We start from the raw sequence: 46549 nt of genomic DNA, 5'->3' as shown, positions 1-46549 counted from the left end.
GTTGCCGTCAACCAGGGCAAAGGCTGAGCTACTTGACAAATCAGATTCCACAGAATCTTCGGCAACAGAACGAAGCCCTTGGCGTCCTTGGGGCGGGGGACGACCTTGATCGTGATCCCCAGCGTGTCCTGGGCCCAGGTGCTGAACTCCTCGCCTCCGTAGCCGTTGTCCGCCCAGACCAGGACGATCTCGGGGTGTTCGGCGTGGAGGCGGGTGAGCAGGGTGCGGGCCGCGTCGCGGTCCTGGACGTCGGCAGGGGTGACGAGCAGGTCGACCAGCAGGCCGTCCTGGTCAACAAGGAGATGTCGTTTCCTGCCGTTGATGTGCTTATTTGCGTCGTATCCGCGCGTCGCGTTCGACACGGTCTCCGCGCCTTTGACGGACTGGGAGTCCACTATCACCCGGACTGGCCAGGGACAGCGCCGACGGCGGAGCCGCAGCCGTCGGCGCAGCTGGTCAAGGATCCACTTGAGTACGCCGGCCTTCGCCCAGCGGGCGAAGTATCCGAAGCAGGTGCGCCAGGGGATGCCGAAATCGGCGGGTAACGCCCTCCACTTCGCCCCGTTGTCGGTGATGTAACGGATGGCGTCGACCACGCGGCGCCGCGGCCATTTCTCCGGGGCACCTCCCTTCGGGGTCTGGCAGGCGGGCGTCGGGAGGAGGGGTTCGAGCAGGGCCCATTCGAGGTCGCTGGTGTCGGAGGGGTAGCGGTAGCGGGGCAGCAGCATGACGGTGCAGGATCGCGACCGGTGGATGGGGCGCCAGCTGCGGAGCGGTCGCGACCCGTTGCCTCTCGTGCTCCGGTTTACTCCAGGCTGGCCAGCAGCTGGAGGGTGGACTCGATCGCACCCATCTGCGCCATGACCGTGCGGATGTAGGGGTCGTTGGGGGTCTTCTTCTGGTGCGGGAGGAGGGTCCCGGCGATGAAGTTCTCCACCCGGTGGTGGACGGTCTCGAAGAACGCCCGTTCGTAGCCGATCCACACCGCCGGCGTGCCGTCCAGCATGCGGTATCCCCATCGTTTGTCCCAGGTCACGGGCGGCAGGCCCTTCGCGGCCGCGATCTTGCGCAGATGCGCGAGCCCGGTGTGGACCTGGGCGCGGGTGCGTTCGGTGGCCGCCATCAGCTGGGCAATGGTCAGGCCGGCGGGACGGGCCTCCAGCAGGGCACTGAGGATCGCTTCGGCGTGGACATGAGCGGGGACCCCCCGCCCCATCGCCTACTCACCCGAGCCTTTCAGCAGCTTCTCCAGCTGCTCGTCCAGGTCGACCTCGCCGCGGGTCACGGCGTTCTCGATCCAGTCGGCCGCGGCACGTACCCGCGAAAGCCCCCGCCCGATCGTCTCGCGCTCGCCGCCGTCGTAGTGCTCACCGCGCAGGTTCGGCACGATCCGCCCCGCCGTCGCGACGAACTGCGCGCAGGCCGCGACCAGGTCCATGAACTGGGCACTGTGCTCCATGCGCTGCAGCTGAGGGGCGGCCTCCTGGTGCACGAACTGGGCCTGCTGGCGGAACCGGTCGAACTGCGCCTCATTAACGGCATGCCGGGCGGTGTCGTCGGCCATGGCCTTCGAGGCGACCGCCGGACGGCGCAGGAAGTCCGTGGTCACCACCGCGGCGACCGCGTCGTCGCCGGCCAGGTCATGGATCGCCTCCACCTTCTCCTGGACGCTCTCCGGGGAGTCGACCTTCCAGCCCACCACCCGCTTCGCGCTGTCGTGCGTCCACCTCGGCGGACCGCCGCGCGGGCTGGGCGGGGGGTTGCCGACCGCCTCGAACCGCTCCTGCTCATCAGGGATGCTGGCCAGGGTCTTGTGGATCGTGTGCGAGACATCCGCCCGCCGGCGCTCCTTCGGCCAGCGCGAGGACACCCACCGGTAACTACGGACCGTCGTGTAGGCCAGGCCGACGTCCTCGGCGAACATCCGGATGGCCTCGCTCACCGTGAACAGGTCGTCCTTCCCGGACGGATTCGCACCCCCATACGAGCGCATCGGCTCGATCTCCAGGGCCGCGTCCCCAAGACGCCACTGGGCACTGCTCATCGCAGCGACCCAGTCCCGCCCCAGCTTGACCAGCTCCTCGTAGCGCTCCCGGGACACGCTCCCAATCATCTCGGGCATCAGGACACCACCCCCACGGGCCCGGGTGCGGCACCCTCGATGCCACCAACTCTCCCTGGCAGCCCGTTACTTCGCACCATCCGGCGGCTTCCGCCCGTCGGAAAGGGCGTGCGTGCCCGGCGTGTGGAGCGGACCCGCGGCGCGGATGTACGGCCTCACATCCCGTCACGCTGCTGTGTGTGTCGCCTGTGCCAGGCCCGTTTGCGGCAGGCGGGAGAGCAGTACGTTGCCGAGACGGGACGCCCGACACCGACCGTCCAGGACGTCCCGCACTCCGGACAGCTGGACATCGCTCCGGCCTGGACCGCCTCGGTCCTCGCCCGCGCCCGCCGCATCCGGCGCCAGTGCCGTGAACGGCAAGCCGACGAGCAGAACACCGCCATCGCCTTCGCCGCTGGCATCAACGGCCCCCCGCACCCACGGCACAAGCGCGGACCGCAGTCGTCATCCGTGACCACGGCCAGCCGCAGCCGGAGCACCCCGTCCCTGCCCATACCAGCACCGTACGCTGGCTCTTCCGAGGCGGAAGGACGAACATGGCACTGCCCAAGAAGGGTTCACGACGGATCGTTGTCGACGGCATCACATACCGGTGGAGAGTCCGACGACGGCCGACCTACGACCAGGGGATGTGCTGGTCGCCGCTGACCTACGCGGTCGAGCGCGCAGAGAATCCTGGCACCACGCTGGTGGTTCGCACCGATCGCCTCCACCCCGACAACTGGACGGGCAATCCGACCTCCCCCGTTCTGCCTTCCAACGTCGCCGCCGCCATTCAGGCCGCCCGCGCGGAAGGCTGGACGCCCGAAGCCACCGGGTCACCCTTCCTGCTCGACGAGTCCCAGGACGCAGCCCCCTCCCGATGAACTGGCCAGCCTGGCTGTCCCACCGTTCCCGACGAACCCGGACCGATACGGCAAGTTCCTGACCTGCACGGGAACCTCACTCGGCTTGTCATGTAAGGACCCGACACAGCTTCTCAGCGAAAGTCCAGGTCACATAGCCCGTGGCTTGGACTTTTGTATTGCTTGAGGCGTGACGCTTCACGCGGTCACGGTGCCACTGGTTGGCTTGCGTGAGCGATGTTCCTCGTCTACCGGCTGAGTCAACTCATGAGAACGGTGCCCAGAGCTGAGGCGGCGCCGTGGAGCAGGTACCCGGCCGAACTGCTCAAGGGGCGGCCGATGAGCTGACGCTGTCGTCGTGCGAGGAAGCGGTAGGGACGAACCGAGTTGGATCTTCCTGCCGCGATCAACGGTGGGCTCCGCTAGCCTGCTCTGCGTGATTACAGGTGAGCTGAAGAGCAAGATCGACCGACTGTGGGACGCCTTCTGGTCTGGGGGGATCTCCAACCCGCTGGAGGTTATCGAGCAGATTACTTACCTGATGTTCATCCGGCGCCTCGACATCTTGGAACAGGCCAAGGAGAACAAGGCCAACCGTACAGGGCGGCCTGTCGAGAGTCCGATCTATACGGACGACACCAAGCTCCTACGTTGGTCGGTCTTCGTCAACGATGCTCCTGAGCTCATGCTTGCCCGCGTTCGCGACGACGTCTTCCCCTGGCTGCGCACACTGGGTGGTGAGGGGTCTACCTATGCGCACCACATGAAGGACGCGCGGTTCACCATCACGACCTCGAACCTGCTCACTAAAGCCGTCGACATGATCAACGGCATCGACATGGGTGACAGAGACACCAAGGGCGACCTGTACGAGTACATGCTCAGCAAGATCGCCACAGCAGGCCAGAACGGCCAGTTCCGTACGCCCCGGCACATCATCCAGCTGATCGTGGAGATGATGGCCCCACAGCCAGGCGACGAGATCTGCGACCCGGCGTGCGGCACAGCCGGCTTCCTGGTGGCTTCCGCGGAGTACGTGGAGCGTACTCACCGCGAGGCGTTGTTCGAGCCGGTCCAGCGGCAGCACTTCAACGAGAGCATGTTCCACGGCTTCGACTTCGACAGCACCATGCTCCGCATCGGCAGCATGAACATGCTGCTGCACTCGGTCGAGAACCCAGATATCCGCTACCGCGACTCGCTTGCCCAGAGTGCGGCAGGCGAAGCCGACCGCTATTCGCTCATTCTCGCCAATCCGCCCTTCGCAGGCAGCCTCGACTACGACGCGACTGCAGCTGACCTGCAGAAGGTTGTCAAGACCAAGAAAACCGAGCTGCTGTTCCTCGCCCTGTTCCTCCGGCTGCTCAAGCCCGGTGGTCGAGCTGCGGTCATCGTGCCGGACGGCGTTCTGACCGGCGCCAGCAAGGCCCATAAGGACCTCCGGAAGCTCTTGGTCGAAGGGCATAAGCTCGATGCGGTAGTGAAACTGCCAAGCGGTGTATTCAGGCCGTACGCCGGAGTGTCGACAGCGATCCTGTTCTTCACCAAGACCAACAGCGGTGGCACAGATCAGGTCTGGTTCTACGAGGTCACAGCGGACGGCTGGAGCCTGGACGACAAGCGAAACCCACTCCTAGCCGAGGCCAAGATCGGTCCCACGCCGACCGTCGGTTCGCTGGATGAAGCGGATCACGCTAAGAACAACCTGCCGGACGTACTTGCCCGTTGGGCTCGACGAAACGGCAGCGAGCATGATCGGCCGCGGACTGAACAGAGTTTTTGCGTTCCCAAGGATGACATCGCCGCGCAAGGATACGACCTCAACCTGAATCGCTACAAGGAAGTAGTACACGAGGAGATCGAGTACCGATCCCCAGGTGAGATCATGGACGAACTTATTCGCATCGAGGCAGAAATCGAGCAGGGTGTGAGTGACCTGAAGGGGATGCTGGGATGCTCTCGATGATTAAGCTCAGTGAGGTAGCAGAGATCAACCCTCGCCTGGTGGACCGCCCGGCACCGGATGAGCTTGTCTCTTTCATGAGGATGGCAGACTTGGACGCCGGCAGTGGAACAACATCGCGAGGGGAGGAACGTAAGTTCAACGAAGTCGCCAAAGGATACACTCAATTCGCGAACCACGATTTGCTTGTAGCCAAAATTACCCCGTGTTTTGAGAACGGAAAGATCGCCCAAGCGAATCTTGTGCATCCCCATGGCTCTGGATCCACCGAGTTCCATGTGATTCGCCCCGATCGGAGAAGGATTGACGATCGGTTCTTGCTCCGCTTCCTGCGTCAGCCGTCCGTGCGTGTCGCCGGCGAGCGACGAATGACGGGGAGCGCTGGCCAGCGTCGGGTCCCCGAGGCTTATCTGTCTGACCTTCAAGTCCCGCTGTTTCCTCTATCGGAACAACGTCGGATTGCAGAGCTATTGGACCATGCGGATGGGCTGCGCGCGAAGCGCCGCAAGGCCGTTGCCATCCTCGACGACCTCGCTCAGTCAATCTTCCTCAATATGTTCGGCGCTGTGATGTCGAACGATCGTCAGTGGCCGACGGGTCAAGTTGCTCATCTTGTAGCCAAGTTCACCAGTGGAAAGAGCTTCGCTGCGGCAGAGAACGACGACCCGGGGGTGCGATATCGCGTCCTCAAGGTGAGTGCTGTCACTTCGGGCCGGTTCGACGCGACGGAAAGTAAGCCTGTACCCGGTGATTATGACCCACCGCTCTCACATATCGTCCGCGACGGTGATCTCATCTTCAGCCGCGCCAATACGGAATCCTTGATTGGGGCCACTGCGCTGGCAGTGTCCCCGCCCAGTAACCTTCTTCTGCCCGACAAGCTGTGGAGGTTCGTCTGGCATGCTGATGGGCCGACACATCCCCTCTATGTGAGGCAGCTGTTTCTTCAGCCTGCTTTCAGGCGGGAGATCAGTAGACGAGCCTCTGGGACCAGTGGGTCGATGAAGAACATCTCACAGTCCAAGGTCCTTTCCATCGCCTGCGGAACCCCGCCTCTGGAGCTTCAGCACCAGTACGGAAGGCGGATTGAAGCTATAGAAAAGCTCGCGGACCAGCAACGGGGCCACCTGGCCGAGCTCGATTCCCTTTTTGTATCCCTTCAGTACCGTGCGTTTCAGGGTGAGTTGTAGTCGAAATCCACGGGGCACCGTCTGAAATCAACGACACCGGTCGTTTGTTGTTGAGTCATCCGGTACCAGCCCCCACCCGCCCAAGTGAAAGGTCACCAGCTGTGAGCAACTTTGAGTTCATACAGGCCGAGTGGCCTGAGCTGCATCGCGAGGCCGTCCACGCCGAGCGGCTGGCGTACGCGGACCCGCGGGCGTCCGCGTTTTACGCACGGCGGGTGCTGGAGCTGGCGGTGGCGTGGCTATTCGAGGTGGATGACACGCTCAAGTCGCCGTATCACAGTGATCTGGCGGCGCTTACTGCTGAGCCGACGTTGGTGAAGGTGGCTGGCCCTGCGATCCGGGCCAAGATGGATGTGATTCGTCGGCAGGGCAATGTTGCTGTGCATCGCAAAACCCCTGTCGCTCCGAAGGATGCGGTGCGTACGGTTGCTGAGCTATTCCACGTCCTGTATTGGATGGCCCGTACCTACACCCGCGATCAGACCCAACTGCCCACGTCCACGCTGGCATTCGATACGGCGCTGATACCTCGGCCGGTCCCGGCAGAGGTACGGATTGCCAAGCAGGCCGAGCTGAAAGCACAGGCCGAGAAGTACGCCGAGCAAGACGCCGCGCTGGCAGCTGAGCGGAAGAAGAACCAGGATCTTGACGCTGAGATCGCTCAGCTGCGCGCGCAGATCAAGGCGGCCAAGGTCGCGAATGAGGCGCAGCCGGACACCCACGATTACAACGAGGCCGAGACTCGCACCCTGCTCATTGACTTCCTTCTCAAGGAGGCCGGTTGGGTGCTGGATCAGCCGAGGGACCGTGAATACCCGGTCACCGGCTTGCCTACTTCAGCCGCGCCCTCCGGTAAAGGCAAGGTCGACTACGTCTTGTGGGACGACGACGGCAAGCCTCTCGCCGTTGTTGAGGCCAAGCGGACCACCCGCGACCCGAAACAGGGCAAGCACCAGGCGACGCTCTACGCCAATGCGCTGGAAGCGGAGTTCAAGCAGCGTCCGGTGATTTTCTATACCAACGGCTACCGCACCTACCTGTTCGACGACCTCAACTACCCACCCCGTGAGGTCCAGGGTTTCTACACCAAGGACGAGATGCGTCTCCTGGTCCAGCGCCGGGCCGGTCGCCGCTGTCTCGCTAAGCTGCCGATCAACGAGCAGATTGCCGGCCGTCACTACCAGTCCCGCGCGATACGGCGGATCGCCGACTCCTTTGAAAAGGATTCGCTGCGCCACGCCCTGCTCGTGATGGCGACCGGCTCCGGCAAGACGCGTACTGTGATCGCGCTCAGCGACCTGATGATGCGCGCCAACTGGGCCAAGCGCATTCTCTTCCTCGCCGACCGCAAGGCCTTGGTCAAGCAGGCCACCAACGAGTTCAAGAAGCACCTGTCAGGTGCTCCGGTCGTCAACCTGCTGGAGGAGAAGGATCCCAACGCGCGGGTGTTCGTCTCCACCTATCCGACCATGATGAACCTGATTGATCAGACCGACGCCGAGGGTCGCCGCACCTTCGGCCCCGGCTGCTTCGACCTGATCATCATCGACGAGGCGCATCGCTCGATCTACCAGCGATACGGCGCGATCTTCGACTACTTCGATGCGCTTCTTGTCGGCCTGACGGCGACTCCCAAAGATGAAGTCGACCGGAACACCTATCGCCGCTTCGAACTCGAAGATGGCGTGCCCACCGACGTTTACAGCCTGGACGAGGCGGTGGCTGAGGGCTACCTGGTGGCGCCGCGTGCTGTCGATGTCCCACTGAAGTTCCAACGGGGTGGCATCAAGTACGACGACCTGTCCGACGAGGACAAGGAGAAGTGGGACGAGACGGAGTGGAGCGAGGACGGTGACATCCCTGACGAGATCACCACGGAAGAACTGAATAAGTACCTCTTCAACGCCGATACCGTCGACAAGGTCCTCCAGACTCTTATGGCGCACGGCCTGAAGGTCGATGGTGGCGACAAGCTTGGCAAGACCATCATCTTCGCGGCCAACAACCATCATGCGGAGTTTATCGCCGAGCGGTTCGACAAGAATTATCCGCACCTCAAGGGTGCTTTTGCACAGGTCATCACCTACCGCAAGGAATATGTCCAGAGCCTGATCGACAAGTTTGCCGATGCGGCGGAGCTTCCCCAGATCGCCATCTCCGTGGATATGTTGGACACCGGTATCGACGTTCCCGAAGTCGTCAACCTCGTCTTCTTCAAACTGGTGCGCTCCAAGACCAAGTTCTGGCAGATGATTGGCCGCGGTACCCGCCTCGCGCCCGATTTGTTCGGCCCGAACCGCAGCAAGGACGGCTTCCTGGTCTTCGACCTGTGCCAGAACATCGAATTCTTCAACCAGAACCTGATGCGTGCCGAAGGCAAGGTTGCCCCCTCGCTGGGCCAGCGGATCTTCGAGCGCCGCGCTGACCTGCTCCTCGCCCTCGACGGGGCAGCTGACCCCAGTCAAGGGGCAGCCGCGGAGGTTACTGTTCGTCCTGAGTCCGATGGCACGGCGAGCGAGTTCGGCCTGCGCTGGGACCTTGCCACCCGGCTGCATGACGAGGTCACAGCGATGAACCCGGGGAACTTCCTGGTCCGCCCGCACCGCGAGCAGGTGGAAACCTTCGCCGACTTCGACGCCTGGCTTGCGTTCACACCCGATGCGCATGGCCAAGTCATCGACCATCTGGCCGGACTCCCGACTGCCTTCCGCGACAAGGATGACACCGGTGAGGAGGCCAAACGCTTCGACCTGCTCGCGCTCCGTCTCCAGCTCGCCGTCGTGAACGGAGCCCCGGGCTTCATCCGCCTACAAGATCAGGCCCAGGAGATCGCGTCCACCCTGCTCGATCAGCTGACCATTCCTGCAATCAAGGCCCAGCAGGTCCTGCTCGACGAGGTCGCAGGCGATGAGTGGTGGCAAGACGTGACGTTGCCCCTGCTCGAGACCATGCGTCGTCGTCTGCGCGGCCTCGTCCGACTGATCGAGAAGACCAAGCGAGGCGTCATCTACACCGACTTCGAGGACGAGCTCGGCGAGCTGACCGCTGCCACGCTCAGCGGCATGGAGATCGGTACCGGCCTCTCCCGCTTCGAGCAGAAGATCCGTATCTACCTCAACACGCACCAGGACCAGCTTGTCGTCCAGAAAATCCGCCGCAACAAGCAGATCACTGCCCTGGACCTGTCGGAGCTGGAGAAGATCTTCGTCGAGACCGGCCTCGGGACTACGGCTGACATCGACTACATCAAGGACGCCAAGGGCGGCCTCGGCCTGTTCCTACGGTCGCTGACAGGCTTGGAGCGGGAGGCGGCGGCCTTGGCCTTTGACACCTTCCAACAGGGCAAGACGCTCACAGCCAACCAACTCCGGTTTGTCAATGAGCTGATCGACTACCTGGCGCGCAACGGCACGATAGACGTTGACGCGTTGTACGAGTCGCCCTTCACTGCCCTTGCCCCGACTGGTCCCGAAGGGATCTTCCCTGAGGCCGAGGTGGATGTCATGGTGTCTGTCATTCATTCGATCCGCTCTACCGCTGTCGCTGCCGAGGGCGCGGCGTGATCAACAACGCACAAGAAAGAGACGATGCGGCAATACATGATCTGCCACGTGTGCGGGACGAAGTGGGCAGGAGGCAGCACCCTCATAGAGCCCCATGGGAACCGGCGGAAGCGCTGAGGCTCGGGTTCGAATCCCGAAGGCGGCTCACCGGAGAAGCCAGGTCGGATCTGCTCTGACCTGGCTTCTTCCGCGTTCTGGGGCGTTTCGCCAGCCATGGGCGAACCAGCGGACCGTCTGAGATTGAGCCTAGGACGGAGCGAGCTCGAGGTCACCGCTGAATGCCTTGGCGAGCACCGCCTGACCGCTGCGGTCGAGGGTCCTGTGCGCGGATTCCGCTCGGGCAAGAATGGATGAGCTCAGGCCGAGCAGCTTGTCCACGCGATGCATGATCTCGAGTTGCTCTGCCACCGGTGGCAGAGCCACCGGGACGGTCTTGATGTTCGTCAGGTTCAGGCCGGGCTTTCCTGCGCCGTAGGCGTCGCTGAGCAGTTTGTCGCGGCCGTAACCCTGACTTGTCAGCCAAAGATGCAGAAAGCGTGTCATGCGAGTGTCCCGAGGGCGGACCAGAGCGACATGCTGGTTTACGTATGCCTCGCCGATTTCTTCCGGAACATAGGCGGTCTTGGTGACATTGGCTCCGGTGATGGTCACCAGGAGATCGCCGGGCCGGACTCGGGTGCGGAGGCCTTCGGCGCGGCCTGGGAGTTGCACATAGGCCACGTCCGACAGGTCCAGGACGTCGCCGCTGATGTTCTGGGCGCGGATGAAGGTGGCGCCTTCGTCCGCGTAGTATTTGGCCCATCCGCGTGAGCCGCTGGTGACCATTTCGGTCAGCTCTTCGAGGCTGACCACGGGCCATTCCCTCGGTGCGTCGATCTCTTGCGGCGCCAGTTGTGGGGCAGTGGTGTCCGCCGTCCGTTCCGCACGCCAGTCCTCGGTCAGGCGGCCGGAGCAGGCGGCCGTGAGGACGGCCTGCTGGAACTGGGAGAGGGCTGTGCGGGTGCGGTCGATGTGCCGCATCGCCGCGGCTCGACGGGTGTCGATCTCGGCGAGTCGTGCGACGATCCGGCGCTGCTCGTCGATGGGCGGGAGCGGGATCTTGGATTTCTGGACGAAGCTGACCGGGACGCGCGCCTGCCCGACCGACCCGGTCATCTGGGACTCGGCATCGGAACGGTACGACTGCTGCCTGATGAACCGCCAGAGATAGCGGGGATCCACCTCGGTGCCGGGGCGGATCACATGGAATTCGGTTGAACCGAATCCATGGCCGTTGGGCAGGTCCGGCACGACCGCGGACTTTCCGTTCTCCATGCACGGCGTGATCTTCGCGAAGATGACGTCGTTCGGCGCGAAGGTGCGGTAGCCCTTTTTCCGGAGCTCCCCGAGGGGCTTCTTCTCGATGTCGGCGACCGATCCCGAAACCTCGTCCACCGCGGCCATCGGAACGAAGCCGACGAGATCCTCATCGTGAATTTCTCGGTACTTCGGCTTGGGCGGATTGAGCGTGGCCACTTCACCGATGGTGGAGATCTTCCAGGGGCTGTTGCCGCGCTCGCTCACTTCGCGGGCTCCTCGTCGCCCAGGAGCTTCTGCAGCTCACGCAACTCGCCGAGCGCGACCTGGAGTTCGCTCAGGGCGCCGTTCAAGAGGTCCATTGGCTCCGGCATTTGGTCGGGAGTGTCGAGCTCGTCATCGCGGAGCCACTTGAAGGTGTCGAGCTTGTAGTCGTGCTCTTTGATTTTGTCGATGCCGAAGACGCGCCATCGGTCACCCTTCGAGTCACCCTCCTTGCGTGGCGACAGACCGTTGGGGTCATCGCCGTAGCATGCCTCGAACTCGGCGAAATGAGCATCGGTGAGAGGACGGGACCGCTTGGTGATCGAGGGTACGTTCGCCCGGGCATCGTAGAGCCAGACCTTGTTTGTGGGGCGGCCCTTGGTGAAGAAGATGACATAGGTCTTGGTGCCGGGTGTGTAGGGGTTGAACGTGCCTCTCGGGCAGCGGAGGACCGTATGGACGTCGGCGTCCTCCATCAGAATCTTGACGGTCTCTCCGGCTTTTTCGCTGAACAGCACGTCATCCGGGACGACTACCGCGGCACGGCCTCCCGGCTTCAGGATCGTGAGGATGTGCTGCAGGAAATTGAGCTGCTTGTTCGCCGTTTCGATCGTGAAGTCATCACGTACCGGGATCTGGCTTGCACCGCGATTTCCGAACGGCGGGTTGGTCAGCACCACATCGAAGCGCCGGGAGGTGGGGGTTTCATAGATGGAGTCGCCGAGCGTGATCTGCGGCTCGACCTGGTGCAGGAACATGTTCATCAGGGCAAGGCGTCGCGGGCGCGCGACGAGCTCTTGCCCGTAATACGTCGCGTTCTTGACACGCCTGGCCGTTTCCCGGTCCAGTGCGCCTCCGGTGGTGCGCTCCTTCAGCCACTCGTAGGCGGCGACGAGGAAGCCGCCCGTACCACAGGCGGGATCGCTGATCGTCAGCTGCCGGTGGACCCGGGGATCCGGCTTGATGAGGCGCACCATGGTGCGGATGAGCGGGCGCGGGGTGAAGTACTGGCCGGCGCCCTTCTTGCCCTCGGCGGCCGACTTCTCCAGGAGCCCTTCGAATGCCGCGGCCTTGACGTCGACGTCCAGGCTGGTCCAGTCGGTGTCGTCGATCACCTTGATCAGGCGGGCGAGTGTCGCCGGATTCGAAAGCCGGTTTTGAGATCCGGAGAAGATGTCACCGAGGATCCCGGGCTGTTTTCCGAGATTCCGGAGAGCGCTTTCATAGGTGTCGATCAGATCCGTGCCGGATTTGCCGCGGAGATGCGGCCAATCGGTTTCTTCCGGCAGCTCGATTTCCTGCTCGTCGGCCATCTTGAGGAACAGCAGGTAGGTCAACTGCTCGATGTAGTCGCCGTAGTCGACACCGTCGTGGCGAAGCGTGGAGGCAAAGCCCCAGAGTTTTCCTACGACGTCGCTCATACGGCGGCAAGCTCCTCGTTCAGACGTTCAAGAAGTTCGGACAGGCGATCGTCGAAGACCCGGTTGGCACGCCTCCAACCACCGGGAGCCGACAGGATCGGGATGAGATCGAAGTCCTCGCGGTCGATCGACAGATTCTCGACCAGGTGTTGCTCAATGTAGTCCATCCACTGCCGCTGATCGGTGGTGAGCCGGTGTCCCTGCGTCACCCTGGCCACGGCTGCCTGAACCCGCTCCTGGGCCGTCAGCAACGGGGCGTCGTCAAGAACGGCGTGCTTGACCATGGAGATGATGTCGACAAGTGCCTTGCCATATGCGATGCGAAAGGCGCGCTCCAGGTTGACCTCGGTGAAGTGCTCCGGCGTACGGCTGAGGACATCGCGCAGGTCGGTCAGAACTCGGGGGCTCCAACCGCGCGGACTTTTGAGCAGCACCGAGATCGCCCCGATGGCTTCGCGCTCACTGCGCACATACGCACTGAACGCCGCCAGGTAGTCGGCCGGCCGGTACTCCTTGCCGGTGGTGCCTCGGATGAGCCACTCCGAGCTGACGTCATCCACGGCGCTGCCGGCCACGATGAATGTCCTCCCGCCCCGCGGATGGTTTTCCAGGAGCTCCTGGAAGGCGGGGTCCCGCAGGACTCTCATCGTGCCGACAAACGAGGTGCGCAGCAGCACCGGGAGCCTTGCCGCCCAGTCGCCGATATCGCCGTCGGGAATGAAGGTGGCGAATGCCTCGTATGCTTCGCCGCTCGTCGACTTGGCGATGCGCTGGAGTCGCTTGACCAGCCGGCGGACGTTGTGGTCGCGATCGTTGTTCTGCCAGATCTCCGCGATGATCTGGCGGGTGGATTTGTTGTCGCTTTCGGCCGGTTCGGCCGTGATCCCGGTCGAGTGCTTGAAGTAGTCCAGCAGGCTGCCGTCGAAGCAGTCGAATACGAAGAACCGGTCCTTGTAGGGGGCCTGGCTGCCACCTCGCCGAGTGCCCCGGCCGAGCATCTGCTCGAAGAGGATGCGTGACCTGACCGGGCGCAGGAAGACCAGGTACTCCAAGTCCGGGATGTCCACACCGGTGGTCAGCAGATCGACCGTCACCGCGATCTGCGGCTTCGGCCGGTTACGGAACTCGCGGATCCGCTGGAGAGGGCGGTCGACCCGCCCGGTGATCTTGGTTGCGAAGTCTTCGCCGCGGTCGAAGATCTCCCGTGCCAGGTCGACGAGTTGGTCGGCATGCGACATGTGCGGGAGGTCATTGGAGGCGAAGATCAGCGTTTTGGGAAACCGGCCGTGGGTGGCCTCGAACTCCTCGGCATGGCGCTTGAGTTCATGGAGGATCTTGCGGTTGGAGTCGGGGGCCGTGACCTTGTGCTCCACCTCGGCGGCGTCAAAGGTCCGTTCGTCCTCGAGGAGATCGAGCTGCCTGGTGCCCGTCTCGAGGTCGATCCGGTCGATCTGCTCGCCTTCTCGGAGAAAGACACCATTGATGCGGATGTCGGAGCGTATCTTGACGACGTCGTAGTCGACGAGATACCCCTCGCGCACGGCGCGCTCGTACTCGTAGCGGTAGGCCATGTTCTCGAAGTACGCCATGGTGTGTGCGGCTGGTGTGGCGGTCAGGCCGACCTTGATGGCATCGAAATGGTCAAGGGTCTCTCGCCAGACGGCGCGCTGCTTCGCCGAATATCCCCGGTGACACTCGTCAGCGACGATCAAGTCGAATGCGTGGATGGGAATGTCGAGCTGATCGACATCGGCGTCGATCTCCTCGTCGTCGATCGTGAGCGCGCGCTCACCGCCGAAGAGATTCATGGACATCCGCTGGATGGTGGTGACATAGACGAAGGCGTCACCCAGCCTGGGGTCGGTCAGCAGGGAGGCCGGCATGACGTTGGCGTTGAACGCCGTGTCGTCCCCGAGGTCCGCACGCTTGAAGGCCTGGGAGTAGACCGGATAGATCTTGTCGAACTTCAGCCCGGGCTCTGCCTCGAAGGAGGCGAATTCGCGCACGGCCTGAGCCGCGAGCGCTCGCCGGTCCACGAGGAAGAGGACTCGGCGGGCCACGCCGGACTTCATCAGGCGGTAGACCTCGTTGACGGTCATCAAGGTCTTGCCGGTGCCGGTGGCCATCGCGACGAGCATCTTGCGCTTGCCCTCGCCGATGGCCCGCTCAATGGCCTCATTGGCTTCCACCTGGTACCGGCGGAGCCGTTGATGGAAGGGCAGGGCGCCAAGCGCCGCCAGCTCCGCATCGGTGTCCCGGTCGAGGAACTCGGTGAGCGCCGCGGGGGTGTGAAAGGCGGAGACCTGCCGAGAACGGTTCTGCTGCCGGCGCACATCGTGGAAGTGGATCTGCTCACCATTGGTGGAGTACAGGAAAGGGACGCCGAACTCCCCGCGGATGAGCCGCCTTCCGGTGACCCCGCGCGAATAGCGTTCGGCCTGGAGCAGGACACCCTGGGGCCCCACCGTGACCCGCTTGGCCTCGACGACTCCGCGTATCTCGGCGCCGTCGGCCAGCGCATAGTCGGCGGGCCCGGCGGCCGTGGGCCACTCCTCGACGGCCGAAGCGGGCGGCGGGCTGTCCGTGAACGAGGACCGATACGGGGTGACGGTCCACCCCGCGGCCTCCAGTTTCGGGTCTATCCGACGCTTGCGGGTCGCCGCCTCGCGCTCCATTGCAGCCTCCTCCGATCGCGGCCCGGCGTCACCCGCTGCCACTGGGGTCAACCGGGTGTGTTGCGCATCGACTCTAGCGACGGTGACTGACAACCCACCCGGCGCGATCGAACAGATCGTCGCAGCTCAGGCGGTGCTGCACGGCAGTGCGAACTTTTTCGCCCATTCCCTTGCACTACGAACAAACCGGTAGGAAAATAGCCAATACACCAGACAACCGGTGAGAGCCGCACCGTCGGTGGAGACGTCCACCGAACCGAGTGACCCCCATCTCGGCAACTGGCTAGGCCCCCGGCAGAGCAGTACCGATCCAAAGCCGACAGCGACGACTGAGGCTGTAAAGACCGATACGAAGCACCGGGGGCTGTTCAGTGCTCACACAGAGTGCTCACGCGCCGGATCCGGACCCAAAGAAATTAGCTTGCGCCGCTGCGCATAATGATCCGGACTTTGGCAAGCGCAAGAATCCGGCCATCGGCCGCACGGGGGGAAACATGCCGCACGACCACGCCATCCTGCTCGAAAAGGTCAGCAGATCCTATGGAGCAGGCTCATCGGCCACGGTCCGGGCCCTGGACGACGTCTCCCTGGCCTTTGCCCGCACCACCTTCACCGCGATCATGGGCCCGTCCGGCTCCGGCAAGAGCACCCTGCTGCAGTGCGCGGCCGGACTCGACCGGCCGGACACCGGCCGGGTGTTTGTGGACGGCGTGGAACTCGGCCCGCTCGGCGAGAAGGCACTGACCGAATTGCGACGGGACCGGATCGGCTTTGTCTTCCAGTCCTTCAACCTCCTCGGCTCGCTCACCGCCGAGCAGAACGTCGGCCTGCCCCTCCGCCTCGCCGGCCGGCGCCCCGACCGGCGCGCGATACGTACCGCGCTCGCCCAAGTGGGCCTCGGCGAGCGGACCCGGCATCTGCCCTCGCAGATGTCCGGCGGCCAGCAGCAGCGGGTCGCCATCGCCCGCGCGCTGATCGCCCGCCCCCAGGTGCTGTTCGCGGACGAGCCCACCGGCGCACTGGACAGCGGCAGCAGCCGGACCGTGCTCGGACTGCTGCGCGGCCTGGTCGACGAGCAGGGGCAGACCACGGTCATGGTCACCCACGACCCGGTGGCCGCCTCCTGCGCGGACCGGGTCGTCTTCCTCGCCGACGGACGGCTCAGGGACGAACTCCACCGGCCGACCGCCCAGCAGGTCGCCGAGCGCATGACCCGGCTGGAAGCCGACGCCGAACGTGCCGCGGCCCACCCGGGCGGTGCCCTCCGATGAAGAAGGCCCTCCTCCTGCTGCCCATCGCGGCGGCCACCCTGCGCAAGCGATGGCTCGGATTCGCGGGCTCCTTCGTCGCCCTCACCCTCGGCGTCGCCCTGATCGCCGCCACCGGACTGCTGGTCAGCACCACCGCCGACATCGACAACCCCGACCCCGCCGCCCCTTCGCTCAAAAAGCTGCTCACCTTCACGGCGGGCATGTCCGGCTTTGTCTCGGTCTTTGTGGTCGCCTCCACCTTCGCCTTCGCGGTCGCCGGGCGGCGCCGGGAGACCGCCCTGCTGCGCGCCGTCGGCGCGACTCCCCGGCAGGTACGGGTCCTGGTGCTCGGCGAGGCCCTGGTCGTCTCCGTGGCCGCCTCGGTCTGCGGCACGCTGCTGGGGCCCGCGCTCGCCCCGTTCTTCGCCGACTGGCTGGTGGAACGCGGCGTCGCCCCCGAGGGCTTCGCCGTCCACCCGACGGCCGGCCCGCTGCTCATCGCCGCCGGCATCGAGATCGGCGTCGCCGTCCTCGGCGCCTACGCCGCCGCCCGCCGGGCGGGGCGGGTGCGCCCCGTCGAGGCGCTGGGCGAAGCCGCCGTGGACCGCAGGGTGATGACCCTCGGCCGCTGGCTGTGGGCCGTGGCCGCACTCGCCCTCTTCGGCGCCGCCCTGTCCCTGTTCATCACCGTGCCCGGCCCCTTCCAGCGCGATCCGCAGTTCCGCGACCCGCAGAACCTGCCCAGCTGGGCCCTGGTCACCGACCTCCTCGCGATCACCGTGATCGCGCTCTTCGCCCCGCTGCTCATTCCCCCGCTGGTCCGGCTGCTCACCCTGCCGGTGCCCCTGCTGTCCGGCGCGGTCGGCCTGCTCGCCCGGCAGAACGCGCTCACCTCCGTGCGCCGTACGGTCTCCACCGCCACGCCCATGGTCCTGGTGATCGGCCTGACGGGCAGTGTCGTAGGCTCCACCGCCGCCTTCTCCGACGCACGGGCCCAGCAGACCCGGGCCGCCCTGCACGCCCAGTACGTCGTGGAGCCCACCGGCGGCAAGGACGGGCTCTCGCCCGAAGCGCTGCGCCGGCTGCGCGAGTCGCCCGGTGCCCGTACCGTCGCCGTGGCGCCCACCCTGCTCTCCGGCCTGGGGGACGGGCCCGAAGCCGGCGCCGGGACGGTCGCCGCGACCGCCGTCGATGGAGACCTCGGCGCCGCCTGGAAGCTGAAGACCGAGGCTGGTTCCCTCACCGACCTCAAGGGCGGCACGGTCGCCCTCTCCGCCGACCTGGCCAAGGCCCGCGGCTGGCACCTGGGCGACAAGCTGCCCGCCTCTCTCGCGGACGGCACCTCGGTCACCCTGCGGGTGGTCGCCCTGGTCCGGACCCCGCTCGCGCTCGCCGAGGTCCTGCTGCCGTATGGCACCGCACACCTCGGCGGGCAGGGGCCCGCCACGGCCTATGTCACCGGTGGGCCCGAGCCCGTCCTCCCCGCCACCGCCCGGGCCGAGGTCACCCCGGCCACGGACTGGGCCCGGGGCGATGACGGCCCCCAGGAGCGCTATCTGTGGATCGCGCTCGCGGCCATCCTCGGCCCGGCCCTGCTCTATGCGCTGATCGCCATCGTCAACACGATGATGATGTCCACCGGCGACCGGCTGCGGGACTTCGCCACCCTGCGGCTCACCGGCGGCAACGACCGCCAGGTGCTCGGCATGGTCGGCATCGAGGCCGTCCTGACCGCCATCGCCGCGACGGTGCTGGCGGTGCTGGTCACGGCGGGCACCCAGACCGCCACCTCCGCGCTGCTCGAGCACCGCATCGGGGGCGGGGTGCCCGTCGCCCTGCCCTGGCCGGTCATCGGCACGGCGGCGGTGGCCGGGCTCGCGCTCTCCCTGCTGGCCAGCGTGATTCCGGCGAAACTGGCGCTCCGGGCAAGGGCGTTGGACCTGGCGGGCGCACGACAATAGGGCTCAGTGGCGGGAGTGGTGCCAGACCGCGAACAGGCTGCCGGACACGGTCCCCACGGCGCTCAGCCCGGTCTCGCCGCACACGGCGAACACCGTCGCCGAGATCGCGACGATGGACAGCAGGGCGAGGAGGTTGAGCCACCGCCGATCGGGTCCGGTGGGCTTGCAGGGCGGGGGGTTGTCGTTCATCGCTGACTCCGGGGGGCGGTTGGTGTCCGTATGGGCACGCTAGCCGCCGGGCCCTCGGCCCAACCCCCCTTCCGGGCGCCGGGCTGTTGCCCAACGCGCAGGCAGCGGGCGGGAGCAGAAGGAAGGCGTTGCCCGCACCGCGGGCAACGCCCGGTCAGTACCGCGAACCCCGGCAGGGCATGGACACATCCACCGGGATCTCGACCTGCTTCCAGCGCGCCCGCTCCCCATGGCCGAGGGCCGAGCAGATCCGGCGCTTGACGGAATCGGCGTCGGTGCTCCAGCGGCGCAGCGCGCTGTCCTCGCCCGCGGAGTAGATCACCTGCGGGTCATCGGGGTCGAACACCGCACCCCACACGGTCCCGGTGCTGCCGCTGAGCACCGCATCGCTCTGCCAGCCGTCACCGGTGAACCTCCAGATGCGTACGGTGCCATCGCTCGAGGCGGTCAGCAGGGCCTTGTTGTCCGGCGAGAAGGCAACGGACTTCAAGGCCGCGCTGTGGCCCACGAGTACGCGGACCGGATGGCCGGTGCGAGGGTCCCAGAGGCGCAGGGTGTCATCGCGCCCTGCCGTGGCCATCAGGCGGCCGTCGCTGCTGAAGGCGATGGAGAACACCGAGTCGGTGTGCCCGGGGAACGTCCTTCGTACGTTGCCGCCGGGCACCTCGCGGAGGTGTGCGACGTTCAACTGCCCGCCCTCGGCCAGCTGTCCGGTGCTGGGGTCGAAGGCCACGGCTCGCACGGAGTCAGCCTGCCCGGCCACCAAATCCCTGGGGGTCGTACGGTCGTCGGGGTCCCACAGCAGTACCCGGCCGCGGTCGTCGCCGGTGGCGATGGAACGGCCGTCCGGGCTCCAGGCGAGGGCGGAGAGGGGCTCCCGGTCGGCGACGGGCAGCTGGTGCAGCGGCCGTTGGGTTCCGGAGGCGCTGTCCCAGGTGGTGACCGTCCTGCCCTTGTCGGCCGCGGCGAGCCTCGACCCGTCCGGGCTGAACGCCACGGCGGCGACCGCGTCATGGCCCATCCGCAGGGTCCGGCGGAGCGCCAGGGACCGGCGGTCCCACAGGGAAACGGTGCCGTCGGCGCCCCCGGTGGCCAGCAGAGTGCCGTGCGGCTGTACGGCGAGGGCCATCAGCTGGGTCGGATGGGCGGGTACGGCCGTGGTGCCGCTCTCGGTGGTGTCCCAGAGCCCCACCGTGTGGTCCTCGTTGATGGTGGCCAGACGAGTGCCGTCATGGCTGAAGGCCAGCCCCCTGATATTGCCCGCATGGCCCGCCAGGGTGGCCACCGGCGCTCCGGTGGCGCTGTCCCAGAGCCTGGCGTTGTTGTCCTGCCCGCCCGTCGCCACCAGACCGTTGGCGCCGCCGAAGGCCAGGGCGTACAAGGAGTCGGTGTGCCCGGCGAGTTGATGGCCGGCGCCGGTGCCGATGTTCCAGACCCGGCCGAGCGGGGGCTTGTCGTTGAAGGCCGCCGCACCCAGCGTGGAGCCGTCCTTGCTGAAGTCCACGGACCGGAAGCTCGCGCTCCGGTCACCGAAGCTGTGCTGCTCCTTGCCGCTCACGGGGTCGAGGAGCCGTACCGGCCGGCCCTCCTGTGCGACGGCGAGGGTCTGCCCGACCGGGCTGAAGGCCAGCGACCAGATGTCGGAGCCGCCATCGTGGGATTGCGGGATCAGCGTGCCCTGTTCCCGTCCGTGCGCGATGTCCCATACCCGTGCACAGCCCTGGTCGTCCCCGCTCGCCAGCAGCTTGTCGTCGCGGTCGAAGGCGAGCGACCACAGCTTGCCCGGGTGGCGGGGCGGCCGGGCGAGGAGCCGACGGCCATCCGCCGTGTACAGGCCCACATTGCCCTGGTCGTCACCGACGGCGAGATAGGAGCCGTGATGGCTGTAGGCCACCGCGTGGACGGCGCCGCCGCCCAGGGACGGCAGCGGCTTCAGCAGGCGACGGTCGGCGAGGGACCAGAGCGCGGCGCCCTTCCCGGTGCCCACCAGGAGCCGGTTGCCGTCGGGGCCGAGGGCCACCGCGTAGCCGGGGGCGTGCACATCGAGGCGGCCCACCATGCGGTGGCTCTGCGTACTGAGCAGGGCACTGAGGCTGTTGGGGGTGTGGGCACTGTCATGGGAGGCCACCGCCAGCCGGGCGGCGTCATCGGGCCAGACGGCCTGGGCGAGGGCCTGGGACTGTTCGGCCAGCCGCTCGGCGTCGAACACCGCTTGCCGGGAACGCTCGTTGAGCAGCCGCTGCCCGACGACGAGGGCCAGGACCAGCGAGAGGACCGCGAGCAGGGCGAGCGCCCGGCGCAGCCGACGGCGCCGCCGGGCGGTGGATTCCCTGCGCACGACCGAGGCCCGGACGTACTCCCGGTGCAGATCGGCCGCTTCGTCCGGCCGCTTCTCCAACAGGCCCTCGGCCAGTGAGAGTCTGGTGCCCACCAGGAGGAGGTCTTCCCGGTGCTCCTTGGCCTGGTGCCAGGCGTCGGCGGCCTGGGCGAGGTTCCGGAACTCCTTCTGGTCGTCCTGCTCGCTCCTGAGCCACTCGGCCAGCTCCGGCCAGGCGCCCAGCAGGGCCTCGTGGGTCACCTCCACGGTGCTCTCGGAATTCGCGGGGGAGCCGTCGCGCTGTCGCGGGATGGCGTCGCCGGGCGGCTTGGTCCTGTCCATGGTCAGCAGCCTGGCCTCGCAGAATGCGTCGAGGACGGTACGGGCCTGCGCTTCCGTTCCCGGGAGCTGGGGAAGGAGCCGCCGCCAGGTCACCCGCCGCCGGGTGCCGTCGCTGTCGGCGCCGAAGTGGACCAGGCGTACGAGCAGTTGGCGGGCGATGAGGCGATGGTGCTCGTCGGGCAGCCGGTGATACACCTCCTCCGCAGTGGTGCGCACCGCACCGGCCACGCCTCCGGTGGCCCGGTAGTCGGCGATGGTGATGTCCTTGGCCGTGTCCGCCGCCGCACTCTGCTCCTTCTCCCAGGCGGCGCGCAGCGCGTGGGAGAGCAGGGGCAGGGCGCCCGGCTGGTAGGCGGCTCCTTCCGCACCACCTCCCACGGCGCTCAGCTCGCTCAACAGGAGTTCGGTCAGCCCCGGACCGATGCGCCGCCCCGCCCGGCGGGCCGGTTCCTCGATCGCCTTGCGCAGCTCCGCCTCGTTCATGGGGCCGAGCGGGAAGTGTTTCCTCAGGCAGGACCTGAGTTCGGGGTACTCCAGGCAGTGCGGGTAGAAGTCGGCCCGGATGCCGATGACCACTTGTGCCGTGCTGTCGCAGAGGGTGTGGAGGAAGCGGCGTCTGACGTCCTCCGGGACGTCGGGCTGGAAGAGCTCCTCGAACTGATCGATCACCAGCAGGCACTTGGCAGGCTCCGGGCCTTGCCCGGTGACCGCCGCCATGGCCGCATCCAGCTCGTCCAGCGGCTTGCCCGTCGGGGTCATCAGGGCGGTCCGCCGGGGATCACAGCCGGGGACCGCTCCCTTGAGCACCTGGCCCAGCAGTCCCGCCCGCAGCAGCGAGGACTTCCCCGCGCCGGAGGGGGCGATCACCGCCAACGGGCCGCTGTCCGCGGCTCGTTCGAGCAACTGCTTGATGAGGTCCCGGGTGGTGCTGTCCCGGCCCAGGAACCAATCCGTCTGCGCCGGACGGAAGTGCTCCATGCCCGGATACGGGCACTGGGTGCGGTAGCGGGCGAACAGGCTTCCGTCGGCTTCGAGTACGTCGTCGAGGTGCTGGGCGATGTCCCGGCTGGCGAAGCCCTTCCGGTTCTCCATCCGGCTCACATGGCTGGTGCTGCAGGGAACCTTCCTGGCGAGGGTGCCGACCGTCCAGTTCCGGGCCTCGCGAAGCCGCCGCAGGGTCGCCGCGAAGTCGTCCGCGACCGGCTCGTCGCCGTAGGCGAGGCGTTGCCTGTCGTCCAGGCAACGCTTGCCGCCCTCGATCTCACCCTTGGACACCGTGCTCTCCTGCTACAACTCAGACAGCTCACTCCGGGTGGCGGCAAAGCTACCGATGGTGTCGCGATGTTGGCGACGGAGCGTGGGTGCACGTGCATGCGCTGCTGTGCGCCCCCTTCACCACGGGAATCGGCTACGGAATCGCTTGCGGGAATCGAGGAGAAAGACATGTCCCTTACAGCCCTCCGACGCTGTGCGGTCACAGCCTGCACAGCCGCTCTCGGCCTCGCGCTTCTCGCGGGCGGCCAACCGGCCGCCCAGGCGGTCCAGTCGGCACCGTCCGGGCCCGCCGCCCGGGCGCTCGATCCGGTCGACCGGGCCACGATCATCAGGCGGGCGCAGGAATGGGTGGACAAGCGGGTGCCATATGACGGCGAGGAGAACCACTTGTACAAGTGGGGCTCCCACCGCTACCTGCAGGACTGTTCCGGCTATGTGTCCTGGGCCTGGGGTCTGCCGGGAAGCTATGGCACGGCGGTCCTCAAGGAGAGGTTCTCCTCGGCGATCGGCAAGGACGATCTCCGGCCCGGCGACGTGCTGCTCCAACGCACCAAGGACCATGGCCACGTGGTGATCTTCGCCGGCTGGAAGGACGCCGCCACCGCGATTGTCTACCAGGAGTCGGTGCCCGGGTCGGTTGCCTCCAAGGACCCCTTGTCGTACGACTCCTTGCATGCCCAGGGGTTCGAACCCCGCCGATATGTAAGGGTGATCGACTGAGTCCGGGGACGCTTCCGGTTGTGGCTGCCTTGAACCATGACCCCATGGGAAGAACTGCACGCCTTCGTTGACCACGTGCCGGACGAGGAACTGCCCGCACTCGCGGAGGGCCTGCGAGTGTCCGGACGACGCCGACTTCATCGTGCTCGCCGAACCGAACACGCCTAACTAGCAGTTCTAAGGATACGAGCAGGTCAGGGCATCAGGAAGCCCCGGTCGGCACTTGGGGGGAATGCCGACGGGGCCGGTAGAGGGAGCGGTTACGCGCTCCGAACGGGTACCGGGTTGCCTGGGGAGTCGAGCCACACTCGTTCGCCGTCGCCGTCCACGGTCAAGCCGAACCGCTCGAACCCCGGCCGATTCTCCCTGTCCCACCAGTGATGAGCGGCCACCACCTCATCCCAGAGGTTCCGGGGGCCGGACTGGTAGACCTCGAACTCATCCTTCCCCGGCACGTAGTCAGCCGTCGCCCACGACGTGACGGCAGTGTCCCGCAGCCACAGCGTGTAAGAGCCGTCGTCATACGACTCCATCCACGGGAACGCGTCGGGCACCTGCACCCCGATCGCGAACATGACGTGCCAGTCGCCCACGTCGTCCGGGGACAGAGACATCATGGACTGCACACCGTCCGCTGGCCACTTCCGCCCGCCCAGGTACTCACGGACATGCCGACGCTGGACCCGCTGAGCACGCATCCGCATGAACGCCGACGACCCCACGAACGGACCAGATGCTGAGCCGTCCTCAGCGACCGTGAGACGCGCTACCGCCTCCCCGCCGTACGTCGGCCCCCACGGGGTCACGATCACCCCGTCCCGCTTCACCTGCTCCCGCCATGCCGGGGGTACGCTCCCGATGGAACAGGTGGCAATCAGCCGGTTGTACGAGGCCCGCTCCGGGTACCCCTGCGCCCCGTCACCGACACGCACCAGCGGACGGAGCCCCGCAAGGTTCAGGCGGGTACGCGCATCCTCCGCGCTGGACTCGTCCACCTCGATGCTGACGACGTTCTCCGCACCCAGCCGGTGAGACAGCAGAGCAGCGTTCCACCCGGTCCCGGTGCCGACCTCCAAAACGGTCTGCCCGTCCTCCACACTGAGTGCGTCGAGCATCGAAAACACCATTGTGGGCATGGAGTTGGAAGAGGTAGGGGATTTGCCCTTGCCAGTTCCGGTGTACGCCCCGTCATCCCATTGCGTCGTGATCGGCGCGTCCCGGTAGACGGCCTCCCACCACACGTCAGGTTCCTCGCTGCGGACCACGCGGTCACTCTGCCGGTTCATGCCAGCGCGACCGGGCCAGATCACATCCGGCATGAACGCGTGACGCGGTACCGCCTCGAACGCGGGGAGCCAGCCACTCGTCAGGGCTCCCTTCTCCATGAGCACGGAGGCGAGCCCCTGGGGGCCCGCCTCCTTCACGGTGCGCTCGGTCACTTGCCGTCCGCCGGGTCCTTGCCGTCGTTGGTGTTGCCACCCTCGTCCGACCCGCCGCCCCCGTGCTTGTTGCCCGAGTCGCTGTCGTCCTGCGGGTTGCCATCGGCCATGGTCAGCCACCACGCGTGCTTCTGCATGTCGTACCTCCGTTGTCGATGGTGCTTGGGTTACCCGACCCGGCCGACTCCGCTTCACGGGAATGAGGGGGCGTGCGGCCGGGCGGGGGTCCAGGTTGGCCGTCGATGGCCTCTGCGGACGAGTACCGGCGTCCTCACCGGGTTGCCCGTTCGAGCCGGGCGAGGCGGCCCGCCAGTACAGACCCCGCCGGGGGTGTGACGATCGTGGGGCAGACGGATGTCTCTACGAACAGCCGGTGCCCCTCCTTGTCGGCGTGCGCCTTCTGCTGCCTGTCGGCCTCTTCCTTGTCGTCCAGGATGCGGAATTCCCAGCGGCACAGTTCCCCGCGCCGGGGGTCACCTTCGCGTGTGATCACGTCGCGGCAGAAGGCGGCGTACTCAGCCGACGCGCTCGGGTCCGGGGCGGTCGTCCAGTCGGCGAACTTGAAGGTCTGTCGGCTCACGCGGTCACCGCCGGGGGCTTGATCGGGAGCCCGACCTTGCGTGGCTGGTGGGGGTGGTTGCGAATCTCCGTGTTGCAGTCAGACGCCGCTGAGAGGTTCGCGTACCCGTCCGGAGTACCGACCCCCGTACGGTACGCCCTGCGCCAGTCCGCGCAGCGTGCGCAGATCTGGCATCCCTCGACGGGGGCAGGCTCCAGGGTCATGCCTGACCCTCCCCGCCGTCGCCGGCGTCCGCCCCCGGCAGACGCTTGCCCCGACTCTCGGCGACCTTCAGCGCGTCACCCAGCGCCTCGGACAGGCGGGCCGCGAGATAGCGCAGCTCCACATCCGACAGGTTCGGGCCACCCATGGCCGCGCTGACATACTTCAACAGATCAGCACCTATGGCGAGTTGGGACGATTCGAGATCGTCGGCGAGTGCCGACAACCACCCTTCGCCGTCCGTCGCGAGGTAGCAGGGGCGGCCGTCATCGGTCGCCCATGGCAGCAGGCGCGCTATCCCCGCCGCATCGTCGGCAAGGTCTCGCCTGCGCTGATGATCAGCTTCCGTTCTGTGAACCATCTCGGGCCCCTGGTCTGTCGCCGTCGGGATACCGAGAGGCTATGGCCAGGGGAAAGCCCAATCCACGGACGTAGCGCGGCAGTTGGAAGCATGATCGCCCCTAACTACCGTGCTGCGCAGTAGCTGCCCGTAGTTAGCCCAACACGCCCAGGTGGTTGGCCATGGCGCGCATCTCAGCGGTGAGCCTGCGCTTACGCCGCTGGACGATCGCCCCCATCACATCCTGTGCCATGCGCTGATGCCGGAGCCACTGAGGGTTCGCGTAGTCCACGGCCGTCAGCCGGTCGAGCGCCTTGTCATGCTCCCCGACCTTGATGTACGCCGTCGCCACGGTGAGGCGGTGCCGGTTCCATTCCTTGTCGGTCTCAGCGATACGGGCCGCTTTCATCGCGTGATCCGAGAACCGGGCCTTCCCTGTGGATTCGTCGATCACACGGAAGGGGTCGCCGTCCTCGGAGATCAACTCATCCTCCAGCCCCTTCATTCCGGCAACGGCGATATCGAACCGTCCGAACCGGTGTTGGGTATGGGGATGCCTTCCCAGGGCGGCAGCGGCAGACTCCGCAATCCGGCGGGCTTCTGTTGCTTCGTGGGGGCGGTTGTTGCGGACGGAAGCGGCAGCCGCTTGCAGAGCCAGCCAACCCCACACGGCCAGCCTTTCCGGGGGTGCTTTCGAGATTCGCGGTTCCAGGTGGTCCGCTGTCTCGATAGCTGCGCGTTCGGCGTCATCGAATCGCCCTTGCCGCAGCAACAGCCACGACATGATGACCACGGCGTACCCGGCGGTGTTCATGTCCTGCACCGTTCGCGCGTCCTTCATCGCGCCGGACAGCGCGTGATAGGCAAGGTCATATTGCCGAACTTGCGTCAGATACCGACCGCCCAGCAAATACGCTTCCGCGCGCGCAGATAGTGCCTGCGTGTACTCCTCGCCATTATCGAAGTAGGCGACAGCCGAGTTCGCATCCCGGATGATCTCAGGCATCTTGCCCGCTACAGAACCGAAGTTGTCCGAGTCGTACGCCGCTGAGCCAGCGCGGATGACTTCCAGCAGCGCGGGAAGGTTGGGTTCCTCGTCGGGCCTTTCGCCGGGGCCGTCCATGATTCCCAGGGGCGGAGTGAGTGCGCTCCGCAATTCGGCCAGCCCCACACGGGTCGGGTCTTCGCCTCGGACTGGTTCCGGTGTGTCGGGCGCCATGAGTTCGGAGGTCTTCACATGCAATGCGCGAGCCAGAATGTGAAGGGTTTCGATGCGGACGTTTCCGCCCTGTTCCAGCTTGGCGACAGTGGAGGGCGCGAGGCCGGCGGCGTAGGCCAACTGTTCCTGAGTCAGGTCCCGTAGCCGCCGGTGCTTCCTGACGTTCTCCCCTAGAGCGCTCATGATCCCCGCCTAGTGCGTGTGGTGTCGTGCTCCGTCCGTCCAGCGTACGTCCGTCCAGCGTGCCCCGGTCGCGCCAACGTTCCCACCCCCTTCCTGGCGCCACCCTTCGCCCGCGATCACAGAAAGTGCCCAGATTTCGGCTGGCTGGACCCCAGAGAATTTGGATATTCAAGGGCATCAGGTCCAGCTTGTTCGACAGGGATATGACTAAACGTCATGGAAGGCCGACGACCCCTGATAGCCGGCCCAGCGAGGGGCGACCGTCGGGGGTCGGGTCAGAGCGAGTCCAGCACCCGGCGCACGCGGGGGAGTCGGACAGCCGCCCGCCGGTCCAGCTCGTCACGGCCGACCGAATCGTCCCCCGGGCTCGTACAACTCAGCTGCGAGCCGGGCTAGTTGCAACTCCTCGGCAGTCGGGCCGGTGTCCGGTGCTGCGCGCTGTTTACGCCTTGCCGCCCCGCCCCTCAGCGAGCCCGGTTCGTGGCTCGTGCGGATCAGCCGCCGCGGCACCGGGTCGGTGGTGGTCGGGTACGTGTTGGCGACCGCGTTCAGCGGGCCCGGGTGCCAGCCGTAGAGGTGCCGGGGAACAGGTGCCCATTCCTGGGCCGCGGGTACGGATCCAGCTGGGGGTTGGCAACTGCTCGTCGAGGAGCGCATATGAGGTCGTCTTAGCTCGATGGTGTGATGGCCGGCTTCCGGGCTTGCGGTGCCCTGGGTCATCCGGGTTAGCGTGGCGGCGCGATCTGGGACGCCGGGTGCGGTGTCGGCGTGCGGGGCCCCTGCTCCACCGGAGCGATGGTTCAGGGCCTCCCCGTCGCCTCTGGCCGTATCCATATGGCCAGGTCGCGTAGGGAACCGGCCTCCCGGGACCGGACCACGCACAGGATGCGTGTCGCCGCCTCGGGGTCGAGTACGCCGGGGAACCAGTGCGCCCAAGACCGTTCGGGGCGTGCGGCTGACCGGGCTCACTCCTGCTCAGTCCGTAGGAACGGTTCCCTTCCGCCGCGTATTGATTTACAGTGTAGAAGACAGTGTTGCCGTTCATTGGAGAAGGCTGTTGCTCTTCTGAGGTCTTGAAGACACCACGATGACGCCCCGCCTGCGCGGGTCGCTTTCGGCGGTGCCCCGGCCCCGATTTCCCGGCCGGTCGTGCCATACCGCCCCTCCCCGCCCGTAGCGCGGGTTCCGTGCGGTGTCTTCCTCCTTCCGCGTCGAGATCACGAACCCTCCCGGAGGACCTCTTCATGTCTATGCCAACCACGTCCGTCGTCTGCTCCGACCTCTCCTTCTCCTGGCCGGACGGCACCCCCGCGTTCACCGACTTCAACCTCGTCATCGGCCCCGGCCGGACCGGATTGATCGGTGTCAACGGCTCCGGGAAGTCCACGCTGCTGCGCCTGATCGCCGGGGACCTCACCCCCGGCAGCGGTTCGGTCAAGGTCAGCGGTGAATTCGGGTACGTCCCCCAGAACGTCGCCCTGGACACCGAGCTCAGCGTCGAGGAAGCACTCGGCATCGCCGCCGCCCGTGCGGCGCTGTGCGCCATCGAGGAGGGGGACGCCAGCGAGGAGAACTTCACCCTCGTCGGCGACGGCTGGGACGTCGATGAGCGCGCCCGCGCCACCCTCGACCGGCTCGGCCTGGACCACGTCACCCTGGACCGCCGCATCGGCGAGCTGTCCGGCGGCGAGTCCGTGCTGCTGTGCCTGGCCGCCGCGCTGCTGCGCCGGCCCCAGGTGCTGCTGCTGGACGAGCCGACGAACAACCTCGACCTCAACGCGCGCCGCAGGCTCTACGACGCCGTCGCCTCCTGGAAGGGCGCGATGGTCATCGTCAGCCACGACCGCGAGCTGCTTGAGGCCGTCGACCAGATCGCCGACCTGCGATCGGGCGAAGTCCACTGGTACGGCGGCAACTTCAGCGCCTACCAGGAAGCCCTGGCCGTGGAGCAGGAAGCGGCCGAGCGCATGGTGCGCGTCGCCGAGTCCGACCTGCGGCGGCAGAAGCGCGAGCTGGCGGACGCCCGGATCAAGCTCGACCGGCGCGTCCGCTACGGCAAGAAGATGTACGACACCAAACGCGAACCCAAGGTGGTGATGAACGAACGCAAGCGGCAGGCCCAGGTGGCCGCGGGCAAGCACCGGAACATGCACCTCGAGAAGCTCGAAGAGGCCAAGGAACGCCTCGGCGAGGCGGAAGAGGCGGTACGCGACGACAGCGAGATCCGCATCGACCTGCCCGAGACCACGGTCCCGGCGGGGCGCACGGTGCTGACGATCGCCGAGGTGGAGACGCTCTACGGAGGCCGCGCCCACTTCGAGGTCCGGGGCCCGGAGCGCATCGCCCTGGTCGGCCGCAACGGAGCGGGCAAGAGCACCTTGCTGCGCACCATCGCCGGGGAGCTGACCCCGGTGTCGGGCGAGGTCAAGACGGCCGTCCCGATGCGGTATCTGCCGCAGCGGCTCGACGTCCTCGATGAGGAGCTGACGGTCGCTCAGAACGTGGCCCGGTTCGCCCCCGCGGCGACGGACAACGCCATCCGCGCCCGGTTGGCGAGGTTCCTCTTCCGCGGCCGGCGTGCCGACCAGCAGGTTTCCACGCTCTCCGGCGGCGAGCGCTTCCGGGCGACGCTGGCGGCGCTGATGCTGGCCGAGCCCCCGCCGCAGCTGCTGCTGCTGGACGAGCCGACCAACAACCTGGACCTGGCCAGCGTCCGCCAGCTCTCCACCGCCCTGGAGTCCTACCAGGGTGCCCTGATCATCGCCAGCCACGACGTGGCGTTCCTGCGCGAACTGGGCATCACCCGCTGGCTCCAGCTGGACGGCGAGATCACGACCATTGATCCGCTGTAGCGGGAGCCGCGCTCCGGGACGGCCGACGGCTGGCCGTCCCGGAGCGTACGGGCGTCCCGCTCACGCGGTATCCGTCGAGCCGGCCGAGTCGCCGCGCAGAATAGCCCGCTTGGCCTCAACTGCTGCTGGGTCGACCGGGCCGTGCACGGCTTCCGCGTCTTCGATCAATTCGCGTAGCCGATCTCGTTCCAACTGGCGCTGGATGAGGGCGGGGCCTTCGCCGGGAGCTGGGGAGGTAGCCGCAGTACGGGCTTTGTCCGTGGTCAACGGATCACGCTTCCGCGGGAAGCCGCTTGCTGTCGGCACGGCGGGTGCGGATCGCGCTGCGCAGGTCGCCGACGAGGGCGGCGAAGTCCGCCGTGCGCGGCGAGTCGTCCGGCCGGTCCGTGGGGGCCGCGCCCCGGCAGGTGCGGCACAGGCCGCCGGGGAGCGCCTCCGGGCGGCCGGGGGCGGCGCAGCCCGTGCATTCCATGATGCGGAGCGGGGCAGTTGTGGCCTGTGGGGTACGGGCGGTGTCGGGCGGCAGCTTGTCGGTCAGCCGCTTGCGGGCGAAGGCGCCCGGGGAGTGGACGGGCGTGGGCAGTCCGGCGGTGAGCGCGTACGTCAGCTGCGCCTCCGTGACGCCGCGCGCCAGCCACTGGGCCGCGAGGGGTTCGAGGGCCCTGCACTCGGCCGCCGAGAGCGTCATCCGGTGGTCAGTACGGCCGAGGTCGGCGAGCACGGCGAAGGCCCGTTCGCGGGGTGCGCGGTGCTGCCGTACGGGCGCCTGCGGTACGGGCGTTGCCGCCTCGGCCGGTACGTCACCCGCGAGGTACGCGGCCCACCAGGCGCTGTCCCGGGCGGTGCGGCTGAAGTGGGTGCGGGTCACCCACTGGGTGCTGTCCGGGCCGGCGGGCTGACGGACCCGGCGGAGGTGGCCAGCAGTGGAGAGGTTGTTGAGCGCGGTGCGGACGGCCTGCTGACCGTAGTTGGGCAGCTCCTTGGCCAGGGTCTTGGCGTCCATGGCGGCGCCCTCGGGGAGCCGGTCGAGATGCGCGGCGATGGAGGCCTCGCGGGCGGGCAGGTGTGCGAAGTCGGTCCGCGTGCGCGGGGCTTGGTCCGGGGCGGCGATCTTGCCGTAACCCGGTCGGGCCATGGGGGGAGCGTAGGCGGGCACGTCGACGGTAGGGTTGGCGGTAGCCATGGGATCGGCCTCACTTCGATCTTGGTGGTCAGACCCCCGTTTGGTGCCTGCTATGCACCGCGGGGGTCGTTTCATTTCGTCCAGTGCTGCGCACGCTACACGGGCGTGGCGGGGCGTTGCGACTTGATCACGAAATGTCATCCATACGTGTGGGCGCGGGAGTTGGGAGGGTGGGTGGGTTGTCTCCGACAACCATTCCTTGGATAGAGGGCTCGAATCCCGGGTGCCGAAGCCCGAGGCTCAAGCCTCGGTTATGTGGGTGATGAAAGCGGCCCAGGTGGGGGTGGGGAAGGTGAGTTGGGGGGATTGGGGGGCGGGGCCGAGCTTCGAGTCTCGGACGCGGGTGGTGTGGGGGTGGGGGGCGAGTTCCAGGCAGTTGCTGGTGCCTGCGGTGCTGCTATGACTGGACTTCAGCCAGGCCTGTTCGCTGCTCACAGATCGTCTGCCACCTTTCTGATGAATTGCGAGGACTCCTCCTCGCTCAGTGCCTGCATGCGGGCATGGCCGAGACGATGGGTGAACGCGCTGACTGTCTCGGCATTGGAATGCAGCACTTGGGTGCCGTGCCCTTCTACGTAGCCATAGCGCTCATGCTCCGCGGTTTCCATCACCATGAGTGGCCCGTTGAGCAAGTAGTAGGTATCCCTTTCGACGGGGAGGACCTGAATGGACACATTGCGCAAGGCGCCGGCCTCGAGGAGCCGGTGCAGTTGACCTTTCATGACTGCTGACCCGCCGACTCTCGTGCGCAATGCGGCTTCGTAGACAATGTAGTTGAACACCGCGTATGGCTGGCGAGTCAACTTCTCTTGCCTCTTCAGTCGTTTTACAACGTACCCTTCGATCGTCTCGTCATCCATGGGCGGCCAGTGAGCATTCATCAACGCTCTCGCATATTCCTCGGTTTGGAGCAGTCCGGGGATGAAGAGGGCCTCGTAGGACAGCACGGCGATCGCCTCGGCCTCGATGTCCATGAACTCGCTGGCCTGTGAGGGGCCTCGGTCCGGGATCAGATACTCGTGGGCTCCCACCAAGAAGCCGCGCGCCCCGCACATCTGATCCGCTACTTGAAGCAGTTTGAGTGAGGGCTTCCTCCGTCCGATCTCCACCGATTTGATGGTCTCCGGTTCATAGTTGGCCTCTTTCGCCAGCTCTTCCCGGCTTACGCCCGCTTGTGTGCGCCACATCTTCATCTGGCTGCCGGCGTAGCGCCACGCAATGGGTGGCGGAGAGCTCTCTGCTGTCATGGGTCGCCCCCTCCTTGGTGCGCGCAAGGGACGCCCACCGCCCGTACGCGCCACGTTCCTTCCGAGGCTACGCGCTGCTGGGCAGGGTCGAACTGTGCGTAACCCAAATCCCCCGCTCCCGAGTGACGAGCCCCCGCCGATCGCCTGCATCACCTGCGTCGGGCTCAAGGTCGCTCAGGCCACGGCATGGCGCTTCAAGGACCTGGCCGGCACGCAGCAAGCGATCGAGCAGCTCGAGCAGCACCAGCGCGAGGTGCACGAGGGGCATGCCCCGTGACCGCGAACTGCCCGCACCCGGAGCACGGTTGGACTTTGTCCGACGGCATCAAGACCTGCGGCGGCTGCGGCCTGCAGCGCATTGTCGACTACCGCGCACTCGGCCCCGCCGTCGAGCCCCCGGACGGGGGGTTAGTCGATGTGCTCCGCGACCTCGATCGTGACGCCCGCGGCCTCCAGTTCAGCGGTGAACCGGGGCCAGTCCTCCCAGGTGTTGGCTATCCTGTCGCGAATGTCCGGCCGGGGGATGATCAGTACGGAAACCTGCTGCTCGGCCAGGGAAGTGGTGAAGGGAACCGTCGGTTGGCGGACTGACCAGATGTCGTATCCGGCTCACACATAGCCGCGGTCTTTCGCCCAGCGGCCGATCAGTTCGAGCTGAGCCGACCAGTCCTTCTCGGAATCGGTGTACAAGCCGGGGCCGGACATGCCCGGCGGTTCATCCACCTCGCGTGCGGCCCCGCAGGCACGGCCTGGTCAGTACAGGGCCTCGCCCATCGGGGAGTCGTCGCCGACGATATAGGCGCGGATCGATGCCAGGTACGCGTCACGGCCGACTCGGCCGTCGCCTTCGGCATCCAGCGCATCGAACGCGGCGGCGGCGTTCCCCGGCGGGTTGTTCAGCGCGGTGCGCAGGGTGGTGAACTCGGCTTTGTCCAGGGCTCCGTCGCCGTCCGCGTCGGCGAGGTCGAAGAGCGCGCCGAGCGCGAACCGGCAGACGTTGTCGAACTTGTCGGCGCCCACCCACGCGTTGTACTCGTCGAAGGTCAGCTTTCCGTCGTTGTTCGCGTCCATCGCAGCCCAGGCTTTGCTGCCTTCCGTGCGGGCGGTGACGACGAGTGGGTCGTCCTCCGTGCGCCCGGTGGCCAGGACGGTACGGTCGATGCGGGAGAGGTAGTCGTGCCGCGTGATGACCTGGTCCCCGTCGGCGTCCATCATGGCGAACACACGCACTCTCGCGGCGGTGGCGGCTGTGGTGGTCGTACGGCTCACTCGGGTGTCCTCCTGCTCGGTTCATGCTGCTGCTCGACGAGGCTCGTCCGGCGCTTCCTACCCGGCGCGTTCCGGATGTCATGCGGCCCGCCGGGAGGACAGGCGTGGGCGACAGCGCGCCGAGGCGGGTGTGCGCCGACCGTGACTTCGAGGCGCCTGAGCCGGCGGACGCACGGGTGGGTAGCCAAGCGTCCGTCAAGACAGTGGACTTACTGGAGGGGAATGTGTTGAGCAGGCGCGGTACGACGGTGACGCTGGGGTCCCTGGCGCTGGTGGTCTCGTCGATGGTGTGGGCACCGGCCGGTCAGGCGGGGACAGCCGGGGACGGGCCTGTCACCTGCACGGGCACCGCCCACGGCAGCTATGACCCGCCGCTCACCCTCCTGCCCCAGGAGACCCGCATTCACGCGAACGTGCGCTACACCTGCACCACCGGCCCCGGCCGCACCGTCCCGGCCACCGGCTCCTTCGATGCCGTCGCGTCGTCGGCGCCCTGCGTCTCGCTGTCCGGGGCGGGCGGCAGGGAAACCGTCCGCTACGCCGACGGCCACCGGTCGGTGATCGTCATCGATGGTGGCACCACCGACCGCGCGGCGGGATTCCTGACCGTCCTGCAGTCGGGCAGGGTCGTGGAGGGGCGCGGCGAAGGCCACTTCGTACGCCGGACCGTGACCTCGCTGCCCCGGCAACTGCCCACGGACTGCCTCACCTCCGGCCTCCAGGGCACCCAAAGCGCGGTTCAGCTGGAGATCCTGCCGTAGTCTCGATCTCCATGAGCACCCTGCGGACGATCCATGATGTGCCCGTTCTGATGTGCGCCCCGGAGGGCGAGACCATCGGCACCGTACGTGATGCCCTGGACCTCATCGGCGATGCGGGCTACCAGGGCGCCCAGTGGGTCGTGATCCCCGCCGGGCGGTTCGACGAGGCGTTCTTCCAGCTGAGCAGCCGCATCGCCGGTGAGATCATCCAGAAGTTCGTCCAGTACCGGATGGGGATCGTCGTCCTCGGCGACATCTCCCGTCACACGGCGGCCAGTTCGGCGCTGCGGGACTTCGTCCGTGAGTGCAACCGCGGGCGGCAGACCTGGTTCCTCGCCGATGCCGAGGAGCTGGGGGAGCGGCTGAAGCCCTCCTGAGGGCGCTCCGACGAATCCGACCCTTGACGGCTAACGCCGTTAGCCTCATACTCGATCCATCGGGCTAACGCCGTTAGCCGCGCTCGGTTCGCTTGGGGAGGTCCCTCATGAGCACCGCCACCGCTACCGGTTCGCACCGCGCCCTCGGCGCCGTCCGCCGTGCCGCCTGGCTCGCGAACGCGCTGTTCTGGTCCGCCTTCGCCGTCCTGGAGGGCGTCAACCACGGCTGGCCCGCCGCTCTGTTCGCCCTCGCCTTCTTCATCGCGCCCGACCTGACGTTTCTGGTCGCGGCGGGCGACGCCCGGCACATGGCCAAGGGGCAGCTGCCGCCCCGCGCGGTCCCGTACTACAACACCGCGCACCGCGCCCTGGTTCCGCTCGCGTTGCTTGTGCTCTACACCGTCGCCCCGTTCGCCTGGGCCCCCGCGTTCGCGGCCCTGTGCGGCTGGCTGGCCCACATATCGTACGACCGTGCCTTCGGCTACGGGCTCCGCACCAAGGAAGGCTTCCAGCGTGCCTGACCCCACCCGTGCCCAGCAGATCACCGATGCCGCCCGCGAGTTGCTCGAACGCGAGGGCCCGCAGGCGCTGACCATGCGCCGGATCGCCGAGGCCGTCGGCATCAAGGCGCCCTCCCTCTACAAGCACTTCCCCGACAAGTCCTCGGTCGAGACCGCGCTGGTCGCCGAGTTCCTCCGCGAGACCGCCGAGGTCCTCGAGGCCGCGGAGGCCCGGTCGCCGGGCTCCTTCGAGGAATTGGCGGTCGCCTACCGCGGCTATGCGCTGGCCCACCCCCATCTGTACCGGCTCACCACCGACCGGCCGATCGACCGGGCCGCGCTGCCCGCGGGCCTGGAAGACCGGGCCGCCACCCCGCTGTTCCGCGTCGTCGGCGGTGACGAGGACCGGGCCCGCGCCGCATGGGCGTTCGCGCACGGGATGGTGGTCCTGGAGCTGAACGGCCGCTTTCCCGAAACCGCCGACCTGATGGCGGCCTGGGCGACGGGGGCCACGGCCTTTCTGGCGCCGTGAGCGCCGTGAGCCGGGTGCGGTCAGCGGGCGTCAGCGGGCGTCGGCGTAGACGGTGGAGGCGAATTCGGCGATCTGCTCGTCGCTGAGGTTCTTGGCGAGGTTGGCCTCGGAGATCATCCCCACCAGCCGGTGGTCGCCCGCCACATCGATCACCGGCAGCCGCTTGACCTGTTCGCGCTCCATGAGCCGCAGGGCCTCGGTTGCGGGGGAGTCGGCGTCGATCCAGTGCAGTGGCCCGATGAGGGTGCCGGCCTGGACGGTCGCCGGGTCCAGCTCTTCGGCGACGCAGCGCACGATGATGTCGCGGTCGGTGATCATGCCCTTGAGGCGGTTGTCGTCACCGCAGATGGGCAGGCAGCCGACCTCGAGGTCGCGCATCATCTTCGCCGCGTCCAGCAGTGATTGGTGTTCGCCGACGCACTTCACGCCCTGGGACATGATGTCGCGGGCCTTGAGCTGCTGGTTCCTTGCCATGTGGGGTTCCTCCCGCCTGTGGGTGCGGCTGTTCTTTCCATCGCACCACGGATGGGGTGGGGGCGCCGCTCGGGGAGTTGTGGATCAGCTGTGGCAGGGCGGGTCGTAGGGCGTGTCCGGTACGTAGGTGCGCCACTCGTCCTTGGTGATCACGTCGCCGACGCTGTCGCACTCGAAGGCCGCCTCGACATCCGGGCTGGTGACCCAGACGTCCACGGTCTCACCGATGGCGGCCAGCAAGGGCAGCCGGCCCTGGGCGCTGTAGGACAGGGATCCGGTCCCGAAGACGCTCCTGCCGTAGGCGAAGGAGGCCCGGTGGGCGGGCCTTCGCGGATTGCCGACGTCCCACAGTTCGATGTGGCTGTTGACGCTGCCGAAGTGGCTGGAAATCTGTCCATTGCTCTGCCAGGCCAGGGTCCGGCCGTCCGGGCTGAAGGCGATGCCCTGGCCCGAGCCGATCGTCCGCATGGTCACCCGGGCATCGGGTGTGTCGTCGATGCGATCGCCCTTGACGGGCCAGAGACGGGTGGTGTCGACATTGTCGGTGACGGCGAGCCACCGGCCGTCGGGGCGGAACGCGGGGTAGGAGATTCCCGCGCCCGGGCTGAGGCGGAGTGTCTGCTGAGGCCCCGGGTGCCGTGGGTCCGACATGTCCCAGGCGAGCAGGGTGTTGTCGGTGGTGGCGGTCAGCAGGTGGCCCTGGGGTGCGAAGGCCACGTTGTAGACATTGCCCTTCAGCGGGGAGCCCAAGGGCCTTGGGCGGGACGGGGTGCTGACGTCGAACAGCCGGACCGCGGGCGGTGCCGTTCGGCCGGGGACGAAGTCGGAGCTGTCGGCCACGGCCAGTACCCGGCCGTCCGGGCTGAAGGACAGGCTCTCCACGCCGTTGGCGATGTCGGTGATGGTCGCGATCGCCGGAGCGCCGTCCCGCCCGGTGTCCCGCAGCCGCACCACGCGCCGGCCGCCCTCGTCGTTCTGGTCCTTGCCGCCCTCCTTCTCGCTGAGCGCCAGGATCCGGCCCCCGGGGCCGAAGGCGAGCGCTTCCGAGGTGATGGTGCCACTGCCGGGCAGCATGGCCAGCAGGCGGTGCGGGAGGGATCCGGTCAGGTCCCAGAGGACGCCGTTCCCGGCTCCCTGCACGGCGAACAGGCGCCGGGGCCCGCCGCTGAAGGCGGCGGTGCTGTGGAAGCCGCTGGGGGCGGGGCCGAAGCTGGACGCGGCGCCCAGCCTGCCCTGGTTCTCCGCATACCGGATGTAGACCCCGTCCGGGGTGGCCGTCAGCAGCCGGTGGCCCCGGGGTGCGAACAGGGTCGGACCCATGGGGGTCGTCGCCGACCCGGAGGCGCCGGCCAGCACCTGGGCCGGGCTCAGGCGTCCCCCCGGGCGGAGGCTCCACAGAATCGTGTCGCGGCCACAACCGGCGGCCAGGCCCTTCCCGTCCGGGCTGAAGGAGACCGAGATCAGTTCACTGGGGCAGCTGTCCACCGCGGGCTTCTCCTCCCCGCCGATGGCCTGTGGGCGGGTGTGGTCGTGTACGTCCCACAGCCGGATGCCGCCCTCCGTCCGCTTCCCCGGCCCGGCGAGCAGCTTGCCGTCCGGGCTGAACGCCAGCCGGTGCACGGGCCGGTGGGCCTTGGCCAGGTCGGTGCCGGTCTTCTCCCCGGCGAAGGTGGACAGCGGGGAGGTACGGGCCGCGTCACGCGGGTCCCACAGGCCCACCGTGCCATCCTCGCCCACGGCGGCCAGCACCTCGCCGGAGTGCGTGAACACCAGCGAATCAATGGCCCCCTTGACACCGGTGAGGGTCCGCAGCGGGCGCGGCGCCCCGGGGCGCGAGACGTCCCACAGCCGGATGCCGCCCGAGGACCCGCCGAGGGCGAGCGTCCGGCCGTCGGGGCCGAAGGCCAGCGAGGTGATTCCGGACCCCTCTCCGGGCGGGAGCCGGATGCCCTGGGGAGTACGGGGGTTGCCCACCTGCCACAGTTTCAGCCGGGCCCCGCCGCCCTCGGCATCGGTGACGGCCAGCAGCCGCCCGTCCGGACTCAGGCCCACCGAGGCGGACTTGGTGACCGTGACCCGGCTCAGCAGCCCGCCGCCGCCGGTGTCCCACAGGGCCACATCGCCTCCGGTGGAGATGGCCAGGGTCGTCCCGGCGGCGTTCAGGGCGATGTCGGCGGCCGGGTCCTCCGCGTCGAAGACGCCCGGGGTCTCCGCCCCCGCGAACAGCTGCTCGGCGCCCGCCTTGTGGTCCAACCGGTAGGCGATCATGCTGAGTTGTTTGGCCAGGCCCGGCCTGCTGCCGCGCAGGCTCTCCGCCTCGGCCGCGACCAGCCTGGCCACCGCATGGTTGCGCTGGTCGGCCGCCTGCCGCTGGTAGACCCAGGCCACGCCGCCGCCGATGGCCGCCAGCAGGGCGAGGCAGCAGATACCGGCGATGAACGCCCGGCGGATCCTGGTGGTGCGGCGCTCCTGCCGCACCGACTGCGCCAGGAACTCGGCCGAGCGCGGATCCAGGCGGCGCGGGCCAACGCCCTCCGCCTGTTCCCGGGCATCGGCCAGGCGACTTCCCCGGTACAGCAGAGAGTTGTCCTGCTTCGCCGCCCACCAGGCCTGGGCATCGGCGGCGAGCTGCTGGCGGGCCCGCAGCCAGACCCGGTCCGCGTCGACCCACTCGCGCAGCTTCGGCCAGGAGCGCAGCAGGGCCTCATGGCTGATGCGCACCGTCTGCCGGTCCAGCACCACCAGCCGGGCGGCGGCCAGCCGGTGCAGCGCCCGCTCGGCCGCCGGTGGGTCGGGCAGGCCGTTCAGCAGGGTGGCCCGGTCGGCCGGGCGGGCGGTGTCCACCGTCTCGTCGTCGAGGCGCACCAGGCGCGGCAGCAGGTGCCGGACGGCCAACCGGCCGTCCTCGTCCAGCTGTTGGTAGGTGGCATCGGCGGTGTGGGCGATGGCGCCGTCGATGCCGCCGCTGCCGACATAACCCGCGATGGTCAGCCGCCCGCCCCTGCGCTCCCGCCAGGTGGCCCATAACGCATGGGAGAGCAGCGGCAGTACGCCGGTGCGCGAGTGCGCCGGATAGGCGGCCCCCACATCGCTCAGCAGCAGACCGACCAGGCCGTCCTCCAACTCCAGGCCCGCCAGGGCCGCGGGCTCCTCGATCGCGGCCCGGAGTTCCTCCTCCCGCATGGGGCCCGCGGAGACCTGGTGGTCCCGCAGCGCGGCCTCGAGTGCCGCCAGGCCCTGCGCCTGGCCGTAGAAGTCGGCCCGCAGGGCCAGCACCACCAGGCTTCCGGCCTTGGCCAGGGCCGTCAACGCCAGGCCGAACGCCTCCCGTTGGGCGGCTCCGCGGCACAGGGTGAACAGCTCCTCCAGCTGGTCGCAGACCAGCACCGCCCGTCCGGGGCCGCTCGTCTCCTCCGCCACCAGCTTCCCGGCCAGGGCGGCGGCGGACGCCGGATCCCGGCTCAGTGCCTCGCTCCCGGCCACGCCCTCCGGGTGCAGCCCGGCCGCCAGGGCGCGCATCGGATGCTCGCCGGGGGACAGGACGATCTGCGGCCACCCCGGCGAACCGGGCAGCTCTTCGGTGGCGCCCCGCTGCAGGGCCGCGAGCAGCCCGGCGCGCAGCAGCGAGGTCTTGCCCGCGCCCGAGGGGCCGACGACGATCACCGGGTGGCCGAGCGCCACCGCCCGGGCGCAGGCCGTCAGCAGCTCGGCGGTGAGCTGGTCCCGGCCGTGGAAGAGCCGGGCATCGTCCTCGGCAAAGGGTTCCAAGCCCCGGTACGGGCACGGGGTGTTGTCCGGTTCCGGGGGCGGCGGTGCGTCCTCGGCCGGGGCCGGTGCGGCGGAGTTGGCGGTGATGACCAGGTCGCCGGAGCGGTCACCGGCCTGCGCCCGGGGCGGCGGCGCGCCCCGGGCCCCGAGGGTGCGCAGCAGGTACTTGTAGATGTCGTCCAGGGTGAGCAGCCGGGGGCCCAGCGGATCCCCCCGGTCGAGCAGGGTGATCAGTTCGCCGGTGAAGGTGGTGTGCTGGGCGTTCTCGGGGGCCAGGGCGAGTTGTTCGGCGGAGGCGAGCAGGTAGATGCCGTTCCCCGGCGGCAGGTTGAGGGCCGGTCGCCGCTGTCTGGCGGCCAGCTCGGCCCGGCCGGAGAAGCAGCAGTCCAGGATGGCGATCACGGAGGAGGCCCGGCAGGCCGTCACCGCCTGCCGGAGGGCCGTCAACGGCAGGGCCTCGTACGCCTCCAGGCCGGGCGTGAGCCGGTCGGTGGCGCTCGCGGCGAGGTGGAGCTCATCCCCGGGGCCGATCAGGCCGTGGCCGATGAAGTAGACGAGCAGGGTGCTCTCGGCCCGCCCGGCCTCCTCGGCGATGGCGGTGGCCAGGTCCTGGGCGGTGGGCGGATCGATGAGCACCCGCAGCCGCTCGGGCGGCACGCCGCACCGCTCGGTCAGCCGGATCGCCAGCGCCTCGGCGGAGCGCCGCGCGGCGGGCACCGAGGTCAGGGTCGGGCCCTGATGGGTTGCGGTGGCGATGAGCAGCACCCGGGCGCCCGCGGCGGACAGCGCCAGTGCGGATGCGGCCGTCATGGCCGCAGCGCGTCAGTGTCCCGGCTCGCCTCCAGCGTCCGGGAGGTGTCGGCGGCCAGTTGGCGCAGGCCCTCTTCGGTCAGTGTCCGGACCCGGGTCGCGGACAGCTCCAGCGATGACCCGTCCGGCAGGGTCACCTTCACCACCACATCGCTGCGGCGGCTGCGGATCCAGGCCACCAGGGCGGTGACCAGCCCGGTGACCGCGCCACCGGAACCCAGTGCGACCGTGAGCCCGTCCAGCACCGGCCCCAGTGTGCCGGGCAGCGGTGGGCTCTCGTCCGCCGTCACCCTGCCGCGCAGCTCGTCCGCATCTCGCAGCCAGGCGAGCAGCGAACGGGTCTCATCGGCGCCGCCGGCCGAGTCCGGCACCTCCACCCGTATTTTCATTCGACCACCCCTGCCGACAGTACGTGTTCCCCTTCAAGTTCTGTTGACAGACTGGCATTTGGCGGCCACAGGGACAATGGGGATGGACCGCAAGTCACTCGTTCCGGTCGTCGTCGGCTTTCCGTCAGAAGCGCCCCATCGGACACCTCCTAAGGGCCGGGCACCGTGCCCGGTGGCACCACGGCGCCATGTGCCTTGTCGCCGTTGAGGCGGTCGGCGTAGCCCCCCTCGGTCCACACCAGCATCTTGAACTGCTCCGGCGCCAGCACGCCCCGCCAGGGTGTGTTGCCGGGGCAGAACACCGCATCGCAGGAGTAGCAGTAATGCGCCGGGTGCCAGAGGTGGTTGACCCGTGCCTCCCCGGCCGATACGGCGTTCCGGTTCTTTCGCTTGCCCCGGAAGTAGAAGAAGGACCCGACGGCCAGCAGCGCCAGCCAGCCCGCACCGCCGGCCACGTACAGCAGTTTGTGCTCATGCACCCCCAGGACGATGGCGCCGATCCCGAGGGCGATCAGGACCAGGCCCTCCAGGGCGTCCGCGACGTCGAACTCGTGGCCGTCCCCGTCCGGCGCCTTGGCCAGTCGGCCGGTCAGGTCCCTGCGCCGGGCCTCCTCGCCGTTCATGGCCTGCTGCACCGTATGTATTCCGAAGCCCCCACAGCTCGGGCACTGTGCTCTCTCGGTCACCATGCTGCCCAACGGTATCCAGCCACCCCGCACGCACCGTTGGGTCTCTCCGGCGTGCGGGTGCCGGGGGCTCGTGCCAGCGTGATGGGCGAAGAGCGTGTGAAGAGTGTGCTGTGCTGCGCCGCGCGCAAGGAGGATTCCCGTGACCGGCACCAAGAGCTGGAGCATCCACATCAGCATCACCGAGCATGACCACAGCGTCACCGCCGAGGCCAGGCTCAGTGGCAAGGATCCGGGGGCGATGGTCGGTGAGGGCACCGCCAAGTGTCATCCGGGCGATGAGAACATCCCGTCCATCGGCGATGAGCTGGCGGTCGCGCGGGCCCTGAACCGGCTTGCCGATCAGCTGTTGGACATCACCATCAAGGACATCGAGGCGCATACGCACCAGCCGGTGCGGGGGCTGCGCAGCAACTGAGCGCCGACGCGGAGCCCCCCGGCCGCGTGGTGGATGTACTCGTCAGCGACCGCCGGGCTTCTTGCCGTGGTTGGAGTTCTTCTTGCGCCGGGCCTTCTTCTTTCGAGCGCGCTTGGACATGCAACTCCCTGGTTCGGGCGAGTGGTTCGGAGGGTTCAAGCGGTCTTGCCGACCAGCTGGTCGGCGGCCTTGCACAGCCGGCGCACCGTGCGCTCCTCCATGGCCACGGGGGCGGCGGGGGAGAGGGCGGTGCGGTCGTAGTACGCGCCGGGGACGAGCTCGGTCGCCGGGTCGCAGAGGCGGACCACACGGGCCGCGCCCTCGACGGCGGAGTCGCCCGCGTGTGCGTACAGCGGCAGCAGGGCGGTGTCGCACACGCCGGGGTGCATGCTGACCGAGGTCCAGTCGGCGGTGGCCCGGGCGAAGATCGTCAGGGCCAGCTGGGACTGGGCGTAGGCGGCCACCCGGGAGTAGCGGCGGGCGCGGTTGAGGTCGTTCCAGGAGATGGAGGCGGTGCGGTGCATGGCGGAGGACACGTTGACCACTCGGCTGCCGGGCCGGGCGGACAGCGGTCCGCAGAGCTCCCGGGTGAGGAGATAGGCGGCCAGGAAGTTGACCTGGAGGGCGAGCTCATTGCCGTCGGCGGTGAGGGTGCGCCGCTCGGGGGCGGCCACCGCGGCGTTGTTGACCAGGACGTCGAGGACCGGGTGCCGGTCGGCCACCTGGGCGGCCATGGCGCGTACCTCGTCGAGCCGGGAGAAGTCCGCGACGGTGAGGTGCAGCAGCCGCTCGTCGGCACCGGCGGCGGTCAGGCGGGCGAGGGCGTCCCGGCCGGAGTCGGCATCCGGGGCGTGGACGATGACCGTGTTGCCCTGTTCGGCGAGCAATCGGGCGGTCTCCCAGCCGATGCCGGAGCTGGCGCCGGTGACCAGCACGGTCCGGGAGGAGGGCGAGGCGGCAGGAGACATGGTGATCCACTCCGGGGGGTGGGAAGGCGGCGGCGCTCCGCGGGTGCGGAGCCGCCGGGCGAATGGACAGGCGCCGGGCGGCTCGGGGAGCTCCGGTGACGGACAGCGGGGAGTGCGGAGGGGGTTACCGCACCGTGGAAGAACAGCGCGCAGGACTCGGCGACGCCGTATGAGGCGGCCGGTCGTCGTGGCGCAGAAGGCTGTTCACGCCAGCTATCCAAGGAGAGGGCGGGGCCGGGGGCAAGGGGGAGGGCGAGTCCCTGATGGTGCCCTAACGCGACTCACTCAAATGGGCCTATTTGGCCATGTATGTTCGAGGAAAAAAACGTTCGCTTTACATATCCCTGTCCACAATTCGGGTGAACTGTGCAGATGCACGTGTGGCGAGCTTGCCAGTGCGGGATTTATCTGTAGATACCGGCGCGCCACCAGGCCGTGCCCATGGGTATGGGGAGTGTTTCCATGACCACTTCGGAATCCGAACGGACCTGTCCCTTCCGTCACGATGAGGCCCTGGAACCAGACCCCTTCATGGCCCGGATGCGGACCGAGGCCCCCATCGCCAAGGTCCGCATGCCCTACGGCGAGGGCGACTGCTGGCTGGTGACCCGGTACGAGGACGTGCGTACGGTCACCCAGGACCGCCGGTTCAGCCGGGCCGCGCTGATCGGGCGGGACTTCCCGCGCATCACACCGGCCCCGATCGCCCAGTCCGAGGCGATCAACCTGATGGACCCGCCCGCCCTCAGCAGGCTGCGCCGCCTGGTCACCAAGGGCTTCAGCAATCACCAGGTCGAGGACCTCAAGCCCAAGACCCAGCAGGTGGTGAACGAGCTGCTGGACACCATGGTCGAGCACGGCCGGCCGGGCGATGTGGCCGAGCACCTGGCGGGGAAGCTGCCGCTGATGACCATCTGCGAGCTGCTCGAGGTGCCCCCGGCCGAGCGGGCCCAGCTGCGGCGGTGGGCGATGGCCATGATGAACATGGTGCCCGAGGGCCGGGAGAAGGCAGCCGAGGCCAAGGCCGGACTGCGGGAGTACTTCGCCGAGCTGACCGCCGAGAGACGGCGCAACCCGGGCAATGACCTGCTCTCCACCCTCGCCACGGCGCAGGTGGACGACGAGACGCTGGACGATCAGGAGCTCGCCGTCATGGGCATGCTCCTGCTGGTCACCGGACACGACACCAGCACCTATGAGATCTCCAACATCATCTACACGCTGCTCACCCATCCCCGGCAGCTGTCCCAACTGCGTGAGCGGCCCGAGCTGTTGCCCCAGGCAATCGAGGAACTGCTCCGCTACATCCCGTTCCGCCAGGGCGTCGGAATCCCCCGAGTCGCCCTGGAGGACGTCCGGTTCGACGGTGTCACCATCCGCAAGGGAGACACCGTCCATGTGTCCTACCTGTGCGCCAACCGCGACGAGAAGGCCTATGACCGGCCCGACGAGCTGGACTTCGAGCGCGAGGACCCCGCCCCGCACATGACCTTCGGGCATGGCTCGCACCACTGTCTGGGGGCCCACCTGGCCCGTATGGAGCTGCAGATCGCCATCGGCACGCTGCTCGACCGGTTCCCGCAACTGCGCCTGGCCGTACCGGCGGCAGAGGTCGAGTGGAACACCGTGTCGATCTGGCGCTATCCGCTCGCCCTGCCGGTCGCCTGGTGAAGGGGGCGACGTCATGGCAACTCTGTGCAGACCAGCCATCGCCGTCCCCGAGCACATCATCACCAGGGAGCAGACCCTGGAGCTCGCACGGACCCTGCATGCCAACCACCCCCAGCTCGAACTGGCACTCCGGCTGATCGGCAACACCGGTGTGCAGACCAGGCACTTGGTGCAGCCGATCGAGGACACGCTCCGGCATCCCGGCTTCACCGCGCGGAACAATCTCTATGAGGCGGAGGCCAAGGCCCGGGTGCCCGATGTGGTGCGCCGGGCCCTGGCGCATGCGGAGGTGACGGAGCGCGAGATCGACATGATCGTGTATGTCTCGTGCACCGGATTTATGATGCCGTCGATGACCGCATGGCTGATCAACACCATGGGGTTCCGGAACGAGACCCGGCAGCTTCCCATCGCCCAGCTCGGCTGTGCGGCGGGCGGTGCGGCGATCAACCGCGCGCATGATTTCTGCAGCGCCTATCCCCAGGCCAATGTGCTGATCGTCGCCTGTGAGTTCTGCTCCCTGCTCTACCAGCCGACCGATCTGGGGGTCGGCAATCTGCTGTCCAACGGGCTGTTCGGCGATGCGCTGGCGGCGGCCGTGGTGCGCGGTGAGGGCGGCAGCGGGGTGCGGCTGGAGCGCAATGGCTCGCACCTGGTGCCGGACACCGAGGCATGGATCTCCTATGGAGTGCGGGAGACGGGCTTCCACTTCATCCTGGACAAGCGGGTCCCCGGCACCATGGCGATGCTGGCCCCGGCCATGCGGGACATGGCCGAGCCCTTTGACTGGGACGTCTCCGAGCTGGACTTCTACATCGTGCACGCGGGCGGGCCGCGGATCCTGGACGACCTCTGCCGCTACCTCGACCTGCAGCAGGAGACGTTCCGTTACAGCCGGGCGACGCTCACCGAGCGGGGCAACATCGCGAGCGCGGTCATCTTCGACGCACTGGAACGGCTCTGGGCGGACGGCGGCGCGGGGCACGCGGCACGGGGGATCATCGCCGGATTCGGACCGGGCATCACCGCGGAGATCGCCCTGGGCACCTGGGTCCAGCGCGGGCGGGTGGACGGTGTGGACGGCCGTAAGCGCGCCCGCAAGAGGAGTGCTCGCGCGGGGGCCGGCGGGGACGGCGGGGAGAAGGCCGCGGTGTCCGCCGCGCGTGGGTGAGGGGGGAAGGAGGGGAGCGCAGGCCATCCGGTGATGACCTGCGCCTCCCCGGGCAGTGACGTTCCGGATGCTGAACGGAAAATCGATCTTCGGGAGGGCAGACGGCAGCATCCGGGCC

Annotated in this window: 39 protein-coding genes; 17 read left to right on the top strand and 22 right to left on the bottom strand. The window is 67.9% G+C overall.

Annotated elements, in window-relative coordinates:
- The 3 genes from ABCR83_RS25975 to ABCR83_RS25965 form a co-directional block, all read right to left on the bottom strand.
- Positions 1 to 728, bottom strand: a 728-nt coding sequence (locus ABCR83_RS25975) for an IS5 family transposase (protein ID WP_462697614.1), incomplete at its 3' end; no start/stop codon positions are given.
- 77 nt (positions 729 to 805) lie between these two features.
- Complete coding sequence (locus ABCR83_RS25970) at positions 806 to 1216, bottom strand: RacP protein (protein WP_462697613.1); 411 nt, start codon at positions 1214 to 1216, stop codon at positions 806 to 808.
- Between the two features lie 3 nt (positions 1217 to 1219).
- Entirely contained in the window at positions 1220 to 2122 is a 903-nt protein-coding gene (locus ABCR83_RS25965; protein WP_462697612.1) for a DUF6192 family protein, read from the bottom strand.
- Between the two features lie 536 nt (positions 2123 to 2658).
- Between ABCR83_RS25965 and ABCR83_RS25960 the strand changes: the two genes are divergently transcribed.
- From ABCR83_RS25960 to ABCR83_RS25945, 4 genes are all read left to right on the top strand, one after another.
- A complete protein-coding gene (locus ABCR83_RS25960; RefSeq protein WP_462697611.1) occupies positions 2659 to 2988 on the top strand; it encodes a hypothetical protein in 330 nt (109 codons plus the stop codon).
- Positions 2989 to 3403: 415 nt separating this feature from the next.
- Positions 3404 to 4933 carry a type I restriction-modification system subunit M gene (locus ABCR83_RS25955; RefSeq protein WP_462697610.1) on the top strand — a complete coding sequence of 510 codons (1530 nt, stop codon included), beginning with the start codon at positions 3404 to 3406 and terminating at the stop codon, positions 4931 to 4933.
- Positions 4921 to 6120 (top strand): restriction endonuclease subunit S, encoded by a 1200-nt coding sequence (locus ABCR83_RS25950; RefSeq protein WP_462697609.1) that lies wholly within the window; start codon positions 4921 to 4923, stop codon positions 6118 to 6120. The genes ABCR83_RS25955 and ABCR83_RS25950 overlap by 13 nt, the downstream gene beginning before the upstream one ends.
- A gap of 101 nt (positions 6121 to 6221) precedes the next feature.
- Entirely contained in the window at positions 6222 to 9683 is a 3462-nt protein-coding gene (locus tag ABCR83_RS25945) for a DEAD/DEAH box helicase family protein (RefSeq protein ID WP_462697608.1), read from the top strand.
- A gap of 246 nt (positions 9684 to 9929) precedes the next feature.
- On the opposite strand, the gene ABCR83_RS25940 is transcribed toward ABCR83_RS25945, so the two are convergent.
- The 3 genes from ABCR83_RS25940 to ABCR83_RS25930 are packed head-to-tail and all read right to left on the bottom strand — an operon-like array spanning position 9930 to position 15339.
- Complete coding sequence (locus tag ABCR83_RS25940; protein WP_462697607.1) at positions 9930 to 11246, bottom strand: restriction endonuclease subunit S; 1317 nt, start codon at positions 11244 to 11246, stop codon at positions 9930 to 9932.
- Entirely contained in the window at positions 11243 to 12664 is a 1422-nt protein-coding gene (locus tag ABCR83_RS25935; RefSeq protein WP_462697606.1) for a class I SAM-dependent DNA methyltransferase, read from the bottom strand. Before ABCR83_RS25935 ends, ABCR83_RS25940 begins: the two co-directional genes overlap by 4 nt.
- A complete protein-coding gene (locus ABCR83_RS25930; RefSeq protein ID WP_462697605.1) occupies positions 12661 to 15339 on the bottom strand; it encodes a type I restriction endonuclease subunit R in 2679 nt (892 codons plus the stop codon). The genes ABCR83_RS25935 and ABCR83_RS25930 overlap by 4 nt, the downstream gene beginning before the upstream one ends.
- Before the next feature lie 494 nt (positions 15340 to 15833).
- On the opposite strand from ABCR83_RS25930, the gene ABCR83_RS25925 reads away from it, so the two are divergent.
- Both ABCR83_RS25925 and ABCR83_RS25920 read left to right on the top strand, forming a co-directional pair.
- Positions 15834 to 16610 carry an ABC transporter ATP-binding protein gene (locus ABCR83_RS25925; protein WP_462697604.1) on the top strand — a complete coding sequence of 259 codons (777 nt, stop codon included), beginning with the start codon at positions 15834 to 15836 and terminating at the stop codon, positions 16608 to 16610.
- On the top strand, positions 16607 to 18550 hold the full coding sequence (locus ABCR83_RS25920; protein ID WP_462697603.1) for an FtsX-like permease family protein: 1944 nt from the start codon (positions 16607 to 16609) through the stop codon (positions 18548 to 18550). Before ABCR83_RS25925 ends, ABCR83_RS25920 begins: the two co-directional genes overlap by 4 nt.
- A gap of 3 nt (positions 18551 to 18553) precedes the next feature.
- On the opposite strand, the gene ABCR83_RS25915 is transcribed toward ABCR83_RS25920, so the two are convergent.
- The gene (locus ABCR83_RS25915; protein ID WP_462697601.1) at positions 18554 to 18739 is read right to left on the bottom strand and encodes a hypothetical protein; all 186 of its coding nucleotides are present in this window, start codon (positions 18737 to 18739) and stop codon (positions 18554 to 18556) included.
- A 154-nt stretch (positions 18740 to 18893) separates the two neighbouring features.
- A complete protein-coding gene (locus tag ABCR83_RS25910; protein WP_462697599.1) occupies positions 18894 to 22673 on the bottom strand; it encodes an nSTAND1 domain-containing NTPase in 3780 nt (1259 codons plus the stop codon).
- A gap of 168 nt (positions 22674 to 22841) precedes the next feature.
- Between ABCR83_RS25910 and ABCR83_RS25905 the strand changes: the two genes are divergently transcribed.
- Complete coding sequence (locus ABCR83_RS25905; protein WP_462697598.1) at positions 22842 to 23393, top strand: NlpC/P60 family protein; 552 nt, start codon at positions 22842 to 22844, stop codon at positions 23391 to 23393.
- A gap of 260 nt (positions 23394 to 23653) precedes the next feature.
- On the opposite strand, the gene ABCR83_RS25900 is transcribed toward ABCR83_RS25905, so the two are convergent.
- The 5 genes from ABCR83_RS25900 to ABCR83_RS25880 form a co-directional block, all read right to left on the bottom strand.
- Positions 23654 to 24832 carry a methyltransferase domain-containing protein gene (locus tag ABCR83_RS25900; RefSeq protein WP_462697597.1) on the bottom strand — a complete coding sequence of 393 codons (1179 nt, stop codon included), beginning with the start codon at positions 24830 to 24832 and terminating at the stop codon, positions 23654 to 23656.
- Complete coding sequence (locus ABCR83_RS25895) at positions 24829 to 24969, bottom strand: hypothetical protein (protein ID WP_158688813.1); 141 nt, start codon at positions 24967 to 24969, stop codon at positions 24829 to 24831. The genes ABCR83_RS25900 and ABCR83_RS25895 overlap by 4 nt, the downstream gene beginning before the upstream one ends.
- A gap of 134 nt (positions 24970 to 25103) precedes the next feature.
- The gene (locus ABCR83_RS25890; RefSeq protein WP_462697596.1) at positions 25104 to 25412 is read right to left on the bottom strand and encodes a DUF7848 domain-containing protein; all 309 of its coding nucleotides are present in this window, start codon (positions 25410 to 25412) and stop codon (positions 25104 to 25106) included.
- Positions 25413 to 25611: 199 nt separating this feature from the next.
- Positions 25612 to 25974 carry a hypothetical protein gene (locus ABCR83_RS25885; RefSeq protein WP_462697595.1) on the bottom strand — a complete coding sequence of 121 codons (363 nt, stop codon included), beginning with the start codon at positions 25972 to 25974 and terminating at the stop codon, positions 25612 to 25614.
- Positions 25975 to 26107: 133 nt separating this feature from the next.
- Positions 26108 to 27355, bottom strand: a complete 1248-nt coding sequence (locus tag ABCR83_RS25880; protein ID WP_462697594.1) for a helix-turn-helix domain-containing protein — start codon at positions 27353 to 27355, stop codon at positions 26108 to 26110.
- Positions 27356 to 28599: 1244 nt separating this feature from the next.
- Between ABCR83_RS25880 and ABCR83_RS25875 the strand changes: the two genes are divergently transcribed.
- Positions 28600 to 30207 carry an ABC-F family ATP-binding cassette domain-containing protein gene (locus ABCR83_RS25875; protein WP_462697593.1) on the top strand — a complete coding sequence of 536 codons (1608 nt, stop codon included), beginning with the start codon at positions 28600 to 28602 and terminating at the stop codon, positions 30205 to 30207.
- 271 nt (positions 30208 to 30478) lie between these two features.
- Here the strand turns inward: ABCR83_RS25875 and ABCR83_RS25870 are convergent, their stop codons facing one another.
- From ABCR83_RS25870 to ABCR83_RS25860, 3 genes are all read right to left on the bottom strand, one after another.
- On the bottom strand, positions 30479 to 31342 hold the full coding sequence (locus ABCR83_RS25870; RefSeq protein ID WP_462697592.1) for a hypothetical protein: 864 nt from the start codon (positions 31340 to 31342) through the stop codon (positions 30479 to 30481).
- Positions 31343 to 31630: 288 nt separating this feature from the next.
- A complete protein-coding gene (locus ABCR83_RS25865) occupies positions 31631 to 31825 on the bottom strand; it encodes a DUF397 domain-containing protein (protein ID WP_462697591.1) in 195 nt (64 codons plus the stop codon).
- The gene (locus ABCR83_RS25860; RefSeq protein ID WP_462697590.1) at positions 31822 to 32637 is read right to left on the bottom strand and encodes a helix-turn-helix domain-containing protein; all 816 of its coding nucleotides are present in this window, start codon (positions 32635 to 32637) and stop codon (positions 31822 to 31824) included. Before ABCR83_RS25860 ends, ABCR83_RS25865 begins: the two co-directional genes overlap by 4 nt.
- Before the next feature lie 94 nt (positions 32638 to 32731).
- Between ABCR83_RS25860 and ABCR83_RS25855 the strand changes: the two genes are divergently transcribed.
- A complete protein-coding gene (locus ABCR83_RS25855) occupies positions 32732 to 32914 on the top strand; it encodes a hypothetical protein (RefSeq protein ID WP_462697589.1) in 183 nt (60 codons plus the stop codon).
- Positions 32911 to 33228: a DUF6255 family natural product biosynthesis protein gene (locus ABCR83_RS25850; protein WP_462697588.1), complete on the top strand. Its 318-nt coding sequence runs from the start codon at positions 32911 to 32913 to the stop codon at positions 33226 to 33228. The genes ABCR83_RS25855 and ABCR83_RS25850 overlap by 4 nt, the downstream gene beginning before the upstream one ends.
- Positions 33229 to 33390: 162 nt before the next feature.
- On the opposite strand, the gene ABCR83_RS25845 is transcribed toward ABCR83_RS25850, so the two are convergent.
- Positions 33391 to 33906: an EF-hand domain-containing protein gene (locus ABCR83_RS25845; RefSeq protein ID WP_462697587.1), complete on the bottom strand. Its 516-nt coding sequence runs from the start codon at positions 33904 to 33906 to the stop codon at positions 33391 to 33393.
- Between the two features lie 224 nt (positions 33907 to 34130).
- Here ABCR83_RS25845 and ABCR83_RS25840 point away from each other — a divergent pair, with 224 nt between their 5' ends.
- The 4 genes from ABCR83_RS25840 (at position 34131) to ABCR83_RS25825 (ending at position 36076) form a co-directional block, all read left to right on the top strand.
- On the top strand, positions 34131 to 34667 hold the full coding sequence (locus ABCR83_RS25840; RefSeq protein ID WP_462697586.1) for a hypothetical protein: 537 nt from the start codon (positions 34131 to 34133) through the stop codon (positions 34665 to 34667).
- Between the two features lie 11 nt (positions 34668 to 34678).
- Positions 34679 to 35044, top strand: a complete 366-nt coding sequence (locus ABCR83_RS25835) for a DUF4180 domain-containing protein (protein WP_462697585.1) — start codon at positions 34679 to 34681, stop codon at positions 35042 to 35044.
- A 107-nt stretch (positions 35045 to 35151) separates the two neighbouring features.
- On the top strand, positions 35152 to 35565 hold the full coding sequence (locus ABCR83_RS25830) for a DUF4260 family protein (RefSeq protein ID WP_462697584.1): 414 nt from the start codon (positions 35152 to 35154) through the stop codon (positions 35563 to 35565).
- Positions 35558 to 36076: a TetR/AcrR family transcriptional regulator gene (locus ABCR83_RS25825; protein ID WP_462697583.1), complete on the top strand. Its 519-nt coding sequence runs from the start codon at positions 35558 to 35560 to the stop codon at positions 36074 to 36076. The genes ABCR83_RS25830 and ABCR83_RS25825 overlap by 8 nt, the downstream gene beginning before the upstream one ends.
- Before the next feature lie 30 nt (positions 36077 to 36106).
- Here the strand turns inward: ABCR83_RS25825 and ABCR83_RS25820 are convergent, their stop codons facing one another.
- The 4 genes from ABCR83_RS25820 to ABCR83_RS25805 all read right to left on the bottom strand — a co-directional run bounded on the left by ABCR83_RS25820 (position 36107) and on the right by ABCR83_RS25805 (position 42206).
- Positions 36107 to 36550 (bottom strand): CBS domain-containing protein, encoded by a 444-nt coding sequence (locus tag ABCR83_RS25820; RefSeq protein ID WP_462697582.1) that lies wholly within the window; start codon positions 36548 to 36550, stop codon positions 36107 to 36109.
- 84 nt (positions 36551 to 36634) lie between these two features.
- The gene (locus ABCR83_RS25815) at positions 36635 to 41128 is read right to left on the bottom strand and encodes a caspase, EACC1-associated type (protein ID WP_462697581.1); all 4494 of its coding nucleotides are present in this window, start codon (positions 41126 to 41128) and stop codon (positions 36635 to 36637) included.
- Entirely contained in the window at positions 41125 to 41517 is a 393-nt protein-coding gene (locus ABCR83_RS25810) for an effector-associated constant component EACC1 (RefSeq protein ID WP_462697580.1), read from the bottom strand. The genes ABCR83_RS25815 and ABCR83_RS25810 overlap by 4 nt, the downstream gene beginning before the upstream one ends.
- Before the next feature lie 149 nt (positions 41518 to 41666).
- Entirely contained in the window at positions 41667 to 42206 is a 540-nt protein-coding gene (locus ABCR83_RS25805; protein WP_462697579.1) for a hypothetical protein, read from the bottom strand.
- Between the two features lie 139 nt (positions 42207 to 42345).
- On the opposite strand from ABCR83_RS25805, the gene ABCR83_RS25800 reads away from it, so the two are divergent.
- Complete coding sequence (locus tag ABCR83_RS25800) at positions 42346 to 42621, top strand: DUF1876 domain-containing protein (RefSeq protein WP_462697578.1); 276 nt, start codon at positions 42346 to 42348, stop codon at positions 42619 to 42621.
- Positions 42622 to 42776: 155 nt separating this feature from the next.
- Here the strand turns inward: ABCR83_RS25800 and ABCR83_RS25795 are convergent, their stop codons facing one another.
- Positions 42777 to 43589, bottom strand: a complete 813-nt coding sequence (locus ABCR83_RS25795) for an SDR family NAD(P)-dependent oxidoreductase (protein WP_462697577.1) — start codon at positions 43587 to 43589, stop codon at positions 42777 to 42779.
- Positions 43590 to 44051: 462 nt separating this feature from the next.
- Between ABCR83_RS25795 and ABCR83_RS25790 the strand changes: the two genes are divergently transcribed.
- The gene (locus ABCR83_RS25790) at positions 44052 to 45260 is read left to right on the top strand and encodes a cytochrome P450 (protein ID WP_462697576.1); all 1209 of its coding nucleotides are present in this window, start codon (positions 44052 to 44054) and stop codon (positions 45258 to 45260) included.
- A gap of 13 nt (positions 45261 to 45273) precedes the next feature.
- Positions 45274 to 46431, top strand: coding sequence for a type III polyketide synthase (locus ABCR83_RS25785; protein WP_462697575.1), 1158 nt, complete (start codon positions 45274 to 45276; stop codon positions 46429 to 46431).
- Positions 46432 to 46549 lie beyond the last annotated feature (118 nt).

Source organism: Streptomyces xingningensis, assembly GCF_054957865.1.
This window is presented reverse-complemented; position numbering and strand designations above follow the sequence as displayed.

Excerpts from the sequence above, each read along its gene's own strand:
- ABCR83_RS25810 (WP_462697580.1), bottom strand. The coding sequence starts at position 41,517 with ATGAAAATACGGGTGGAGGTGCCGGACTCGGCCGGCGGCGCCGATGAG.
- ABCR83_RS25870 (WP_462697592.1), bottom strand. The coding sequence starts at position 31,342 with ATGGCCCGACCGGGTTACGGCAAGATCGCCGCCCCGGACCAAGCCCCG.
- ABCR83_RS25790 (WP_462697576.1), top strand. The coding sequence starts at position 44,052 with ATGACCACTTCGGAATCCGAACGGACCTGTCCCTTCCGTCACGATGAG.
- ABCR83_RS25960 (WP_462697611.1), top strand. The coding sequence starts at position 2,659 with ATGGCACTGCCCAAGAAGGGTTCACGACGGATCGTTGTCGACGGCATC.
- ABCR83_RS25950 (WP_462697609.1), top strand. The coding sequence starts at position 4,921 with ATGCTCTCGATGATTAAGCTCAGTGAGGTAGCAGAGATCAACCCTCGC.
- ABCR83_RS25925 (WP_462697604.1), top strand. The coding sequence starts at position 15,834 with ATGCCGCACGACCACGCCATCCTGCTCGAAAAGGTCAGCAGATCCTAT.
- ABCR83_RS25935 (WP_462697606.1), bottom strand. The coding sequence starts at position 12,664 with ATGAGCGACGTCGTAGGAAAACTCTGGGGCTTTGCCTCCACGCTTCGC.
- ABCR83_RS25795 (WP_462697577.1), bottom strand. The coding sequence starts at position 43,589 with ATGTCTCCTGCCGCCTCGCCCTCCTCCCGGACCGTGCTGGTCACCGGC.
- ABCR83_RS25805 (WP_462697579.1), bottom strand. The coding sequence starts at position 42,206 with ATGGTGACCGAGAGAGCACAGTGCCCGAGCTGTGGGGGCTTCGGAATA.
- ABCR83_RS25875 (WP_462697593.1), top strand. The coding sequence starts at position 28,600 with ATGTCTATGCCAACCACGTCCGTCGTCTGCTCCGACCTCTCCTTCTCC.
- ABCR83_RS25835 (WP_462697585.1), top strand. The coding sequence starts at position 34,679 with ATGAGCACCCTGCGGACGATCCATGATGTGCCCGTTCTGATGTGCGCC.
- ABCR83_RS25920 (WP_462697603.1), top strand. The coding sequence starts at position 16,607 with ATGAAGAAGGCCCTCCTCCTGCTGCCCATCGCGGCGGCCACCCTGCGC.
- ABCR83_RS25965 (WP_462697612.1), bottom strand. The coding sequence starts at position 2,122 with ATGCCCGAGATGATTGGGAGCGTGTCCCGGGAGCGCTACGAGGAGCTG.
- ABCR83_RS25815 (WP_462697581.1), bottom strand. The coding sequence starts at position 41,128 with ATGACGGCCGCATCCGCACTGGCGCTGTCCGCCGCGGGCGCCCGGGTG.
- ABCR83_RS25915 (WP_462697601.1), bottom strand. The coding sequence starts at position 18,739 with ATGAACGACAACCCCCCGCCCTGCAAGCCCACCGGACCCGATCGGCGG.
- ABCR83_RS25970 (WP_462697613.1), bottom strand. The coding sequence starts at position 1,216 with ATGGGGCGGGGGGTCCCCGCTCATGTCCACGCCGAAGCGATCCTCAGT.
- ABCR83_RS25895 (WP_158688813.1), bottom strand. The coding sequence starts at position 24,969 with ATGCAGAAGCACGCGTGGTGGCTGACCATGGCCGATGGCAACCCGCAG.
- ABCR83_RS25930 (WP_462697605.1), bottom strand. The coding sequence starts at position 15,339 with ATGGAGCGCGAGGCGGCGACCCGCAAGCGTCGGATAGACCCGAAACTG.
- ABCR83_RS25905 (WP_462697598.1), top strand. The coding sequence starts at position 22,842 with ATGTCCCTTACAGCCCTCCGACGCTGTGCGGTCACAGCCTGCACAGCC.
- ABCR83_RS25880 (WP_462697594.1), bottom strand. The coding sequence starts at position 27,355 with ATGAGCGCTCTAGGGGAGAACGTCAGGAAGCACCGGCGGCTACGGGAC.
- ABCR83_RS25830 (WP_462697584.1), top strand. The coding sequence starts at position 35,152 with ATGAGCACCGCCACCGCTACCGGTTCGCACCGCGCCCTCGGCGCCGTC.
- ABCR83_RS25785 (WP_462697575.1), top strand. The coding sequence starts at position 45,274 with ATGGCAACTCTGTGCAGACCAGCCATCGCCGTCCCCGAGCACATCATC.
- ABCR83_RS25860 (WP_462697590.1), bottom strand. The coding sequence starts at position 32,637 with ATGACAGCAGAGAGCTCTCCGCCACCCATTGCGTGGCGCTACGCCGGC.
- ABCR83_RS25820 (WP_462697582.1), bottom strand. The coding sequence starts at position 36,550 with ATGGCAAGGAACCAGCAGCTCAAGGCCCGCGACATCATGTCCCAGGGC.
- ABCR83_RS25885 (WP_462697595.1), bottom strand. The coding sequence starts at position 25,974 with ATGGTTCACAGAACGGAAGCTGATCATCAGCGCAGGCGAGACCTTGCC.